The sequence below is a fragment of the Pseudoalteromonas issachenkonii genome, assembly GCF_002310795.1.
In the GTDB taxonomy this organism is placed as follows: Bacteria; Pseudomonadota; Gammaproteobacteria; order Enterobacterales; family Alteromonadaceae; genus Pseudoalteromonas; species Pseudoalteromonas tetraodonis.
On the sequence record NZ_CP011030.1, the window covers coordinates 2,652,882 to 2,710,552 of the forward strand.

The following is a 57,671-nucleotide window of genomic DNA, read 5'->3' on the forward strand; positions in this document are numbered from 1 at the left end:
AGGAAAAGCATAACGTGCATTTACTGCAAAAGGATTTTCATTTATGAAGTGCTGCGTTACTACAACATGATTAATTAGTCCTGTTAGGGTCATTTTTGCATCGCTTTTTAAAATAACCCCAGGATTAACCGCCACTCCTTGGCTATCAAACAAGGATAGTTTTGGCGACTGTGCATGGCTTTTAAAGCTGGCCAAAAGCACGATAATAATAAAAATAAAAAGGCTTACCTTGGTAAGCACTTTGGTGGGTTTACTCAACATAAATCACTCCATCGAACGCACGTTGTTAATTGCTTGCTGTTTGATTACTTGACTGATTTAGCGCACGGGTAGTGAGAGTAACGCGTCTATCAAAAAAGTTATCTTCAAGGGTGTTACTGTTTGCTATGCTTTGCTGCTCGCCAAATGCTTGTGCGCTTAAGCGTGTATGGCTTACACCTTGTTTAATTAAGTAACTTTGTACGGCGTTTACTCTGGCTTTTGAAAGTAATAAGTTTGCTTGCTCTTCACCACGCTGATCGGCAAAGCCACTTAAATCAAGCGCGAGTTGCGGTTGGCTTTTTAATAACGCAACTAATTGATCAAGCTGCTTGGCAAAATGAGGAGCAATATCGCTAGAGCCTGTTTTAAATTGCACTGTCATCGCCAATAAATTATTAAGCTGTGATTGCGTTAGTTGCTCATTTTGCTGAGCCAGCAGCTCAAGTTGCGCTTCTAAGTGGCTGTTATGATTAAGAACATGTTGGTAGTCGTTGGTTTTCTCTGCCATAACTGTTAAGGCTTGTTGCTGCTCGGCAATAGTTTGCTCAGCCACCTTGGCATCGCCAATTAAGCCACCAGCAAATGCACCTACAAACGCGCCAATAGGCCCACCAACAACGCCACCGATAATGGCACCTGTGCTTAGGCCGACTATGGTTTCCTTTTTTGCTTCTTTCGATGGAGTATCCGCGGCAAAAGCAGGAGCGCAAAAAGTACTAACGAGTGTGAGTGCGATTAATGTTTTCTTCATGATTTATTCCTTACTATTGGTAATGGGTTGGCAAGCTATTGGTTGGCACTTGCGTTGTATCTGTAATTTCAATATTTGTATTAAAACAGCATGAAGTGGCAACAAAGGGGATCAAAAATGGCAAACTGCTGAGCAATTGTGGCGAAAAAATGGCAATTGTGTTTTTAACCGTACTTAGCGCAAAAACTTCGCTATAGTGCGCCTAAGTCAATATGAGTAATTAATAAAAATGAAGAAAATAGCCATCATTGAAGATGAAACCGCTATCCGCGAAAACTACATAGAAATGCTGAGCGCTCAAGGCTATCAGGTGAGTGGTTATGAAAACCGCCCTCAAGCAGAAGCGGCCTTTAAAGAAGCGCTTCCCGATTTAGCCATTGTTGATATTGGTTTAGGCCATGAAATAGATGGCGGCTTTTTACTGTGCCAGACACTGCGTTCACTGTCTAAAACCTTACCAATTATTTTTTTAACCGCTCGCGACAGCGAAATAGACACCGTATGTGGCCTGCGCATGGGCGCCGACGACTACTTAACCAAAGACATTAGCTTAGCCCATTTAGCTGCGCGTATTGGCGCGCTATTTCGCCGTATGGAAGCATTAGAGCAACCCGCCGATGCTAACGCACTGATAACACGCGGCCAACTAACACTCGACACGCAACGTATGCAGGTGCTTTGGCAACACCAATTAGTTGATTTAACCGTGACTGAATTTTGGATGCTGCATTCACTCGCTCAGCGACCAGGGCACGTTAAAAGCCGTAACGATTTAATGAGTGATGCTAAAATTTATGTAGATGACAGCACCATTACCTCGCATGTAAAACGTATTCGTAAAAAGTTTATAGCACTCGATAGCCAGTTTGACTGTATAGATACCGTGTATGGCATGGGCTATAGGTGGGAGCAACCCACATGCTGAGATTTGGCCTACGCAGTAAATTTATCCTACTTTCGTGCTTTTTGTTTTTGTTGCCATGGCTTGGCTACGAATATGTATGGGAAATGGAAAAGTTTTTACGCCAAGGCCAAGAAAAAACGTTGGTAGGCACTACACGCGCACTGGCCACGGCCCTGCATGAACGCCCCGCTTTATTTGACGAACAAACCAACTTTTTAGATCAGGTGGTAAAAGGCCGCGATCTCTATGCTTATAATTTAAAAAGCCCGATTCAGCTCGATGGCAAACTCAACGACTGGGACGCTTATCAATCGCTGTTTTGGCTTTATGATAAACGCTACTTACAAACAGCCAATGATAACCATCAACTGCGCGACTTATCATTTAGCCACATGGTGGGTAAGTTTGATAATTACTTATATGCAGTATTTAAAGTCACAGATGATGCTTTAGTTTACCGTGCTAAAAATAGCCTCAGCATTACCAATAACGATTACATAAAAATTGGCCTAAAAAATCCTGATGGACAATTTAATACTTATATTATTGCTCCGCGCCAAGATGGCTGGGTCAACGCATTTGATGCCTACAGTAAAATGCCTTTTACTAAAATTCAGGGTTTCTTTAAAAAAACTGAAACAGGTTACAACCTTGAGCTGCGCTTTCCTTTGAGTATGCTTGGCAATAAACTGGGGTTTGCCATTGCTGATGTTGATAGTAAACAGCCAAGCCAAACACCTAATATCATGTCTACATCCAACTTAAATAACCCAAATGATTTAGGCTCAGTACTGGTGCCCTCCCCTGAAATAAACCGTATATTAAAAGGCATGGGCCACAGCGGCAGTCGCATTTGGGTGGTCGATAATCATCACCGTGTTTTAGCGCAATCGGGCAGTATTCAAAATGCCGATGGCGTATGGGCTGATGGGCTAAAAAATCAAGCGCCAAAAACCGCATGGCAGCGCTTTGAACAGACCTATTTGCATCCTTTGTACTATAAAATTTTAACCCGTCCCGAAGATGAGTTTATAGACACCCTACACGATGTCGCCTCAATGCAAGGCACTCATTTAGCCAAAGCACTCAAAGGCCAACCGGCCTCGTCTTGGCGACTCACCCCCGATAACAAAGCGGTAATATTATCGGCCGCGTATCCTATTTGGATTGAGGATAAGGTTATTGGCGCAGTTATAGCTGAAGAAACCACCAATGGCGTGCGCACACTGCGTAATAAATCGCTGGAAAAACTATTTAATGTGATTTTAGCGGTCATGTTAATTGGCACAGTCACTTTGTTCTTTTTTGCCTCACGTATATCAAGTCGTATTAGGCGACTACGCGATACAGCAGAGCAAGCCATTGATGCACAAGGGCGGATAACAGGCTATATAAATTACAGCGATGCCAATGACGAAATAGGCGATTTATCGCGTAGCTTTTCAAATATAGTGAGCCGACTTGGAGGGTATACCGATTATTTAGAAAATATGTCGTCGCGCTTATCTCATGAGCTGCGCACGCCGGTTGCTGTTGTACGTTCATCACTTGAGAACTTACAAAGCTTGCAGCAAAGTGAACTGAGTCAAAAATATCTTGAGCGTGCCAGTGAAGGAGTTGAGCGTTTAGGGAAAATAATTACCACTATGAGTGAAGCAACCCGACTTGAGCAAAGCATTCAAAGTAATGAGTCTGAGCCGTTTGATTTGCAAAAGGTGATCAATGGCTGCATGCAAGGCTACCAGCTAACTTACCCTAAACAGTTATTTACATTGGATATACACCAAGGTGAATTACCCATGATAGGCGCTCCCGAATTTATAGCCCAACTACTCGATAAGCTAATAAATAATGCCTTGGAATTTAGTGAAGCCAACACCGCGATTGAAGTCAGTCTGAAGCAAAGCGAAAACAAAGCAACATTAACGGTAAGTAATACAGGTACTTTATTGCCTGACGGACTTACTGAACATATTTTTGACTCTATGGTATCGGTGCGCAGCCAGCAAATGCAGCAACAACCGCATTTAGGTTTAGGACTTTATATTGTCAGGCTGGTGTGTGATTACCATAACGGTACAGTAACAGCACACAATAATGAGCAAGGCAACGGTGTGGTGTTTACCGTGAACCTGCCTTTAAATAATTAAACAAAAAGCGGTTTAATTATAAACCGCTTTATTTTAAAGCTTTGCAGTTACAATTTAATTCACACTCAAGTGTAACGATTCACTTTTAATTCATTCGCTCAGTCTTAGTCTACTCACCTAGGAGGAGTCAAAATGAAAGAGTTACTAGAACCCGAAGAAATAGAGTTTATTCTCGATTTATATCGTCCTAATGCAGCCAATAACCATGCTCAACAGGGCGCGACTAAAAAGCACAAGGTAAGTAATAAACAAGCCATGCAAGCTGAGGCTTTAGCTCGTAGTGCTTAACGACACAAACCTTACAAGTTAGCCATTAAGCTGTAAAAACGCTTTAATACAGTCTATTTCTGCCTGTTTGACCGTTTCGCCTATTTCAGGGCCTTTTTTACCGCTTTTAAGCGCATCTTGCACTATCTGTTTTTTATCCATTTTTTGTAGTTCATTGTGAATAGCACGTAATTTAGCGGCTTGTGGGTAGGGCTTATCTACCAGCGTTTCGCCTCGTCCTTGTGCATCACACTGGCACGCTTGAGTAAAGGCAATAAAACGCTCTGGGTGCACTAGTGCATTTAAATTAGTGACGATTAATTTATGAATGGTTTGCGGCCTTAATTGTTCAAGCGTGTGACAAAGGGTATGGTTATCACTGGTAAGCACGCCGATATCGCGAAAGCGATTAGGCACTTTTAGCCGCTCACAAAACGCCTCAACTACAGCAACCCCTTCACGTTCATGGCCGCGTAAATTACCGCGTTTTTTATAACTGAGCGCTTTACCAAAATCATGAGTTAAAGCAGCAAACCGGGTTTCTAGGTTAAAGCCTAAATCGGCTGCTCGTCTAAGCACTAGCATGGTATGTACAAACACATCGCCCTCGGGATGATGATTTGCAGGCTGCGGAGTGTTTTTCATCTGTTCAATTTCAGGAAAAATACCTAAGCCATCTAATGCTTGAAAATAAAGCTCAGGGTGTTTTTCACCAAGCGCTTTTTCTGTTTCTAACCACACGCGCTCAGGCACTAAATGTTCCAGCTCGCCTTTATTTTTAAGCTCCTGCATTAATGCAGTAGTACTTGGATGAATAGACCATTCACTACCATAACGGGCTAAAAAACGGGCAATACGTAATACCCGAACCGGGTCTTCTACAAATGCGTGTGTGGTGTGGCGCAGTATTTTATTTTTTAAATCATCTTGACCATTAAAAGGGTCAATAACAGTGCCGTTTTCGTCAAGTGCCATAGAGTTAATGGTTAAATCTCGGCGTGCTAAATCTTCTTCAAGGGTTACGTTTGGGCTCGCATCCACTACAAAGCCGGTATAACCTTTACCACTTTTACGCTCAGTGCGCCCTAGTGCATATTCTTCTTTAGTGTGTGGGTGTAAGTAAACGGGAAAATCACTGCCAATGGGTAAAAACCCAAGCGCTTCCATAACCTCTGGCGTTTCACCAATAACAACGTAATCGTTATCTTTTGATTGTATGTTTAGCAGTTTATCTCGCACTGCCCCGCCAACTAGGTAAACTTGCTTTAAGCTTTGTTGCACTTTATCCCCAACCACTACTTTTAAGGTTTTCTTTGATGTTAATCATACCTAATCGCAATTTAAAAATCAGTGTTGTTTGCCAAGCTTTAGTAAGCTCATTACAATAGTGCATTATTTTTTATACCTCAACTCACCTTAACTAATGAAAAAACACTCAGCAAAAAAAGAACTTAGGTTACTGCCCATCCTTTTGGTGGTTATTATTATGTGTGTTGCGGGGCATTTTTTGCTGCAAGCTAATTTTCAAGACAGTCATTTGGTTGAGTATTTGTTAGCTGCGATTCCATTTGCTATGTTTGGCTTAGTGATAGTGGCCTTTAAAATGGCAGCTAAAAGTGAACAACAAGAAAGTGATGAGTAAATAAGTTACTGATAGTTTTTTTCTGCTTTAGTGACTTTATATAAATAGCGTCTTGATTCCACTCGAGAGTGCTTAGTGGTGAGAATGTTATAAAACTGGCTTGAAGTAAGCTGATTTATTTGTGAAAACGCCACACTTCTATTTTTATTAAATATACGCAATACATTACCCGCCCCACCGTTATAAGACGAGATCATGGCAAAGTGCTTACTTTTATCGGTATTAATTTTATGTAAGTAATTATTTTTTAAAATACTTAAATACGCGCTGCCAATATCAATATTATGCTTTGGATTAAACAACACCGCTTTGGTTGGCTGCCCAGGTACTTTTTTAATTTTTTGATACACATCCCGCCCTGCAGTTGCGGGGATCACTTGCATTAATCCATATGCGTTTGATGAGCTCACCGCATGTGGATTGAAGCTACTTTCGGTTTCAATAATGGCATAAATAAGCGCTGCCGATATTTGATATTTTTTTGCAGCCGCAAGCACATAGTCACTGTATTTTTGTTTTCTTAAATGGGCATTTTGCTCGACTAAATCAAAACTAACCGACGAAATAAGATGTCCATATTGTCGTTGCTTTTTTAAGTTATTATTTACTAAATAACGCGCAAATCGATTAGCACGCCAGCTATATTTTATTGGTAACTTATCTTGGTCGAGTACTTGTTGGTATAAAAACGGCTCACCTTCTAAAATGGGCGCTTCGCTGGTAAAAATATCGGTTTTATCGGGATCGCTAGAGGTCAGTAAGGTCATAACAATAGCCTGCTGTAACAAGCTTATTGTATTTTTTAAAGCGATGGTTTCTACTTTTACAGTGCCTTGCTCAAAATCAATAATGGCACGAGCTTGGTAATCATTACTGTATTTGACGTATTTTTTTGCACTAGGCTGTTGCGTATTTTGCTTACCCCACTTGCGCCCAACAACGCTTTCTAATGCGGCTAAAAGCTGTTTTACGCTACCAACCTGCGCTTTAATAGAGCGGTGTGTTTTTTGAGCTTGCTTGTGAATTGCAACCACATTGATCGGGTCGTTTTTTACTTGCTTTACCAGTTTATTTAAATCAACAACGGGCGGTAAACCCGACAGTGATTTACAGCCACTTAAGCCAACTAGCAAAAGTATAAACGCATACTTTTTCACACAATATCCAAAAAAATGCTTAGCAACTATAATACATGATAACCAAACCAGTCCGGTTTAATTGGTTGTGCTTGGCCGCTTGGGGTTAGCTTAATATTAAGCTGACTATCGAGTAAATCAATCGCAAAGCAGTCATCAACATCATATAAATCATCTTTATGAAGATGACTCAGCCCTGCTAATAAGTCATTTTTAGCGCGTTGTTTCGCTTCTTCACTACTACTGGCAACATACAAAGCAAAGTCGTGTTGCTCTGCCATTGAGTCGCTTCTGTAAGCACCTAAGTTAACAAAATAAAGTTGCTTATTTTGCTCTACATAACTATCAACCACCTCGATTTTATAACCATCAATATGATTAACCGCCATGTAGCTATCCATGTGTACACTGTTTTTATCACCCACCCATTGGCTTTTTAGTTTGGTATAGGTTTGCTCAATATTTTGGCCTACCACAAAACGTACGTCGTGCATTTCTATGTGACAACCTTGAATGCGTCCACCTAAATACACCATGAATAACTGCATGCTCACTTCCTTTTAAAAACCAAATTAAATTAAACTATCTACGTCAATCTCATGCTTTTTAATCAACTTATAAAAATCAGAACGATTACGCTTGGCAAGTTTGGCGCCTTCTGCCACATTGCCCCCTGCCATTTTCAGGGTATTAATTACATAGTCTCGTTCAAATTCTTTTTTAGCTTCATTAAGTGATAATGGCTCAACGTTACTTTCATTACTGTTTAGCGCACTAAGCACTAAATGTTCAGATATAACCTCACTAGGAGTCAACGCAACCACTTGCTCCACTACATTTTGTAATTGACGTATATTACCTGGCCAATCATACCTTACTAGGGCATGCATGGCATCGTTTGCAAAGCGCTTTTCTTTTTGCTCCATACGCTTTGCGATGTTGGCACTAAAAAAGTTGGCTAATAAGCTAATATCTTCACGGCGTTCACACAGCGGGGGCAGCTTTAAGTTTACGACGTTTAACCGGTAGTATAAATCTTCTCTAAACTGTTGATTACTAATCGCTTCAGGCAGGTTTTTGTGGGTTGCAGAAACAATTCGCACATTAATAGGAATTTCTTCTTGAAAGCCCACTGGGCGAATGGTTTTTTCTTGCAGCACACGCAACAACTTAACTTGTAAATTAAGCGGCATATCACCAATCTCATCTAAAAATAAGGTACCGCCTTGCGCTTGCTGAAATAGGCCTTGATGGTCTTTTACTGCGCCAGTAAATGCCCCTTTTTTGTGACCAAATAGCTCTGATTCTAATAGCTCACCAGGCACGGCCCCACAGTTTATTGCCACAAATGGACCATCACTAACATGGCTATGCTGATGAATCGCCTGCGCAAGCAACTCTTTACCGGTACCGCTGGCACCAGAAATAAGCACGTTAACTTGTGTAGGCCCTAATAGTTTCACTTGCTCCAGTAAATGCAGCATAGCGCCACTGCGGGTGACAATATTACTCTGCGGGGCGACTTCATCATTATTAACCCCATGTATCTCAATGGCTTTAGCTAGGCTGTCAAACAGCTCATCTTTATCAACGGGTTTTGTGATAAAGGCAAAAATACCTTGCTTGGTGGCCTCTACCGCATCAGGGATAGATCCATGGGCCGTCATCATAATAACAGGCAACGCAGGGTAGCGGTTTTGCAGCTGTCGGTGCAGCGCCATGCCGTCCATTTCATCCATTCTTAAATCGGTGATCACCGCATCAAACACTTGGTTTTTAAGTAGTTGTAATGCGTTCATACCACTATCACAGGTCGTTACTTCATAACCCTTTGATTGAATTCGAATCGCCAGTAATTGCAGTAAGCTGGCATCATCATCAACGAGTAAAACTTTAGCACTTGATGGAAGTGTGACTGACATAGTTACTGCTCCTTGGTTTCTTCACGTAATAAAAGTTGCTGTTCAATTGCGGCTAATGACGACAAGGTTTTTTGCATTTTGGCGTTCAATGCTTGCTGTTGTTTTTTTGCATCTATTTGCATTAATACGTGCTGTTTTTGCAGCCACAAATAGTGCTTTATATCATCGGGCCAATAGTACGCCTGATCCAGCTTAAGTAATTGACTCATAACAGTATTTGGGTCACTACTAAGCTTTAAACATGCTGTACTAAAAAACGCTTTTAGTGCTTGCTCCCCTAAGTAGGTTTCATTGCTAGGCGCTAATTTGAAACCACCGCACTGATTGGCATGCCAAGCAATAACTTGCGCTGCAGAGGGATATATTGGCTCTGATTTTGGCCGAGGTTTGGGGTTTGGCTGATTCGTTTTGCTATCTGGCTGAGAGGGTACATTTAACGCTGATTCAGCCTGTGTTTGAGTGTTTGTTATTTCACACCCAGATAAAAAAACAAGACTGCTGGTTAGCCATACAATAGCCATTAAACGCGCAGACATATTATTTAACTCCTTTATTTTTATAGGGGATGACAATATTAAATCGACAGCCTTGCGGCTCATTATGCTCAATTTTTAGTTGCCCATGTAACTGTTCAACTGACTCTTTGACTATAGTAAGACCTAAACCACTGCCTTGTAAGCTAATCGCTTTAGTATGTTTACCTTGATAAAACGCCCCAAAAACATGCTCTCTTTCATGCTCTTTAATGCCACAGCCCTCATCTGCTACCTGCATATTTAGGCCGTTATTTTCTAGACTCAAGCTAATAGTAACGACTTGGCTTGGCTGAGAAAACTTTAAGCCATTGGAAATTAACTGAATTAAAATCATTTCAATTAACTCCCGTGGCAAACTAAGAGAAATATTAGGTAAACTATTGTGCCAAATAAGCGATTGTTCTCGCGCATTTAAGCGGTGCTCAAAGTGGTTATTTACCTTTTTTATTAGCTGATTAAATTCCACTTCACTGACGTTGTCTTTACTGGTGCGAATGGCGTTATAACTCAATAAACTGTCTATCATAGTACGTAACCTCACCATCGATTGACTGATCAGCCCAAGTACCGCTTTTTGCTCGTTATTGATGGGGCCAACGATTTCATCGGCTAGTAATTCAGTGCCCTCAACCATAGAAGCCAAAGGGGTTTTTAATTCGTGAGTAACGTGGCGTAAAAATGTATCTTTTTGTTGTTCTAACATATGCAGCTGCGCTTGCACCCACTGCAACTTGTTACCTAACTCTATGAGTTCAGCCGACCCTTGCACCGATATTTTTTGCTGCCAATCTCCTTGGCCTAATTTATCAATCACTGAGGTTAAGCTTTTTAAGCGCCCGCTTATGCGCCACAAAAACCCGCCACCAACAAGTAGCGTTAAAGGCGTAAGTGCAACCAACCAGTTTATAAAGGAAGCTTGTAAATTTGTGAGCCTAATTTGGTTTTGAGTGATTTTGGCTTCATTTTCCTCACGTAACCACAATGTTAGCTCCGCTAGTATTTCGCTGATTGGCACAAATAATTCAGCTTGTTGACGCGCTTCAACCACAAGTTGAGTATGCGCCGTTTGCAAAGTATCCGTTAGCCGTTGCCATTGGTGTGTATTTGCTTGGTTATTTGAAAGCTGTTTTAGCTCATTGATGTTTTGCAATGATGATTGCCATTTATCTACGATTAGCTTATCGAGTGAGTCGCTCTTTAATACCCAGTTTTGTCTTGTTGCCCTTTCTAAACTATTAAGCTCTTGCTTAAGCACATTAAACGACTTAGTTACTTGGTAATTATTACTCACAATTTGCTGAGTGACCGCTAATTGCTTATTTAATACATTTAAAAACACAATAACCACTATAGATAAGGGCAACAGCGACAACAGCATGCTGATTACAAATTGGCCAATTAAATTGGGGCGCCAATTTATCAATGCTTTATATTTTTCAGCCATGACTGCGGGCATACAAAAGTCCTTTGCTATTTTTAAACGTTCTATTATTAAGCGCTCAACTTATACACTCGCTGAACCATCAAGGATAAAAACCCCTGCTGTCTCTAAATAGCGACAAGTTAAGCAATTGATTTAAAAAATTTTAAACGCTTATAACTGCAAAATTGTTGCATAAAACACACAGTTACTTGTAAAAATTACGCACCAACCATCACAAAAAAACATAACTCACTGATTATTAATAAAAATAAATATTGGCATCATTTTTGTTACGAGAACATTAATATTAATCTAAAAAGAGCCAAGGAATGTTCAAAAACAATTTACAGAACGCTGCACTTATCGGTTTGTGCCTAACCAGTACTCATTTGTTCGCCCTTGATGTAGATGCTGAATTTAATCGTTTAGACAAAGACAGTAATGGCACATTGAGTGAAGCTGAAGCAGGTGAAGATGCTTTATTACATGAGAACTTTGCACAGATAGACACCGATGAAAACGGGCTCATATCTCTAAACGAATTTAAGCTGTTTATAAAATAAAGGAGTACATTCATGAAACAACTAATTGGTGCTTTTTCGCTCCTATTTTTAGCTATTAGTGCCACCGCACTGGCATCGCCATTAAATGTACGTTTTATGCATTTAGATAAAAATATGGATGACCAAATATCGCTTGTTGAGGCAAAGCAAGATAAACAATTACTTAAGCAGTTTGCCGATTTAGACAAAGATAATAACGAGATGATTTCTAAAAAAGAATTCCAAAACTTTAAACCTTAAGTTTAGATTCAAGTTTAATCTATTAGTATAGAGTTAAAAGCATTTGCCATAATCCCTGAGGGAGTGTGTAAACGGATTTAATGTTGGGATTTAAATTATGGCAAGTGCTTTATTTCATTACTGCCAGCAATTAAAATATGCCTTGGAACGCCAACCATGAAAATACAGCTTCTCCTTATTGGTGCTTTACTATTTGTTAGCCATAGTGCATTTGCACTTGATGTAAAGCAACGCTTTGAACATCTAGACACCAACAACGACGGGTATTTAACCCATAGCGAGCTTGCTGCTCAGCCTCAGCTATTAAACTCATTTTCAAATTGGGATGAAAATCAAGACAACAGAATTTCTTTAACTGAGTTTAAAAACTATCTAACCACCAATTTGTACTGAGTATTTAGATGAAACCTATCCGCCATATTATTTTACTAACGCTTACTGTTGTTAGCTGCATGAGCTTTGCGACAAATAGCTATATTGCCTCAGAATTTGAAAAACTTGACCGTAATCAAGATGGTTTTTTAACTCGTTCGGAAACTGCCAGTGATCCTGCTTTATGGTCACGCTTTGGCAGCTACGACCGTGACAAAGACGCACAATTGTCATTAAGCGAATATAGTTTGTACGCCAGTAAATAAATAGCTCCCTGAAATAAAGCCTACTTAATTAGGCTTTATTTGAGAAGATTAAACAAATTCTTTCCTGTTAACACGCAACCTATCCCCCCCCCCGAATTTGCTTGCTCTAGCTAAAAGCTGGACTTATTCGACTATTAATAAATTATGCTATTGGTATTCTAAATTTGAGTTTGCTACTGTGATAGTACAAATAATAACAACATACCTCTTATGCAACTCAATAAATTAATTAAACCGGTATTACTAGCAAGCCTCTGCGCCTTATCTAGTGTGGCAATTGCACAAACGAAAGTAATATATAATGCCAATGGCTACACCCCTTTATACAAAGGAAAAATGCGCCATGGCGAAGTAAATACATTTACAACCTTAGTCATAAAAGATGGCAAAGTTGTAAAAACAGGTCCTGACAGCTTAAAAAATAGCTTCCCGGGCGCAACCCTAATTGACGCCAATGGAAAAACCTTATTACCAGGGCTCATTGATGCCCACGGACACGTAATTGGCCTGGGTGAAAACTTGTCACAGCTGGATGTGCGCGGCGCAAAATCGGTAGATGAAATAACCGCTAAGCTCAACGAATTTGCCAAAGGCAAAGAAGGTTGGATTATTGGTCGGGGCTGGAACCAAGAGCTATGGTCCGACACGCGTTTCCCTACCGCTGCTGATTTAGACAAAGTCGTCAGCGACCGCCCTGTTATTTTATCGCGAGTAGATAGCCATGCTATTTGGGTTAATTCAAAAGCACTAGAACTTGCCAATATTAATGCTGACACACCAGCCCCAGCAGGTGGAGAAATTATAAAAGATGAGTTTGGCAAACCAACCGGTATTTTTATAGATAAAGCAGAAACCTTGGTTACTCAACATATGCCTGCAACATCTGCGCAATCGGTTAGCAATGCATTAGATGCCGCAGGTAAACATTTATTAAGCTTAGGCATTACCTCAACCCACGATGCAGGTATTGATAAAACCACGTGGCAAGTTTATAAACAGCGCGCTGAGTTAGGTACATTACCGCTTAGAATTGTAGCGATGTTAAGTGCAGCAAGCCCAGATTTAAACATGATGCTTAAAGCGGGTCGGTATCAAGATGCTCAAGATTTTTTATCTATTCGCAGTGTAAAAATTTACGCTGACGGTGCCTTAGGGTCACGCGGTGCCGCGCTTATTGAAGAATACGCAGACAGAGCAAACCACTTTGGCCTAATGCTTGAAACCCAACAAAAGCTAGAACAATTATTTACACTCACTTTTAAAAGCGGGTTTAGTGCAAATACCCACGCCATTGGCGATAGAGCAAATAAAATTGTGCTCGATGCCTATCAAAATGTATTTAAGCAAACCGGTGGTATACTACTGCGTAATCGCATGGAGCATGCACAAATCGTCTCGCCAGAGGATATTCCGCGCTTTAAAACCCTGAAAATAATTCCATCAATGCAACCTGTGCATGCTACATCTGACATGCATATGGCAGAGCAGCGTTTAACCGATAAACAACTCCAAGGCGCATACGCTTGGCAAACATTCTTAGAGCAGGGGTCGACTATTGCAGCGGGTTCTGATTACCCTGTCGAGCTCGCGAACCCGTTTGATGGCTTATATTCTGCCATTACACGTATGGATCATAATCAATTGCCTGAAAACGGTTGGCGCGCCACTGAAGTGTTAAGCAGAGAAGATGCATTACGTGCGTTTACCCTTGGCGGCGCGTATGCAGCGCATCAAGAGTTTAAGCTAGGGAGTTTAGAGCAAGGTAAATGGGCTGACTTTATACTGGTTGATCAAGACTACTTTAAAGTCCCCATTGAGCAGCTATACAAAACTCAGGTGCTGCAAACGTGGATTGCGGGTACGTTACGCTACGAAAAAGACGCCGCAAAAGCGGAGTAATTAAAAACAAAAAAGGGTTAACTTGCGTTAACCCTTTTTTGTATCAACTTTTGACTGACGATATAGCTTAATAATGTGATAAATATTAACCAAAGCCAACAAGCCGTTGGTAAAAGCCACCGGCACTGAGCCTATAGCCGCACCGTAAAAAGTAAACGCAATACAGCCCAATAAATTAAACCAACGTAGTTTGGTTACATCAGTCATGGTTAATGATATGACTAATAAGACGGATGCTAAATAACCTAAATATTCCCAACTCAATTGTTCTCTCCTAGGCTTTAGGTTAGTATTACGCGTTAAATTTTAGTACATTATTAAGCTACGCTACGCAGTAGTTAAAATAAAAAAGCTAACTTACCAATAAAACCTTAAAATATACTGGTTAATACCACAATTTTTAATCATTACACGGAAGAATGAAGGTCATTTAACGCTATTAATTATCTTAACGGCGTGGGCAAGTTAGCATAAATTCTTAATCTTAATGCTATCGTCATTAAGGTGTAATAAATAGGACAATTGTCCGAAGAGCATGATTGATGTTTCAATACCATTTTTCCAGTTACCTTGTTGATCAACTGCTGACGTTTGCCGGCAGTAGTTTTCAGCAATCAAAAAAAGAAATATTAATACAGCAAGACCAACCGTTAACTAAGTTGGTGTTAGTGCGAAGTGGAACTGTATCGTTTAGTTACGATGTAGGTAATGGCAGGCGCCTGCTTCTTGGCCAACTCGACTGTAACAATACCCTAATTGGCGAAATTGAAGCACTTAATAATAACCCCTGCATTTACACGGTAACCTGCTTTAGTGATGTCACGTATAACTTGATTGAATTAAAACATTGGCGCGCATTATTGCTCGATAAACCCGAGCTAAGCTTATATACGGCGCAAACGATTGCGGCTAAGTTTCAAGAAAATCAAAAAATTAATTTAGATAAGCTGTTACTGCCGTTGAGCTACAATATTGCCAAAGACTGCTTATTACGTGCAGAGAATAACAATCCCACCTTGTTACGTGCTTACCCTACGGTAAATGCAGAAGCTGAGCGCTTTGCAACCACTGAGCGTGCATACAGGCGTGTAGTGAGTGAGTTAGTAGAGAAAAACTTAGTACAAAGAAGCACGCAAGGACTACAAGCTGTCGATATTCCTAAATTAAGTGACTATGTAGATAGCTTTGCACAGCTTTAAAGACAATAAAAAAGGCCATTAAGGCCTTTTTTATTAGGTAAAATAATGCTTAACCTGAACTCTGGTTAAGAGATTTATTAACATATTGATTATGGGTGATAGTTAGATTTATTTTCTCTAGCCAGAGATTTACAGTGAAAACAAGGCGAATTTTCGCGTCAATAGCTGGCCTATTGCAAGTAAATTCAACGCAGTTAGCGCTGAAAATAGCTGCTTGAGATAGATTTATTATCCAGAGGTCAGGTTACTTACTTTTCAAGTAAAATATCGTGGATTTTAGCTAAATCAGATTTACCTTCAATAATTTCATCCGGCGTTAAACCTGATAATTCATGCGGGAATACTAACCACTCTTCAGATTCATGAATGTAGTAATCAGGCACTGTATCAACTTTTGAGTTTTTTGGCTTGTAGTATGGACAAGCAATACGAATATCACGTGGTAAGTTTAAACGCATTAGCTCAGAGAGCTTCTCTTTTAACGCTACAATACTACGACCTGAGTCAAAAACATCGTCAACAATCAGTAAAGAGTCACCTGCATTTGCGTTTTCAACTATGTAGTGTAAACCATGTACTTTGATTTCTTTTGATTGCTTACCAATACCGTAATAAGACGAGGTACGAACCGCAATGTGATCCGTTTCTATGCCTTTGTAATCATAATATTCCTGAACCGCAATCCCAATTGGAGCACCACCGCGCCATATACCAATAATAAAATCTGGACGAAAGCCATCTTTATACACTTGTGCCGCTACGCGGAATGAATCTTCAAGTAATTGTTGAGCCGTGATATAGCACTTTTCTGACATAGTAAGGATCCCAGTGGTATGTATAATATTTGAGCGAGGTTTAAATAAAAATAGATGCCCAAACACGTAATGGCGAAGGATTTTACCGTAAATAAAACAAAATTGCTTGTTTGGCGGATAAAAAAATAGGCACCCTAAGGTACCTATTTTTTAACTAATGCGTAATCTCAGTAGATTATGCCTTTTCAAGTAGGGTACGTGCTACGGTGCGCATACCTTGTGTAGTTGCACCTGAAGCCCATTGACTTGTGCTACCACCCATATTAAATGCAGCAGCTAAATCGATGTGTACCCAGCCTTTGCCATCGTTTGGCACAAAGCGAGATAAGAAACCAGCGGCGTTAGATGCACCACCGAAACCACCGCCTTTTTGGGCGCGGCTATTTGCTGTATCCGCATACGGCGATGGGCAGTTTTGTTGATGCCACTTTTCAAGTGGTAATGGCCATGCGGCTTCCATTTCTTGTGACGCAAAGTCTTCCACTTCACGCACTAGCTCTTTATCAAGGGCAAACAATGCGTTGTACTCTTGACCAACAGCAACAAGGGCGGCACCAGTAAGGGTTGCCGCATCAATAATAAGTGGAGCGCCTGTCTCGCCTGCGGCCATTAAGCCATCAGCCAATACTAAACGCCCTTCAGCATCGGTATTTACAATTTCAACGGTTGTGCCATTTTTGTAAGTAAGAATGTCACCTAGTTTGTATGCATTACCCGAAATTAAGTTCTCTGCACAACATAAAAACAACTTAATACGCTTTTCTACGCCACGGCTAATTGCCAGTGCCAAACCTGCGGTTACCGTTGCTGCACCACCCATGTCGCACTTCATACCCAACATACCTTCGCTTGGTTTAATTGAGTAACCACCTGAGTCAAACGTAATACCTTTACCAACAAGTGCTGCGCTTACCGGTGCGTTCTCATCGCCAGTTGGGTTGTAATCAAGCTCAAGTAATACTGGCGGACGCTCACTACCACGGCCAACGGCATGAATACCAATCCACTGCTGTTCTAATAGCGCATCGCCTTTTATGATTTGATAGCTAACATGCTCTGGTGCAAGTGATTGAATAAATTCAGCGGCTTTTTCAGCTAAGCTTTCTGGGTAAATGTCATCGGCGGTGCCATTGATCATTTCGCGCGCCCACGTTGCCGATGCTTTTAAATCAGCGAGTTCTTTAAGATCAGATTGTGCGTTATCAACAAACTCAACACCGTTTAGTACTTTTGGTGATACAAAGCCTTGGTAAAAAGCCCATTGGCTCTCTGTGCACCATACATCACCTTCAAGAACAACATTTTTAATGCCTTGATTTGCAATTGTACGACCCGCTTTTTGCACATTTTTTAATGTTTCTTGCTCAGATAAATGAACCGTTGCGCCGTGTTCGTTAAAAGATAATGACGCACTTTCGCCCCAATGCCCTGGTGCCAACTGCTCGCTTAATTGAACAACAAATTTTTCACTCATGTTAGAATATCCTTGCACTTAAATGTGCGGTTGAGTTTACTATAGAGCGCTTAAGTTCCCAACTGCTTGAGGTGAATAACCTCAACCTGCCTGTAAACCTCAATTTCACTTACCCTAAACTCGGGTTAATAAGTTTGCTAACATATTGAGCTATAAAAATATTTAAGTTTATTATCTCTAGAAAAAATGAACTCAACGCAGTTAGCGCTAAAACAACTACTTGAAATAAACTTATTATCCAGCGCTCAGGTTACATAAGGAAGTCATAAATGAAGTACACCCCGCCATTACAATCTGCCACTTTATTAAAGCGTTACAAACGCTTTTTAGCTGATTTAGAGCTCAGTGATGGCACTACTTTTACCGCTCACTGTGCTAATACGGGTAAGATGACGGGCTGTGCCGATGCCGGTTTTACTGCCTTTTATTCCACCAGCAGTAATACCAAGCGAAAGTACCCGCAGTCATTAGAGCTGACGCAAAATAATGTATCACAGCTTATTTGTGTAAATACCGCTATCGCCAATAAAGTGGTCGAAGAAGCACTTAATAATGAGGTTATTGATGAGCTTACAGGCTATCAACACATACAAAGTGAAGTGAAGTATGGCAGTGAAAACAGCCGCATCGACTTTTTACTTACCCACAGCAGCAAAGCCAATTGCTATGTTGAAGTTAAATCAGTCACGCTGCTGAGCGAAGATCGTCCACAAAGTGGTCAAGGCTACTTCCCTGACACCCAAACTGTTCGTGGGCAAAAGCATATTCGTGAATTAATCGACATGGTAAAACAAGGGCATCGAGCGGTATTACTATTTGCAGTGCTGCACCAAGGCATCACACAAGTCAGTGCAGCAGCGCATATTGACCCAACCTATGCACAATTGCTTAGCGAGGCCATTGAGCAAGGCGTAGAAGTATTAGCTTATAAAGCACACATTTCAGCGAGTGAAGTTACTTTAATTGAAAAAGTGCCGTTTATTGACTAGGTAAACAGCGCGCCAGCATTCGTACTGGCGCTCAAAGTGTGCTTACTCTTTACTCATTGATAAATCCATTTCATTAATTAAATTTAGATTAATATCTGCATCTTTAAATAAGATGGGTCTTAATACTGGCGTATTTGAGTAAAAACGCGATTGATCATCAAAATGTTCTGAACTTGAGTCTGAACTTTGCGACATAGTCAGTAATCCTTTTGCCACAGGACCATCATCGGTAAAGTTCATCACAAACATCCAGCTCGATCCGTAATTAACAGGGTAACCACTGGCTGTTAAATTTGACGCTAACGGTTTACCTGTTATCGCATCATCCAATGTTTGATGATCGATATATGGGATCACCGTAGAAAATGAACGACTGCTACTGCGATCAAAACGATACACATTAAAGCCTCCTTCCACACTCATTGGCCCACTCCAAGGAAGTTGCTCGCCTGAAGCAATGCCGCCTGCTAGCGTTTTTTCAACAAATTGCAGCTCACCTAAAGTACTGTTTAATGCCATGCCATTGCTTTGTAAATTAAGCACTGCATGCGCTAATGCCGTTAACGCAGAGCCATCGGCAAGTAAGGTATTTGGCGTATTTGCAGGGTTGGTCACATCAAAATTATCATATAAGTATTCATCACCATTAAATAAGTGAGCAAACTCTCTGATTAACGCAGCACCTTGTGTATCAAGGTTCATAGCGCCATTCCAGTCCTCTAACACGGCGCAGGCAGCTGTTAGGTCAATACTTGCTCCATTAGTTAGTGTAACCGGTGTTGCGCCACGCGCTTTACACTGGGCAACTAAATCATCAAATACTAATTCACCTAAATAGATACGATTGCCTACTAGCGCATTTTCAAGTTCAGCCAAATCAAACTTACTGTCTTCACCGCCTCCCTCTTTTATGAGCTTCAAACCCATGCGGGTACGCAATGATAATGGCTGATGAACATCGCCATATTGCGCAGCAAAGCCCACAAGAGGTTGTTCAAGATTAGTAACCCAATAGCTGTCATTTGAGTTTTGTACGTAGTCAGTGCGACTTAGTTGGGGAGCTTGTTCAAAAGGCACAACGCCTTGCGGCTCAAATAACTTTAAGTTACCAGGTACTAAATCAAAGCCCGTCGACTCTCTAAGTGCAACCAATTCAGGTTGCAAACGAATTGCCATATTTGCGGTATCACTCAGTTTCAAAACGGTGCTGTCATCAACAAAAAAGACATTACCTTCTTTATCGCTGGCCATGGTGTTATTAAATGAAACGCCATCGTATTTAGCAAACGAGGCCTTCATCTCTTCTAAGCTGGTTGCTTGATTAATAGCTGACCACTGAGCAACCACATCCATATTAAATTCATTGGCATCTTTGATGGTAAATGCTTGGCTGTCGTTCCACCCTAAACCATTTGCGGCAGGTGTTTCAATCATTAAACCATGGTGGCTATAGTAAAACGGTTTGCTAAGTGTAATTGTGGTCCCTGGTGCCACAGTTACCTCAACGTTAATTGTTTTTGAAGTAATTTCATAATTATCACCTTCAACGCTGTAACCCATGCGATCATTTTCATTTAGTGCTAGCTGATAAATTAAAAAATGACGTGCTGTAGAAAAAGTATGGGTCCAAGCTATGTGCTCATTAAAACCAATATTGATCACTCCTGGCATCCCTTGCAAACTGCCCCCCATTACATTCATAGCGTTGGGAATGGTTAGGTGTGATTGCCAAAAGCGTAAATTGCCCTCATGAGGAAAATGAGGATTTGCTAATAGACCACCTTTACCATTGGCCATCATATCTTTACCAAGCCCCCAACCATTTGACCCTAAGTGATCAAATTTTTTCTCTAGCTTAAATTGCTTTGCTCGCTGATTAATATTGCCTACCATTGAAGACACAGCACTTGGCTGCTCTGACGTAGGTATTGGCAGATACTCATTCGCATCACCCGGGTTTGCTAAAAAAGCGAGCTCTAAAAAGTTAGCCGAGCTGGCTAGCTGCACTGTAGCCATAGAGTACGCCAACATATCTTGTGCTGTTAAACTGGTAACCCAAGGTGCAGAGGCACACTCCGGCGCTAAATTATCAACCCCCGTATCAGTAACGTATTTATTAAAGCCTTGCACAAACCCTTCAAAGTGCGCTCGGCTGTTCTCTTCTAATTGATCATAATTGGCTTGAGCATATTCATTCACACCCAAGGCTTTATAACCAAAGTCAGAAATTAAATGCGTTGAGTCGCCACTGCCTGGTACTTTATCTGGACCATAGTATTTCGAGCGTTCACCGCGCACTTTAATAATTTGATCCATCAATAGACACGCATGATCTTTAGCATAAGCATAACCACTACCAAACGCTAAGCTCTCTAAGTTATCAGCAGTGATATGCGGCACACCGAAGGTAGTCCAACGGATATTCGCATCAAGTTTATTATCGTCATCAAATGCAATTATTGGCGCGCTCGTCTCTGGAACGGGATCAGGCACCACGACAATTGGTGGTGCAACGTTATTGTCATTGTCTTCGCTACAACCAATTAAAAGTAGGCTACTGGCGATACAAAGTGAGAGTAAATGGGGCTTCATTGTGGTGTTCCTTGTCATTATTATTGTTTAACTTTACAACCATGCCGTAAATACTTATTAAAATCTTGACCTCAAACGCACAAAATTGACTTTGCGCGCCAGTTAGGGCAGCTTAAACTTTAACCGTCTAGAAAAGGATATTTTATGTATTTTGTAAGTAGCCAAATTATTCGTTCTTTAACTAGTTACTTAGCTTCTCAAGGTCTGAATAAAGAACACTTACTTAATAATATTACTCAAGGAGGGCAGCAACTTAATAACAGTCGCTATAAATACCCGCTTGCTGATTACGAACAGCTCATGGCCATTGGCGCAAAACACTTAAATAGGAACACAGTAGGATTAGAGTTTGGTCAAGCGCTTAATGCGCAAAACTGGGGATTACTTGGGCATATTGCTTTAGTGAGTGACTCTTTATTAAGCGCATTACAACATGCTTTAAAGCTGCATACCTTAGTTAGAAACATTGGCACTATTAGCCTACATCATCACCAACAACACAGCAGCCTAGAATGGCACCCCAAAACACCAGTCACACACTTCATGGCAGATGAGCTTTTTAGTAGCTGGCTTGCTTTTGCTCAACAATGTTGTGAATGGCAAGCCCCGTTGATGCTCAGCCAAATAAAATTAATGCGCCAACAACCGCCCATCAATGAAGTTAAACAGCATCAAAGTGTATTTAACTGTCCTATTGAGTTTAATAGCACAACAAATAGCATGATCTTTGATAGCCAATTACTACACTGCTCACTAAAAGGCGCTAATAACGAGCTAGAAACTTTATTAGCCGCACAGGCTATTAACTATAACCACGAAGCTCAGTATATTAGTCAGCTCAAAGCGCTAATAACACAACACCTGCCAGAGCGTTTAAGTGTTCAGCAAGCTGCTCAGGCATTAGCGCTATCAACTCGCAGCCTACAGCGTTACTTAAAACAACAACACACCAGCTACAGCAAAATTATTGACGAAATATGCAAACAACAAGCCCTTATATTACTAAAACAAGGACTCAGTTCGTTAAACATTGCCACTGCGCTGGGCTTTTCTGAACAAAGCGCTTTTCAGCGTGCTTTTAAACGCTGGTATTGTATTACGCCTAAAAAATACTTAACCGAAAAGTAAAAGATAAGTTGTTTTTATTATTTTTGCCCACATAACAACGCCAGTTTATAAACCGATACTGTAATAAAAAAGTATAAACACTGCTTTTGCTACTTTTATATGGGTAAACAGGGTTGAAGCTAATTCGATTATTTAAAAATAAATTTGCCTAGGGTATGAGTTTCTGTTATTTATACCGCCGGCTAATGCTGAGGCATTAAATTAAGGATTTAGGAGAGAGTTATGCCAGACCAAAAAAGACATGGTTTATTGGCTCAAGCCGGTTTAGAACCATACCAAGAAAAACCGGGTGAAGAGTACATGAATGAAGCACAACGTGCTCATTTTAAAACAATTTTAGAAACTTGGCGTAATGATTTACGGAACGAAGTTGATCGTACTAAGTCACACATGCAAGACGAAGCAGCTAACTTTCCTGATCCCGTTGACCGCGCAGCACAAGAAGAAGAGTTCTCATTAGAGCTTCGTACTCGTGACCGCGAACGCAAATTAATTAAGAAAATTGAAAAAACAATCAACTTAATTAAAGAAGACGAGTTTGGTTTTTGTGAGTCTTGTGGCATTGAAATTGGCATTCGTCGTTTAGAAGCACGTCCTACTGCTGATTTATGCGTAGACTGTAAAACACTTGCCGAAATTAAAGAAAAACAAGCTGGACGCGGCTAATTAAGTTATAGCCATGTCTTCTACAGCCGTTACCGCGCAAGTATCTGACTATCGCGGCCGATTTGCACCGTCTCCTTCGGGGCCGTTACATTTTGGCTCACTTGTGGCGGCTGTAGGTAGCTACCTAGATGCAAAAGTTAACCAAGGGAAATGGTTAGTACGCATTGAAGATATAGACACCACTCGCGTTGTTAAAGGCGCAGCCACCGATATCCTAAATACCTTAGACGCCTACTGCCTTAATTGGGATGAAAACGTTGTGTATCAAACACAGCGTCTTACTATTTATCAAGATGCAGTAAACTCACTGTCAAAACAACACCTTATTTATGCCTGCCAATGCTCTCGTAAGCAAATAAAAGCGCTAGGTGGAATTTATCAAGGGCAATGTAAACATAGCCAACTCAGTGAACAGGGTCATGCCCTTCGCTTAACTCAATGCCATGCAACCGTGACTTATAACGACCTTATTCAGGGGCGTATTGACGTTGACCCTGCTCTGGCCCATGAAGATTACATTATAAAACGTAGCGACGGTTTATTTGCCTATCAACTAGTGGTGGTCATTGATGACATTGTGCAAGGGATCAATCGAATTGTACGAGGCGCTGATCTACTTGAACCTACCGCCCGTCAAATAAGTCTCTTTAAGCAACTTAATAACCCTATTCCAGAATTTGCTCATTTACCTTTAGCGGTAGCAAAACCCGGATTTAAACTCTCTAAACAAAATTACGCCCCCGCTATTTGCAAACAAAATCCCAAACCGACTTTGATAGCGGTATTTAACTTTTTAGGTTTGCCAACTCACGACCAACTTATGGATTTAACCACAGAGCAATTACTTGCTTGGGGCGTGGCACATTTTAACTTAAGCCGCGTTCCCACTACGCGTGAAATACAGATTTAACGCTCTTTCGCGGATTGGGTATAACAAATTCAAATAAAATCGTTAAAAATGGCTTAATTTCAGCACTGCAACTTAATTTTTCCACCTTGCTGGTATATGATAGCCGCCTAAATATATGCTAATTACATAAAACAGTAAGTACAGCTCTATGAGAAGGTACTTGTTGTCATTTTGATTGCAATGGCGAGTCAATCAACCGCTTCTCTAGGAGACAGACTATTATTTCCAAGCTTTTTCAATTTTGTCGACAAATTATCGGCCCGAATGCCAGTGCCGAAGATGTCGCAATCAGCAGTGAACCGTTGGTGATCCCTCGAGGTGAGCATGGTATTTCTCGCAAACAATTTAGCCCAAATGCAATCAAAGTACTCTATCGCCTAAAAGATGGTGGCTATGATGCCTACTTAGTTGGTGGTTGCATTCGCGATGTATTGTTAGGTCAACAACCCAAAGATTTTGATGTTGTAACCAATGCAACCCCTGAGCAAGTTAAAAAACTGTTTCGTAACTGCCGTTTAATTGGCCGCCGCTTTCGTTTGGCGCACATTGTTTTTGGCCGTGAGATTATTGAAGTGGCCACCATGCGCGGCCATCACGAAGCACAAGAAGATAAAAATCAAATTAGCCAGTCAAGTGAACATGGGCAGCTACTTCGCGACAACGTATTTGGCAGCATTGAAGAAGATGCCGAGCGTCGTGATTTTTCAATCAATGCCTTATATTACTCAATCAATGATTTTTGTATTTATGATTACGCCAATGGTTTAGCGGCCATAAAGGCAAAACAAATTGAGTTAATTGGCGACCCTGAAACACGCTATCGTGAAGACCCCGTTCGTATGCTTCGTGCAGTGCGCTTTGCTACTAAACTCGATATGCAAATAGCACCTGCAAGCGAAAAGCCAATAACCGCTCTAGCTAGCTTGCTTGATAACATTCCACCGGCACGTTTGTTTGAAGAAATACTCAAGCTGTTTTTAAACGGCAAAGCACAACAAAACTTTTTAATGCTGCGCAAATACGGGTTATTTAAATCGTTGTTCCCAGAACTTGACCGCATTTTGGATAAAAACCCAGGCGGGCTTGAAGAAACTTTCATCAAGCAAATGTTTGCAAACACTGACATCCGCATTAATGCAGAGAAAAAAGTCACCCCTGCGTTTGTATTTGCAGCGTTACTGTGGTTTCCATTGGTTGAACGTACTGAAAAAATTCGACGTCAAGAACAACTCTCTGAATACGATGCCTTTGCCCAAGCAATTAATAAAGTACTTAGTGAGAACGCTCAGCATATTGCAGTGCCAAAACGCTTTACGTTAGGCGCCCGTGATATTTGGCATATTCAACAACGTTTAGACAAACGTGCAGGCCAACGTGCCTATCGCTTAACACAGCAGCCTCGTTTTAAAGCCGCTTATGACTTTTTACTACTGCGTGTTGATGCCGGTGAAACTGAGCATACAGAGCTTGCACAGTGGTGGACACAGTACTTGAGTCAAGATATTAATGGCCAAAAAGAAATGGTGCGAGAGCTAGGTCATCAAGGTGGACCAAAACCACGTAAGCGTCCTCGTCGGCGCACCACTAAAAAACCAGCTGAGTAAATAATGCAACGTGTCTATTTAGGCTTAGGTGCCAACCTTAATACACCTAAAAAACAACTTGATGATGCTGTTGTTGCACTTAAAAACTTGCCTAACAGCGAGTTTATCGCTTGCTCACATTATTATGCGAGCAAGCCTATGGGGCCACAAGATCAACCCGATTATGTGAACGCGGTTGCCTGTATCAATACCTCGCTACAGCCAGAGCAGTTACTTGATTTAACGCAAGCCATAGAGCTGGAGCATGGTCGAGTCAGAAAAGCTGAGCGTTGGGGCGCACGCACACTGGATATTGATATTTTATTATTTGGTGAGCAGGTTATAAATACTAAACGTTTAACGGTGCCTCATTACGGGTTAAACGAGAGAGAATTTGTTGTTTACCCGCTGCAAGAAATTGCACCCGAACTTATTTTACCAAGCGGCGCATCTATCAAACAGATAGCAAATAACCTACCGCTTAACGACTTACAACAATTACCGCTGTAATTAACTAAGACCACTGTCTGCGAGAATATTATGTCTAAAATAACCGTTTCAACTTTGAATAAAATGAAGGCTGAAAGTAATAAAATCACTGCGTTAACAGCTTATGATGCCAGTTTTGCTAAGTTATTTCATGAGAATGGCGTTGAAGTTGTTTTAGTCGGTGATTCTTTGGGTATGGTATTACAAGGTGGCGATGACACACTCGCTGTAACAAACCAAGAAATTGCGTACCATACTCGCTGTGTTCGCGCTGGAAGCCGTGACCTATTTGTTATTGCTGACCTACCGTTTATGACCTACGCAAATCCAAATGATGCGTGTAAAAATGCCGCAGAACTCATGCGCGCAGGTGCTAATATGGTCAAGCTTGAAGGCGGTGAATGGCTACATGACAGCATTAAATCACTTACTCAGCAAGGTATTCCGGTGTGTGGGCATTTAGGGCTTACGCCGCAATCTGTGCACGTATTTGGTGGTTTTAAAATTCAAGGCCGTGAAGAAGCACAAGCACAAAAAATTATTGCCGATGCAAAAGCATTAGAGGCAGCCGGTGCTCAACTACTCGTGCTTGAGTGTATTCCAAGTGCCTTAGCAAAACGTATTACTGACTCATTAAGCATTCCGACTATAGGGATTGGTGCGGGCAATGTAACCGATGGCCAAATTTTGGTTATGCACGATTTAGTCGGTATTTCTGCAGGCTACATTCCTAAATTTTCAAAAAACTTTTTACTCGAAACAGGCAACATGCCTGCCGCTGTTAAAAAGTATTGTAACGATGTTAAAAGCGGTGTATTCCCAAGCGCTGAACACGAGTTTAAATAATGCAGTCAATCACTGAAATTAAATCATTACGCAGTCAAATAAGAGCTTGGCGCCAAGCGGGTTTAAGTGTTGCACTAGTACCTACTATGGGTAACCTGCACCGCGGTCACTTTTCGTTGGTAGAAAAAGCAAAAACACTGGCCGACAAAGTCGTTGTTAGTATTTTTGTTAACCCGATGCAATTTGGTGCTAACGAAGATCTAGACAATTATCCGCGTACCTTAGAAGCCGATAAACAAGGTTTAGCCGATCTTGAAACGGATATTTTGTTTATCCCCAGTGTAGAGGCTATTTACCCAAATGGCTTAGGGGTGCAAAGTTTTGTTGATGTACCAGGTATTTCGATGGGCTATTGCGGTGGCTCACGTCCTGGTCATTTTAAAGGTGTAGCAACAGTTGTCACTAAACTGTTTAACTTAGTCCAACCTGATTACGCCTGCTTTGGTGAAAAAGACTTTCAGCAGCTGCAAGTTGTTAAAACAATGGCCCGTGATTTGTCGATACCAGTAGAAATTATTGGTGTGCCAACGATGCGTGAAGTTAGCGGCCTTGCCATGAGCTCACGCAATGGGTATTTATCAAGTGATGAAAAGCAAACCGCTACGATTTTATTCAACACTTTAAATCACTGTGCGCAGCAACTAAAAAGCGGAAATAAAGCGTTTGCTACTCTTGAAGCTGATGCTAAAGCGACTTTAGAAAGCGCAGGGCTAAAACCAGATTATTTTTCGATAGCTCAACGAGATACATTAAAAGCTGCTACACTCGAAGATACACGATTTGTTATTTTAGCTGCCGCCTTTTTAGGAAGTGTTAGATTAATCGACAATATACAGGTTGAAGTTTAATACTGGTGTAGCCTCACTTTAAGGATAAGTATGAAAACTTTTATTAAAACCACTCTAGTGGCTTTTTCTTTTGCAGCATTGGCAGGGTGCCAAAGCCAAGCAGGTAATCCAGCACTTAATCAATGCGCTCAGCAAAGTTATCAATGCGAAACCAGCTGTGAACAACAAACAACCACCGACAGCCTTAAGTCACAGGTTTGCTCATCTAAATGCATCGAAGCGTATAATCAATGCAAAGTACAAGCTGAAAACTTAAGTAAAGCTGACTAATATCAATCGGCATAAATAGTAAACCAAAAAAAACCGCTCATTTGAGCGGTTTTTTAATTATTAGCGGTTTATTTTAAGCCTAACTTTTTCAACTCAACTTCAACTAGCTTTGCAGAAAGTGGCACATAACCATCTTTTTCTACAATTTTTTGACCTTCTTGCGAAAGTACCATCTTTAAAAACTCAGCTTCAACTGGGCCAAGTGGCTTATTTGGGTGTTTATTTACATAAACATATAAGAAACGTGATAGTGGGTATTTACCTTGTGCTACGTTTTCAAGCGTGGCATCTACAAAGTTAGTACCTTTTTTAGATAACGGAACAGTGCGTACACCCGATGTTTTATAACCAATGCCAGAATAACCAATGGCATTTAGTGATGCTGAAATTGACTGTACAACAGAAGCTGAGCCCGGTTGCTCGTTCACGTTATTACGAAAATCGCCTTTACATAAGGCTTTCTTTTTAAAGTAACCGTAAGTCCCTGATACTGAGTTACGTCCATATAATTGCACGTCTTTTGCAGCCCAATCACCTTCTAGACCAACATCACTCCAGCGGTTTACTTGCTCTGGTGCGCCACATTTACGTGTTGATGAGAAAATAGCATCGATTTGGTCAATACGCAGCCCTTCAATTGGGTTATCTTTATGAACAAATACCGCCAATGCATCAATTGCTACACGTACTTGTGTTGGCTTATAGCCATAGCGCTTTTCAAATGCTTCAATTTCTTTCGACTTCATAGCACGGCTCATTGGACCTAAATTTGCCGTACCTTCTGTTAATGCTGGTGGCGCAGTAGACGAACCTGCCGCTTGAATTTGAATATTTACATTTGGGTAAATACGCTTATATTCTTCAGCCCAAAAGGTCATCATGTTGGCTAACGTATCAGACCCTACCGATGAAAAGTTACCTGATACACCGCTAATTTTTTGATACTCAGGCATACCGTCTTCTAATGCTACTGCTTGCGCAGATACAAATGTTGTAACAGCCACACCCATTGCGGCAACTAAGTTTTTAAATTTCATTTTGGGGTTCTCCAGTTTGTTCGTCCCATTTCCTAACTGCGGTTCACTCTAAAGTGAGTACATGACAATGGTGTGACTCTTAAATGACACTTTTATGACTAGCAGTATTACTCGTCACTAATGGCGAAATAGAGATCAGCCTATCGCTTGAAAACGCAAAAGAAAAACAGGAGCCTTTACCCAGTTCACTGTTAATTTTTAATTGGCTACCATGGCGAGTAAGTACATGTTTAGTAATTGCTAAGCCTAATCCTGAGCCACCTGTGGTGCGGCTTCTGGCTTTATCGACCCGATAAAAACGCTCAGTTAAGCGATTTATATGCTCTGGTGCAATACCATCACCATTATCGGTAACACTAAAACATGCCTGTTCATTGTTGCGCTGCCAACACACCTCAATTTTACCACCTGGCTTAGTATAATGAATGGCATTAAATACTAAGTTTGAAAACGCACTTCTGAGCTCATCCTCAGCACCGGTAATATCAAGTGACGCATCAATATTAAAAATAAGTTGATGGCCTTTATCTTGATTTATAGACTGTGCCTCAGTTTCAATCAGTTTTAGCAATTGCGGTACCTTTACTGCCTTATCATTACTGTGGCGTTTTGCGCCTTCAATACGTGATAAAGAAAGTAACTGATTCACTAAACTATCCATGCGTTTACATTGCTCTAGCATGGTAGTTTGTGCTTTATTCCACATTGCAGGCGGAGGGAGCGAATCACTGTCGAGCATTTCAAGGTAGCCGGTAACAACCGTTAAAGGGGTTCTGAGCTCATGAGACACATTAGCAACAAAGTCTTTACGCATCTGCTCAAGCTGCTTTAAACGGGTGACATCGCGTACTACCACCAATAACTGAGTGTTAGCATAAGGCATCACCCTAAATTCAAGAACTTGCTCAACACTGTGGCCACTTTCAAGCTCCAGTGCATCACTAAACTCTTTACGGCGCATATATTTAGCAAATTTAGGATCGCGAATGAGGTTATCTAAACGCTGACCATGATCAACCGGCCATTGTAACCCTAACACTTTGAGTGCAAGTTGATTACACCACACAATTGATAAATCGTTTTGCAATACAACAACAGCATCAGGCACCGCCTCAGCACCGTCACGAAAACGGCGTATCAGCTCTGCCAGTTCGTTACGCTTTTTACGATTACGATGTTGCAGCTGATAGATGCCTTCAAATACTTGCTCCCACGACCCTTCACCTTCTGGTGGGTTAAAACTGCGCTGGTTATGCAGCCAATCACTTAACCGATAAAGTTGATGGTAATGCCACATAAGTAGCGAAAAAGCGCCCAAAAACAACATCAAAAATGGGGCACCAATAAGCACCCCAATTAAAAGTAAAGGTATAAAATAGACAAACAGCCGCTTTGTTAGCGCCTGCTTGTTAATAACTCGATACATACACGCTCTTTACCTTATAAACGCTAGCAGACAAGTTGACTGAACTAGGTTAATAGATTGCTACTTAACTAAGTAAGCTTAATTGTAAGCACACTATAGTTTACTCGAAAAGCGATAACCAGCTCCGCGTACCGTTTGTACTAAGCGGTCATGTCCAAGCGTAGCAATCGCTTTACGCAAGCGACGAATATGAACATCTACGGTTCTGTCTTCAACATACACATTCGTTCCCCATACATGATCAAGCAGTTGCTCACGGCTGTAAACACGCTCTGGATGGGTCATAAAAAAGTGTAACAGTCTAAATTCGGTTGGCCCCATATCAAGCTCACTGCCCCCTGAGGTAACACGATGCGAAATAGGGTCCAAGCGCAGGCCATGCACTTCAATTGCTTCTTCTAAAGAGGTAGGTGCTACTCGGCGAATAACCGCTTTAATACGCGCCATTAACTCTTTAGGTGAAAACGGCTTAGTAACGTAATCATCAGCGCCCACTTCTAAACCGCGTATTTTGTCTTCTTCTTCACCGCGAGCAGTCAGCATAATGATAGGGATTTGGCGTGTGTGTTCATTTTGTTTGAATTTTTTAGCAATTTGAATTCCACTACCACCAGGTAGCATCCAATCGAGTAACACCATATCTGGATAAGGTTCAACCATTGCGGCTATTGCAGAATCATAATCTTCTGCCTCAATGGCTTGAAAGCCATTTTGTTCTAAAACAAAAACCAACATTTCCCTGATAGGTGCTTCGTCATCAACGACTAATACTTTACGTGACATTCCAATTTATCTCTTAGGCTATTGAGTAGGTTTCATTATTATGACTAAGTATGACATTTTTATTAAAGTGTAACGTCTAAATTAAAATGAGACTAAAAAAAACACAAAATAGTAACAAAAAATTGAATATGTCATATTTTTATCATCTTGAGCAGTAAATAAAAAAGTGGTTTGCAGTAAAGTGAGTCGTTATTAAAGGCATTATTTATGATATTAACTTGGGATCATCAAATTACTAACTAGCAGCTATTTTTAGGCTTAATAATAAAAGTCGGCACCTATTTAGATCAGGTTTATTAAGATCTTAAATACAAGGATCAGAGTTTTATCAAGCAGATCCCTTTTCGGATCACTATTTTACCCACTAACAAAGCTAAACCAATGATTTACTGTGTGATTTTTATCCATTAATTATGATGTTCGACACTTAAAAGTACAAAATGCGTCACTTTAAGCCCTTCACTTAGTAAAGTAATGATCCCAGATAAGGTTAGTTAGTAATCGAGTGATCCCAGATTTATCGGTAAGTAAAATACTGATCTCTTACAGATCAAAAAAGCCAGTGCGTAAGCAACTGGCTTTTTATAATGAGTGCGAGAGTATCGCCGTTATTGGCTCATTATTTTATTTTTGGGTTTAACTCACCGCTTAAGTATTTAAGGTGCATTTCATCCAATGAAATTGGCTTAATTTTACTTGCTTGACCCGCAGTACCAAACGCTTCGTAACGGGCGATACAAATATCAGTCATCGCTTGTGTTGCAGCGGCTAAAAACTTACGTGGGTCGAAGTTAGACGGGTTCATTGCTAAATGACGACGGATTGCACCGGTAGACGCTAAACGTAAGTCAGTATCAATGTTTACCTTACGCACACCGTATTTAATACCTTCAACAATTTGCTCAACTGGCACACCGTATGTTTCAGGAATTTCGCCACCGTATTGGTTAATCACTTCTAACCACTCTTGTGGTACAGAAGACGAGCCATGCATTACTAAGTGCGTGTTTGGAATACGCGCATGAATTTCTTTAATACGATCAATTGCTAAAATGTCGTCGGTTGGTGGACGCGTAAATTTGTAGGCACCGTGTGATGTACCACAGGCAATAGCCAGCGCATCAACATGGGTTTTATTTACAAAATCAGCTGCTTCTTCTGGATTCGTTAGCATTTGCTCTGTGGTAAGTTTACCCTCAGCGCCAACGCCGTCTTCTTCACCCGCTTCACCGGTTTCAAGTGAACCTAATACACCTAGCTCACCCTCAACTGAAACACCACATGCGTGTGCCATTTCAACTGTTTTACGTGTTACATCAACGTTGTAATCGTAGCTTGACGGAGTTTTACCATCGCTCATTAACGAGCCATCCATCATTACTGATGAAAAACCTAACTGAATTGAACGCTGACATACACCCGGTGATGTACCGTGATCCTGATGCATAACCACGGGGATATGTGGCCATTCTTCAACTGCCGCTAAAATCATATGACGAATAAAAGGTGCACCGGCATACGCACGTGCGCCCGCAGAACCTTGCACAATAACAGGGCTGTTTGTTTTATCAGCCGCTTCCATAATTGCGCGCATTTGCTCTTGGTTATTTACATTAAACGCGGGTACACCGTAACCATGCTCAGCGGCATGATCCAGAAGTTGTCGCATACTGATTAAAGCCATTGGGTATTCTCCAATTTATCGATAGTCATTAAACTATCTAGTTTGAACGGATTTGTTAGTTTGGTGCAATAACTGCACCTCGAACCTTAAAGCTCAATGCCTAAAATTCGAATTAAATAACTAATAAATAAAAGTGAGAGGTATTTATCAGTTAAGTGTAGCAGATGCGGACACTCCACATCTGCCTAACGGCTAGCTAATACTTTACGTATTACTTAGCACGTGATTCTAACATCACTACTGCTGGCAGTTTTTTACCTTCTAAAAACTCTAAGAAAGCACCACCACCGGTAGAAATATACGAAACTTTGTCACTAATGCCGTACTTGTCAATTGCTGCTAAAGTGTCACCACCGCCTGCAATTGAAAACGCTTTTGAATCAGCAATTGCTTGGGCAATAGCACGTGTACCATTACCGAACTGATCAAATTCAAAAACACCGACTGGGCCATTCCATACAACGGTGCCCGCATTAGCAATAATTTTTGCAAGTTTGTTTGCTGTATCAGGGCCAATATCAAAAATCATATCGTCGCTGGTAACTTCGCTTACATCTTTAAGTGTTGCTACAGCTGATTCTGAGAATTCATTACCCACGACGACATCAGTCGGTACTGGAATTTCACCATTGTTAGCTTTTGCTGCTGCACATAAGCGATTAGCTTCGTCCATTAAGTCAGCCTCAAAAAGTGACTTACCTACAGGGTAACCTGCAGCTGCAATAAAGGTATTAGCAATACCGCCACCCGTAACAAGCTGGTCAACAATTTTAGATAACGAATCAAGTACAGTTAACTTAGTTGACACTTTAGAGCCACCCACAATCGCCACGAGCGGGCGTGCTGGGTTATCAAGTGCTTTGCCTAGCGCTTCAAGTTCAGCCGATAATAATGGACCGGCACACGCTACATCAGCAAATAAACCTACACCATGCGTTGATGCTTGTGCGCGATGCGCAGTACCAAAAGCATCCATTACGTACACGTCACATAATGCAGCGAGTTGCTTTGATAAGGTTTCGTCGTCTTTTTTCTCGCCTTTATTAAAACGCACGTTTTCAAAAACAACGACTTCGTTATCTGCAACATCAACGCCGTTTAGGTAATCTTTTTCTAGGCGAACTGTTTGCTCAAGTGCATCATTTAAGTAATCGACAACCGGAGCCAATGAAAACTCTTCTTCGTATTGCCCTTCCGTAGGACGGCCAAGGTGTGACATAACCATCACTTTCGCGCCTTTCTCTAACGCTAGTTTGATAGTAGGTAACGCAGCACGAATACGTGCATCTGACGTCACTTTTCCTGCTTTAACGGGTACATTTAAATCTTCACGAATTAATACGCGTTTGCCGTTTAAATCTAAATCTGCCATTTTAATGACCGACATGAACATCTCCTTAGTTAACGATACTGAACCTGAAAAATACGTTTTAAATATTACTTAAATGCCATCATAGCACGCGCGGTATCGAGCATGCGATTCGCAAACCCCCACTCGTTATCACACCAAACTAATAACTTTATCAGTCGTTTATGACTAACACGTGTCTGTGTGCCATCTATGATACAAGAATGTGGGTCATGGTTAAAATCAACCGATACCAACGGCTCTTCGGTGTAACTTAAAATACCTTCAAGGCGGTCTTTAGCTTGTGCTTTAAGGGCATTATTAACCGCACTTAAATCTACATCTGCATTAACCGTGACACTTAAATCCATCGCCGTCACATTAATGGTCGGTACACGGACCGCAATGGCCTCAAAGCGACCTTTAAATTTAGGTAAAATACGGTCTATACCACGGGCTAATTTTGTATCTACAGGAATAATAGACTGGCTGGCGGCACGCGTACGGCGTAAATCATGATGATACGCATCAATCACTTGCTGATCGTTCATTGACGCATGAATGGTCGTAATAGCACCTGATTCAATGCCAAAGGCATCATCGAGTACTTTAATAACAGGAACAACGCAGTTGGTGGTACACGAGCCATTAGAGACAATAGTATGCTCGCTTTTAAGCTCATCGTCATTAATACCGTAAACAATAGTGGCATCAACATCATTATCCGCAGGATGTGAAAACAGCACCTTTTTTGCACCCGCAGTCAAATGTAACTGTGCATGCTCACGTGAGTGGTAAACCCCCGTACATTCAAGCACCACGTCAACATCTAACGTTTGCCACGGTAATTCAACTGGATTTTGTTCACAAAATAACGCAATGGTGTCATCAGCAACGCTGATAGTGTCTTCACCTAGTTTAACTGGAAAAGCAAAACGACCATGAGAGGTGTCGTATTTTAATAAATGGGCAATAGCTTCAGGGTCGGCTAGTTCGTTAATTGCAACAATTTTGATCTCGTCGCTTAAGCCTGATTCGTATAGTGCACGGACAATATTTCGACCAATACGACCAAAACCATTAATTGCAAGTTTGATTGCCATGAAATATAAAATCCACTCTAGTTACGTACAGAGAAAGGCAGCGTCGCCTTTTAGATGGCGGTATTGTAATCGACCTTGCCTGTGATTATAAGAGCCAAGCATTAGAAACTTTAAATTAACGTCATAATCAACACACACTGCACTTTTACTTTTAGCCCTGCTAGTGGGTATTTGCACTGTTTGCTATTTTAGTTTTAAATCAAACACCACCTTTATTGATGCTTTAACGCTTATTGTTGCGCCTAAATATTGCTGCTGCATAAATGGATTCTCGTTATTACTAGCAACCATACTATTTCTGTGGCTAGATAAAATAATGTGCTTAACACCGCCCGCGTCATAATCGTAATCTGAGCTGCTGGAATTTGCACTGATACTGTAAACGTTGCCAAGTTCAGCGCCAAAAGCTTGAGCGAGCTTATTTCCCTTCGCTTTTGCGTTATCGATTGCTAATTGTGTTGCCTCTGCCTCTAACTGATTAACTTTAGAGGATAAACCATTAATTTTTTCGATATTGTCTATTTTTAAGCTTTGAGCAAAATTAATAAATTCATCGACTTTTTTAATATCTTTTAATGTGACTTTAACTGTTTTCAGGGCTAAATACTTATCGCCTGAAACAGTCCCAGATTCTGTACCAATCATAGTGTATAACTTGCTTTTTAAACCAGATATATAAACATCGTCTTGGCCAAAACCGTATTTGTCTGATTGTTCAAGTAGCAAGCTAATCCGGCCATCAAGCTCACGTTTAGCCTCAAGTAATGTATCTTCAGTGCTTTTTACTTCAAATATAATTTGAGCCATATCAGGCTCAACAAATACCTCAGCTGACCCCTGCACTGAAATATGACGATTAGCTGGCACGCTTGAATTAGCAAAAGTAATAAGAGGGAATAAGGTAATAAAAATAGCGATGATAAGTTTCATATTCGTTCCTTGAATTCATAATAAATCACACGTTCCCATAATTATACAAATAAAAACAAAAGTAAACTGCCTCATTAACCAAGTATTTATGCATTCTTTATAGGTTGGGTTTCGCTTCGCTCTGCCCAACCTACGTCAACTCGCCTACTTTGAGCTCCTTACCGGCGCTTATTTGATGGCATTGGGCTAATAACAACTCAGCAGTAGCTTGTGCATCGGTAAGGGCGTGATGACAATGATAGCTTGGTAAGTCGTAGCGTTTACGACATTCATTAAGAGTTAAATCGTCTAATTTTATATCTGAGCTATGCTTTAGCAGACGCTTTTTTTCTATTTGTAAGGTATCGATAATCAACTTGGGGCGCTGGGTGATCCCTGCATTTTTTAGTGCTAACTTTAAAAAACCCCAATCGAGCATGGCATTATGAAATACTAAAATACAGTCACTAAAGTGAGCGCTTAAAGACGTTATAATGCTTTGTAGACTTTGCCCTTGTGCCACAGAGTCAGTACTAATGCCATGAAAAACGGGGCTCTGCTCTAGACTTTTCACCTCTTTATTAACCAAATGCTGCGACTGACTGTTTTTGATACATTCGTTATCAATCAGTACCCAAGCAACCGAGACAATTTCATGTTGTTTAGGATCAAGCCCTGTTAATTCCAAATCAATCACTAAGTAACGTTGCTTTAAAGCACTTTGCATGAGCAAGTGGCGGCGCTTTAAATAACGAGTAATAAGCTGCTTAACCATTGTTGTTACAAACTCCCACGCGCAAATTTAAACGCCGCGCCTTGCTGCGCTTGTTTTACTAGGTAAAACGCTTCTTTAAGCTGATGACGCTCTAACGAATTGAGCTTATCTGGGTTTATACAATTGCTGGGTAACCCCTCTTCGTTTATTTGTGTGCGCAGCCGAAGCTGAGTTAAAAATCGCCAACAATCTTTTAAATTATAAATATCTTCTTTGCTTAACAATGAATACTTTAATAAAGCGTCTAATCGCTCTTGGGTGTTAGCACGGCGGATGCCTACTTTTAATGCATACAGCCTTGCCAGATCGTTAATGATCACAACTCCGCGTTTTTTAAGATCGATGTATTTGTGGTGCTGCTCGGTTTTCTCGGTTTTAAAGTTATTGAATAAACCAATCGGCGCGCTGTTGGTATTCACATCGCTGGCCATTGCCGCATAAAAAAGATCGTTGCGAGAAATATGGGTTAACTCTTCACAAAACTGGCTATAAAGCGTGGTTGATCCTTCAATAAAACGCAGATCAAAAAATATTTTACAGTTGAGCATTGCCTGGGGTGTGGGGCTGGTGATCCACTTTAAAAACTTCGCCCGCCAATCACTAACACTCATTCGACACGCATCACTGCTGGCCATAATGTTACCAGGGCAACGACGAATACCGCATTCAACTAAGTTTTCACAAACAAATTCACCCATTTGTTTAAAGTACGCGTGCTGCTCATCGTTTAGACCATCGGGTAATAACAAGCCATTATCTTGATCAGAATGCAGTGTTTGCTCTTCGCGCGCTTGAGAGCCAAAACAAATAAAGCTAAAGCTCGTAGGTGCAACACCATGTTGTTGTTGAAATAAAAATATTAGCCGCGACGTTAGCGCATCGGTTAAACCGCTGAGTAGTTTTCCAATCAGTGAAATATCGTCAATATTATTAGAAAACCCCTTTAATAACTCAGGAATTTCTTTAGCGTAACGCTTTAAATCAGCGACATTATGCGCTTTATAAATACGACCAATGAGCTGGACAGGGTCGCTTTTTTGTTGGCGTAGTAAGTCTGTACTAGTGATCATACCTAGCGGTTTATGATTTTCATCAAGCACAGGTAAATGATGAATATTATGCTTAAGCATTAAGTGTAGCGCTGAAAACACACGATTATTTTCAAATATAAACTTAGGCTTATTGGTCATAATACTATTGATAGCTTGCGCGGGGTCCACCTCATCAGCAAGCACTCGATTACGTAAATCACGGTCAGTAACCACCCCAACAAGGTGCGAGTTTTCGGTGATCATTATTGAAGAAACCCCATGCTCTTGCATTTTTTTAGCACTATGACGGATGCTGGCATCGGGGGGCAGCGTTATCGCTTTGCGAGTCATGATCTCTGATATTTTACGCTCAGACCAACTGTCGTTGTTGCTCTTATAATGCGATGACAGTAATCGATTTGCATGTGCACGGACAAAGTATTGCTCAAAGGCTTTATATTCTCGGCGTAAATAATCAAAATGCGTTTGGTCGAGCATATACACTATGCCCTCTTTTTGTACTTCTAAACTGTTTTGAATTGCATCTCCCGTTAGTAAAGAGGGGTAACCAAAGTAATCACCTTGGGTTAAACGCGTTACCGTATCGCCTTTGGCATCGACTAAATCGTATAACCCGGAGCGGATTAAAAATAACTTAGGCTGTTCACTGTTAAGCCATTGCGTTTGGTTTTCTCGGGTCAAATAAATACTATCGAGATGGTTAACAAAATAACTGCAGGCGCTGTCCTGTAACATTGAAAATGGTGCTTGCTTGTTAATAAACTGCGCGACTTCCTGTTGCTCACTACTCATAAATCATCCTCAATAAAAAAGCGACTTAACCTGAAATGTAGTCATTTTTTAAACAAATAAAAAGCCCGACTTAAGTCGGGCTTTGATGCGTTATATCATTAGCTATATGGATTAGTGAGCATGTGCTTCACTAGACCCTTTAGGATTACGAATGCCTTCAACCATTTCTTGAATTTCAACTGGTGTCGGTTGAGTCATTTTCATAACACCTGCTGCTACTGCAAAGTTAATGATCATACCTACTAAACCAATCCCTTCAGGTGAAATACCTAGGAACCAATTTTCTGGGCTATTAAGCTCTGGGCTCACAAACTTGAAGTAGATGATGTATGCAGCAGTAAAGGTGATACCCGTTACCATGCCTGCAATTGCACCATGTTTATTCATTGATTTAGAGAAAATACCCATAATAATTGCAGGGAAGAAGCTCGCCGCCGCTAAGCCGAAGGCAAAGGCAACAACCGAGGCCACAAATCCTGGCGGGTTAATCCCAAAGTAGGCGGATATTACAATAGCAATCATCGCTGCTAACCTCGCTGCAAGTAATTCTTGCTTGTCGGTTATATCCGGTTTGAGTGTCCGTTTTAGCAAATCGTGCGATACTGAGGTTGAAATAACCAATAGTAAGCCCGCTGTAGTCGATAGTGCCGCGGCAATACCACCAGCAGCAACGAGTGCAATAACCCATGCTGGTAAGTCGGCAATTTCAGGGTTCGCTAGTACCATAATATCGCGGTCAACGTTTACTTCGTTCGCGCTATTAGGGTCAGTGATTTTACCTGATGTGTAAAACATTTTGCCGTCACCATTTTTATCATTAAAGGTGATTAGGCCCGTACGTTCCCAGTTTTTGATCCATGCAGGCGCATCTGCATACGCTGTGCCGCTACCGTCTTTACCATTAATGGTGTCAATCATGTTTACACGGGCAAACGAAGCTACTGCGGGTGCTGTTGTGTAAACAATAGCAATGAACACCAGTGTCCACGCTGCTGAAATACGTGTGTCCTTTACGCGAGGTACAGTGAAAAAGCGAACAATTACATGTGGTAAACCAGCAGTACCCACCATAAGAGCACCTGTGATTGCAAATACATCAATCATGCTCTTCGAGCCTTCAGTGTATTGGCCAAAGCCCAACTCAGTACTTAAACCATCTAATTTATCCAATACATACATGCCTGAACCATCACTTAGCGTGGCACCAAACCCTGTTTGTGGGAAAAAGTGACCGGTTGCCATCATCGAGATGAAAATAGCCGGTACTAAATAAGCAAATACCAGTACACAGTACTGCGCAACTTGCGTGTAAGTAATGCCTTTCATGCCACCAAGTACAGCATAAAAGAAAACAATAATCATGCCGATGTAAACGCCGGTTTCAATTTCAACTTCTAAGAAACGAGAGAACACCACACCCACACCACGCATTTGACCCGCAATGTAAGTAAAACAAATAAAGATGGCACATAAAATAGCCACTAAACGCGCAGTACGTGAGTAGTAACGATCCCCGATAAAGTCTGGCACAGTAAACTTGCCGAATTTACGTAAGTAAGGCGCTAAACACATGGCCAGTAGTACATAACCACCCGTCCACCCCATTAAGTAAACACTACCGTCATAGCCAGCAAACGAAATAATACCTGCCATTGAAATAAATGACGCAGCACTCATCCAATCCGCAGCAGTTGCCATACCATTGGCTAGTGGAGGTACACCACCACCGGCAACATAGAATTCATTTGTTGACCCTGCACGAGCCCAGATTGCAATGCCGATATAAAGCGCAAAGCTTAAACCGACGATTATAAAAGTGAGTATTTGAACATCCATTGCTTAGCTCCTATTCGTCTACGCCATATTTTTTATCTAACGTATTCATTTTGAAAACGTACACAAAAATCAAAGCTACAAAGGTATAAATCGCGCCTTGCTGGGCGAACCAGAAGCCAAGTTTAAACCCAAAAAAACGTACTTCATTTAGTACATCTACAAGTAATATGCCAAAGCCAAAAGAGACCACAAACCATACCGCTAATAACTTAAACAGTAATGAAATGTTTTCTGCCCAATAAGCTTTTGCTTGTTCTTCATTTTTAAAAGCCATTTTTATTTTCCCCTTTAAACATCGCAAGATTACGATGGGTGGTTTTTTATATTCGTTAATCAATTTAGCAACGCTACTCAAATATTGAATTGCGACAATAGTCGTAACAACATGTTAACGTTTTCGTAAACTGTAGGCGCTTAATTAGTAAACAACAAGTGAACTACTTTAATTTCAGTAAGTTAATTAATTTATTTGCGAGGTGTTTACGCCAATTTTTGAGTAAAGCGTGGGAATAAGACATTAGTCTAACTAAATAACCAATTTAAAATAAATCATTAAAAATCAATTCTTTATTTTATTTATAGATAATATAAATAAAATGTATACCCCCCTATTTAACCCGCAACAAAATATTGTAAAAACCCAAACTACCTCAAACGCCAACTGACGCTCGCATCTTGAAATAGTTTGGGTATAGTTATGGCAAATTATAAAAATATTCTACAAGGTTAAATAAACATGACGGCTGTACTACTCATTGTTGCCTTTGGCTACATAGGCGTGCTGTTTTGGCTGGCTAATTGGGGGGATAAAACCACGCCACTTGCCAAGCGTATTAGTCATCACCCGTTTGTGTATTCATTTGCACTAGGTATTTATTGCACTTCATGGACTTACTACGGCTCAGTAGGCACAGCAGCGACCAGCAGCTGGAGTTTTTTACCTATATTGTTAGGCCCCGCTTTATTGTTTTTTTTCGGTCAAGGCTTTTTACGTAAACTGGTACTGGTGAGTAAAAAACAAAATATCACCACTATTGCCAACTTTATTTCAGCCCGCTATGGTAAGCGTCAAACCACCGCCATTATGGTGACAATAATCGCCTTATTGGCCACCATTCCGTACATTGCATTGCAATTAAAAGCACTCAGCTCTAGCTTTTTACTCCTACAAAACAGCAATCAGATATCAGGGGATATTTTAGCGCTATCGGCCACGTTAATGATGGCGCTATTTGCTATATTTTTTGGTACGCGCAAAGTTGATGTAACCGAATACCGTTCAGGTTTAATGCTCGCTGTGGCGTTTGAATCTCTAGTTAAACTGTTTGCCTTAGCCGCCGTTGCAGGGCTTGCGATATACAGCTTATTTAATTTACCTACCCAAAGTAGCAGTCAAGTTGCCGAGTCTATTTGGATGCACTGGACACACTTTGACTTTTTTAGTTTTAATTTTATCGGCCAGTCACTTATGGCAGCAGCGGCTATTATTTGTTTGCCACGCCAATTTCATGTAACCGTGGTCGATAACCAAGATAAGCGCCATTTATTCACTGCGCGTTGGGCCTTCCCGCTGTATTTATTGCTAACAGCAGCAATGATTTTACCTATTGCCACCGCTGCGATTCACCCAGAAATAGGCCGCAGCTTATCACCAGACAGCTTTGTACTTGCCTTACCTATGCTGCACAATAATGCTTTTTTGACTACGTTTGTGTTTATCGGGGGGCTTTCAGCAGCTACAGCCATGATTGTTGTAGCCACATTAACGTTAAGTACCATGATCTCAAATGATGTGGTACTGCCGTTAATGTTACGTCGTAAATTTAAACGTAACTTAATTACCAGCAGCTATAAATCACGTATTTTACTAGTGCGTCGATTTACCATTGCCGGAGTACTTATTTTAGCTTACTTCTATCAGCAATGGTTTGGAAATGGCAGTGCACTGGCTAGTATGGGGTTAGTTGCTTTTTCATTGGTATCGCAACTATTGCCTGCCATTGTGGGTGGTTTATATTGGCGAAAAGGCCATGCCTATGGGGTTTATGCTGGACTACTCGCCGGCGTGATATGTTGGGTGCTGTTTTTAATGTTGCCTATTTTAGATGCCCCCAACCCACTAGACAGTGAGTTACAACAAACCCTAATAACGCGCGGTACACTTATCGCTTTGTTTGCTAATATTGGCTGTTACATTAGTTTTTCGCTAGGGGCTGAAGAGCGCTTAATCGACAAAATTCAAGCGGCTGCTTTTGTTAATCCTAAAGATCAGGCTATTTTATCGCGTCGATTAAATAAAAATGTAAAAGCCACGGTATACGACTTTAAAATACTGCTGCAAACCTTTTTAGGCATTCAACGTAGCCAGCAAGTATTATCACACTATGCGCTTCATCACGACTTAAACGACAACAATGCTCACCCTCGCGCTGACTTTATTGCTTACTGCGAACGTGCGCTTACTGGGGTATTAGGTGCCTCGTCGGCGCAAGCACTTATTCATACCGTATCATCGGGCAAACGCATGGCGTTTGAAGAGGTGGTAAACTTTTTTGATGAAACCACACAAGCACTGCAGTTTAATCAAAACTTATTGTTTACCTCGTTAGAGAACTTAAGCCATGGCCTATCCGTTGTTGATAAAGACCTAAACCTCGTGGCTTGGAATAAGCGCTACAGTGAAATGTTTAACTACCCCGAGGGCTTTTTACAAGTTGGCCAACCTATTGAGGAAATAATCCGGTATAACGCAGAGCGCGGTGAATGTGGCCCAGGTGAAATTGACCGTCATGTTGATAAGCGAGTTCAGCATTTAAAAAATGGTAGTTCACATCACTTTATTCGCCATCGTCGAAACGGCCAAGTGTATGAAATGATCGGTAACCCACTTCCTGATGGCGGATTTGTGACTAGTTTTTCTGATATTACTACTCACATTAGTACTCAAAATGCGCTAGAAGAAATTAATATGGACTTAGAAAACCGTATTGAAGCGCGCACCCAAGAAGTACAAACGATTAATAGTAATCTACAAGCACAAATAGATAGCCGCGTACAAACAGAGCAAGCACTTACTTTAGCCAAGCGTGAGGCAGAACAAGCTAATGATAGTAAAACTCGCTTTTTAGCATTGGCCAGTCACGATATTTTACAGCCATTAAATGCTGCACGTTTATACCTTGCCGCGATTGACGAAACACAACTAGACACCACGAATAAAAATAATTTTAATAAGCTTGGCGACAGTTTAGATTCAACTGTGCATTTAATGTCGGCCTTACTCGAAATTGCAAAATTAGAACAAGGCGCAATGACCCCAAGCCCACGTCACTTTTGTATTGACGATATTTTAGACCCTCTCAAAAGTGAATATGCCATTTTATCAAGCGATAAAGGACTGTCATTTACAGTGCGCTCAAATAAGCAAATAGTGCATAGTGACATTACCTACTTGCGCCGAATACTACAAAACTTGCTGTCTAATGCGATTAAATACACCGAAAATGGCCGAGTGCTAATTGCCTGCAGAAATCGTAAACACAGTTTACGAATAGAAGTATGGGATACAGGCCCGGGCATTAGCGATATTGAACAGGCAAAAATATTTAACGACTTTTACCGAATTGAAGCGGGCGACAATAAAGGCGTAGGCCTTGGTCTAGGGGTAGTTAAACGTATGGCTGATTTACTGAGCCTGCCGATTGATGTGGTTTCTTTACCTAATAAAGGCAGTCGATTTAGTATAGAAGTGCCTTATGGTGATGCGCAATTAGTGCAACAAAAACAAACAAATCAAAATATCGTAGACAACCGCGCTGCGATTAATATTATTGCCGTTGACGACGATCCTGAAAACTTAGCCGCGATGGCCAGCTTATTGAAAAAATGGCGGGCAAATTACACCTTATTCGACAAAGTTGATGCTGTGTTAGCGTATGCTAAAGCGCATGCAGCGCCCGATGTTATTTTAATGGATTATCAATTAGGTAATGATTGGGATGGCATTACTTTAATTAAAACACTGCGAGAGACTTGGCAAAGCGACATTCCGGCAATTTTAATTACCGCGGTGCGTGACACCGAGCTAAAACAAACAACCAAAGCTGAAAATATTCATTACCTAAGTAAACCAGTAAAACCAGGTAAACTTAAGGCCCTGCTTAATCATAGTACTTAACCCCCAATAAACGCTTAAGCCCAGTAAAATACTGGGCTTAAAGCTATGCTTAATTGCTATAATTACGCTTTCTTAGTTTTTGGAACAACCAACTAAGCCCGACTAACGAAAGCCCTAAGCCAATAAACGATAATGCCTTTAAAAGCCCAGTTAAATTAGCCATATCAATTAAAAATACTTTAACGATTACCGCACCAAGAATCCCCAAACCGACATTTTGTAATAACCGCAGCTGTTTTAAATGTCCGGCGATCACCACCAATGCGCCAAGTAATAACCAAATAACCGAATAGCTATATAGCTCGGCGTCACTGGTTGCCTTATCAAGGTAAATAAAGCTGCCTTGCCAATATTGGCGGATCAAGGTATTGATAGCTAACATCGCTAATAAACCAGACACACCGAGTGTAATTTGACTCAATTTAGCATTTAACGATTTAACTAAACTCGCTAACCATAACGCTAGCAGGCTCGGAATAAACCAGATTAAAAGCACCCAGTTAAATATTGGCGTTTCACCAACATAAAGACGCATTAATAACGGATTATCATCCAACGTTGTATTGATTAATAATAAGCCAGCTAACGCTGATAAAATCAAACCTGCAGTGCGGTATAACTTACCCAGCTGCCCTGCACTTTGCGCGCGATATAAATAAACGCAGCCTAAAGCAAGCAAGTTACAGCTGAGCAAAACTTGCTCATAAAAACTTAAAGAAAACAACTGAGGGTAGTGCCCTACCAGTTGATAACTGGTTTCGGTTGTCACAAATAACGCTAAACAATGCAGTGCTGCCCCCTCTAACCATATTTTTAGTTTTGAAGTATTAAAACATTTAGCCGCTGCAAAAAATAACCCAATACACAGCGGGTAAACAACTAAGCTCCAATGCAAACCAAAGATAGTTAGAGAATCATAACTAGGCGTCCACGGCGATAAGGTAAGGCGTAAAAGTAATGCCGCCACAAGGGCTTTTATTGGCCAGTGTGGCATAGCCACACTGTATTTTTTTATTAATAAGCTCAGCAGTAATACTTGAAAAGCCAGTGCAATGGTAAGGCCGCTATCGCTCAGTAGCATAGTAATTGCTAAAGTGATATTGGCGTTTGCTCCCACCCAATAACTAAAACGCTGCCATAAGGTTGTATTATTTTGCGTAAATTTAATTAACACCGCACTCATTAAACATAACAATACCGCCCAAAGTGGATAAGCGGTTGCTAAAGCCGTATTTGGGATCATCGCATACAAAGTGCCAACTAATGCAAACACACTTAATGAAGCAAGCAAATGAAAAGCTAATCGTTTTGAGTATTTATTACCAAAATAGAGTCCATAGCCACTTAACCCCAGAGCAAGTAATAAGCCTAGCCCATATTCGTTTTTAAAAATAAATAACGCATCATCAAAGGCATAAGTTTGTTTAGCACTGATCACTAGTAACAGCGCAATCACTAAAGAAACCCCTTGCCATGCATCCCAACGGCTATTTTTTAACACTAAAAATAGTAACAAAGCGATGCTTAACAACGCCACGATTTGCCATTGTAAATTAAACAAACTCAATAGCATGGCAATCATTAAAGGCGCCATAAAGGCCAGTAATAATCCGTGATCTGGAAATAAGTTAACTAATCGTTTGAAGCTGTGCGGGCGCACTTCAAGGGTAATAAAGCCCAAACCTAAACGTGCAATAGCGATTAAGCCTAAAATACTTAGTAACGCATAAGCGCCTATTAACCACACTGTGTCGTAGTTAAATAGAGTGAGTCCAACCAAGTACCAGCCTATATGCCCTACCCATAGTAAATACCACAACCACACTCGCTGTACTTTATGTGCCACAACCGCTGCGGCAACACTCACAAGGGCAACATAAATAAGTAAAGAAAATAACTGACCACTGCCCGTATTTACCCAAATAGGAACACTGTATGCGCCTATAATGCCAATTACAGCAAGTAAAGGACCTAACTTAATCGCCATTGCACTGGCGCAAAGAGCAATCACTGCTAAGCCAATAAATGCCCACTCAGCACTTAGCATGGTAAAGCTGTTATAGGCCAAAAACATTAAGGCAAAGCAAGTCATAAAGCCGCCACTGGCAAGGGCTGCAGGAATGTAATTATTAAAGCCTTCAAAAACAATACGTTTATAATGTAAATAATACGCTGCTGCGATTAAGCCAATGCCAAATAATCCACCGGCACTGAGCCTCATTGCAGGTGAAAGTAGCCCCGCCTCTAAACTGTATTTGGCTAAAAACACGCCACCTAAAGCCAAAGCAATAGCACCAATCCAGGTCATCCAGTTTCGTTCAAAGCCTGCACGTAATTGTTTAAAAAGCAGTTCAATACTCGATGGCTTTTTAATTGCTACTTTAGGTAGTGGCGTATGTTTAATGCTCGCAGGTTTATAATCAGAATCAGGAATGTCTGCGCGGTTTAAAGATTTTGCGTTATCTGGTTGTGTGTTTACAGGGGATTCGCTAGGGACTGTATTTGGGTTTAACTCATACTGTGATAGCTTGAATTTTAATACTGCAATCTCTTGTTTTAAGCCGTTTAATTGCACTAAGGCAACTAAACCACATACGCCTCCTGCAACAATCGCAATAGATATAATGATTGCTAATCCGATTAACTCATCCATACAGTCCCTTTTTTATTTTACAAAACAAGTACCCAAAAAAATTACAAACAAAGCTTATACCATAAAATTACGATGTTTAAGCAACCTCAAGGCGATCACGGCCTGCTTTTTTAGCGCGGTATAATGCTTGATCAGCACGTTTCATTACATTATCAAAGGTCTGGTCGCTTGTACGATGTGCAATACCGATACTGACCGTTAAAGAACGCTGATTTTGTACTGTAATAGTACGAGCCGTCTCTAGAATAGTCTGCGAAAAGTTAAGTACTTCATCAAGCTCATAACTAGGCAGGTAAGCGGCAAACTCCTCACCACCTATACGAGCAAAAATATTTTCATCTTTAAAAAGACGGTTCACTTTATCAGCAAACTGTTTAAGCACCTTATCGCCCACATCGTGGCCATAATCGTCATTAATACGTTTAAAGTGGTCGAGATCTATAATTAAAACAGTGAAAGGATTATTAACAACCCCCTTCACATGCTGATAAAAGCAGCGACGGTTATACACTTTGGTTAAATCATCCATAATAAACTCTTGCGCTAACCGGTTGTGCATTCGCTGCATAAAGTGCATGGTTTTAAATAAACCATAAGCGGTAATTAGCATACCTAATGTGCGACATAAGTCTTCTACGTAATTGCTTATCCAAAAAGGCTGACGTATTACTTCATCAAGCACATCGGCAGTAGAGCCTACAATCCATAGCATTAAACCGATACTGACATATAAATACGCTTTTTTAGCTAACCGTGAACATTGCACTACAAAAAAAATAGCAAAAATCACCACTAAATTAATAAAGTCAGTGGTAAAGCCATAGAGGTTTTGGGTTATGTCTAATGGGGGAAAGTACATCAACGAAAAAATTGAGAAAGCGATAATAAACGCCAGCGTCATCAAAATTAACAGCTTATTTAATCTGGTAATTTTAACAAAATGGCTTAACTTTAAACTCACTTTTTCCGGGTTCATCATAGGCGATATTTACATTATTTTTATAATTACTATTAAAAACTATACCACAAATTATAAAACGGATTGATTTATATTAGTGTGCTAACAATCCAGCCAATAGCAACTAAAATAGTTAACCCAATCATGGTTTTAGTTTTATGTTTACTGATAAGTCGCTCAGCTTGATTGCCTGCATAATATACCACTAACGCTAATCCAAAATAGCGTATAGAGCGCGCAATCGCAGATGCCACTAAAAACAGTGCCAGCGAATACTTAGTTGCACCAGCGGCCAACATCGCAATTTGAAACGGAATAGGCACAATACCTAAGCTTAATACAAACCAAAAACCTTGTGCCTGCATTTTTTGCTTAACGTTTTCAAACTGTTCAGGACTAGAAAAGGTATTAATGATCCAATCGCCCACTACATCAAATAAATAATAACCCAACGCATAACCAAACAACGCCCCAATAACACAGCCGATTGTGGCCATAAGGGCAATTTGCCACAGTTTTTCACGCCTTGCCTGCATTAATGGCACCAGTACTGCTTCAAGTGGAATGGGCACTATGGTGGATTCTAAAAATGAGGCAAACGTAATACCGCTGAGCATATTTTTAGACTCAATAAACTGACGTGTTTTTTGCTTGAGCTTTTTTTGTATAGCCATTAAACATCCTTTTAACTACTGAGATTAATATTTTTAGCGGGTACTGGCATCATCGCACAGTTAGGTTAATCTAACCTGAAAATATAACGCCTTATTATTTATAGATTTAACATTGGCAAAATAGTAATACTTCCCAGAGTACTTTATTATTGCTCAATGCCATTATACTTTTCTGACAATTATTAATTATGCAAACTGCGCGTTTTATTCCTTTTAGAAAGCAAGATATCATAGGCATGTGCAGCCAAGAGCTTGCCGATAGTGCACAACAAACCTCTTTCAAACAGTTTTGCGACGTGCTCGCCAGCCTGATTCATTATAATTACCACTCAACCCTTGAGTCACTAAAAAACAATTACGCACCGTTTGATCCTAATAGCGACACTCGCTCGTTAGCTCCTGTCTCGAAAGAGCAAAAAGCCCAGTGCCAACGCGATTTTGCTAAAGATTTTGCCAACGTATTAAATGCGGCTAATTTTGAAGTGATCACCAATGAAGACCTACAAGATGCACTCAACGAAGAATCGCTTTTTAAGGTACGCCTAGAGGTAGAGTTTGACGACTTTGAAGAAGTGGTCTTTTATCGCAGAGGCGAATCGCAACTCACCGAAACCATAACCAGCTTTTGGGGCTTACGTAAAAAGCCACTGCATTTTACCAACTACGACCGCGTAGCGGTATTTATTCGCTTTAAAGATAAAGCCTATTTTGAATCAAAAAATAAACTACCTATGGGGTTTGAGCCAAGTTCTACCATAGTAAAACTATTTCAAAATGTGCCAAAAGCTGACTTAGAAATGCTGTTTCCGAATAGCGAAGTGCGGATGCGCCCGATTGATAAAATTATTATTGGCTCATCTGCACTTATTGGCGGTGCGGTGGTGTTAGTTACCAAACTGGGCGCCTCATTACTTTTATTGTTTGCTTTGTTTGCATTTTGGGGAGGGTTTAGAGATGAAGCCGTTACCTTGACTCAGCAGCACTTTATTACATTAGCGATTGGTATTGGGGTATTTGGTAGTTTTGTTTTTAAAGAGTGGAGTAAATTTAAAAACCGCAAAATTAAATTTATGAAAGCGTTGAGCGATAATCTCTACTTTAAAAACCTAGATAACAACGCCGGTGTATTCCACACTCTGATAGACGCTGCCGAAGAAGAAGACATTAAAGAAGCCCTGCTTGCGTATACGTTTTTACTAAAATCTAAAAATGGCTTAAGCGCACACGCGCTTGATGAGCAAATAGAGACGTGGTTTAAAACTAAGTATCAATGCGAGCTAGATTTTGAAATTAGTGATGCGCTTGAAAAACTTGAACGTATGCATTTAGTAACCTGCACAAACACCCTATATAACGCGATAAATCTAGAGCACGCAAAAGCCATATTAGATGAGCGCTGGGATAACCTGTTTCAATATAATTAAACTGCACGCTTTACTTAATAAAAACGAAAAAGCAGCTGACACTTCAGCTGCTTTTTACGTTATTACCTAATTGGTAATTAGTTAAGCTGTTTGCGGCTTTTTAAATTTTGTATGCACTAACTTATAAAGTGCTGGCAAAATTAATAGCGTTAGTAAGGTAGATGACATAATACCGCCTACAACCACGGTTGCTAATGGCCTTTGCACCTCAGAGCCGGTACCGGTATTGAGCGCCATAGGTATAAAGCCTAAACTTGCCACAAGCGCGGTCATTAGCACTGGGCGTAATCGCTGTAATGCCCCGCTATGTATTGCATGGTATAAGCTTAATCCCTCATTTCGTAACTGCTTAATAAACGACAGCATCACCACACCGTTTAATACCGCAACCCCACTTAGAGCAATAAATCCCACACTCGCTGAAATAGAAAGCGGCATATCTCGTAGCAATAATGCTAATACCCCACCGGTTAGTGCCAGTGGTACGCCACTGAATATAATGAGTGAATCACGCAGCGAGCCAAAAGCACTATAAAGTAAGCCAAAAATAAGCAATAAAGTCACAGGCACAACCAACGACAAACGTTTACTCGCCGATTGTAATTGCTCAAACGTACCGCCGTATTCAAGCCAGTAACCGCTAGGTAGGTTAAGTTGTGCGTTCATTTTCGCTTGGGCATCACTGACAAAGCTTGCTAAATCGCGCCCCGCTACATTGGCCGTTACTACCACATTACGCTTACCACTTTCGCGGTTTATTTGATTCGGCCCTTTTTCAATGCTGATTGTAGCCACTTCTCCAAGCGGTACAAATGCAAGCTCAGGGTTACTACTTTGAGGTAATGCAATAGGTAAACGCGCAAGCGCAGAGACATCATCAGACCAACGCTTATCTAAGCGTACTAGTAACGAAAAGCGCTTATCACCCTCATAAATGAGCCCTGTTTGCACCCCACCAACGGCAGCGGCAAGCGTTTGTTGAATGTCGTTTACAGTTAATCCTAATAACGCCATGTGGTCTCGCATTGGAGTAACAGAAAGTGTAGGCAGCCCCTGTATTTGTTCTAAACGAACATCAGTAGCACCGGTAATATTTCGCATTAAACCAGTGGCTTTTTCGCCAAACTGCTTAAGTATGGCTAAATCGTCACCGTAAATACGCAGCGCTACATCGGCACGCACACCAGCAATTAACTCGTTAAAGCGCATTTCTATAGGCTGGGTAAATTCATAGTTATTACCCGGTACCTCATTCACGCGATGACGAATTTGCTGCACTAACGCGTCTTTACTCAGTGATGGGTTTGGCCATTGCTCGGACGGCTTTAACATTAAAAAGGTGTCGGCAACATTTGGCGGCATAGGATCGCTGGCTACATCCGCAGTACCAATCTTCGAAAATACGTTCGCAATTTCGGGTTGTGCTAATAAAGCCTGCTCCAACTGCTTTTGCATTTGCACCGATTGTTCAATACCGGTGCCAGTAATACGCAGCGCATGCATTGCAATATCACCTTCATCTAGCTGGGGTAAAAATTCGGCGCCCATATTTTTAACTTTAAAGCCAAGTACTAGTACTAAAACCGTGGCAATGCTCACCATCACCCACGGTAATTTAAGCGATAAGTTAAGCAGTGGCTTGTAGATTTTTTTAACACCACGCATTACTGCATTTTCGCTTTCATCTACTTTACCACGCACAAATACGGCAATTGCCGCCGGCACAAAGGTAACAGCAAAAATAAGTGCACCTATTAACGCAGCAATAATAGTAAACGCCATAGGCTGAAACATTTTGCCCTCAACACCACTGAGCGCAAATAGCGGTAAATACACCAACATAATAATTAAAATACCAAATACGGCGGGGCTAAACACTTCTTTGGTGGCTGAAGTGACAACTTTTAAACGCTCACTGAGTGTAAGTAAGCGCCCATGTTTATGTTGAGCCATCCCTAATTGACGAAGGCAGTTTTCAACCACAATCACCGCGCCATCTACAATTAATCCAAAATCGATTGCGCCTAAGCTCATTAAGTTACCCGAGACTCGATTGCCCACCATACCAGTAATAGCAAATAGCATACTCAGCGGAATAACCATGGCGGTAATAAGCGCACCAGTGATGTTCCCAAGCAATAACAGTAAAATGACGATAACTAATACCGCCCCTTCAAACAGATTTTTTTGAACTGTGGCAATGGTTTTATCAACCAGGTTAGTACGGTCATAGACAGGCTCAACGATAACCCCTGCAGGTAAGCTTTTTTGTACCTCTATCAACTTATCAGCCATGGCTTTGGCAACCACACGGCTGTTTTCACCTATTAGCATCATTGCCGTGCCTAGTACGGTTTCTTCGCCATTATAGGTAGCCGCGCCGGTTCTGAGTTCTTTTCCTAAATACACATTTGCCACATCTTTAATTCGCACAGGAGCATCATCACGCTTAGCGATAACGGTGTTTGCTATATCGGCTAAGGTTTTTAATTGCCCAGGCGAGCGCACTAAATATTGGCCGTCAAAGCGCTCTATATAACCAGCACCACGGTTGCTGTTATTAAGCTCAAGTGCACTAATAACATCCTTGATTGTCAGCTTATAAGCAATGAGCTTTTCTGGCATGGGCGCAACCTGGTACTGGCGCTCAAAGCCACCTTGGCTGTTTATTTCGGTTACGCCTTTTACTTTTAAAAGCTGCGGACGAATAACCCAATCTTGCAAAGTACGTAAGTCTTCGGCGTTATACGCCGTACCATCACTTTTTAACGCATTGGGCTTTGCATGCACGCTGTAGGTAAATATTTCACCTAAACCACTGGCAATAGGTCCAAGGTTTGGCTCAATATTATTAGGTAAATCGGCGCGAATACTTTGAATCCGTTCACCAATTTGCTGACGCGCCCAATAAATATCGGTGCCTTCATCAAAAATAACGGTTACTTGAGAAAGCCCATAGCGAGAAAGCGAACGTGTGTAATCAAGCTTAGGAATACCCGCCATCGCCGTTTCGACTAAGTAAGTGATACGCTGTTCGGCTTCAAGCGGTGTAAAACCAGGCGCTTTAGTATTAATTTGCACTTGCACGTTGGTAATATCGGGGACAGCATCTACCGCTAAGTTTTGGATGTTATACACACCAAACCCAGCAAATAAAAATGTTAGCGCAAGCACCATCATGCGGCGTTTAACCGCAAAAGAAACAATCCAGTTAATCATGGTACCTCCTAGTGAGCGTGACTTGCGCCGCTTTTTAAAATATCGGCTTTGATCACATAGCTATTGACAGTGACGTACTCACTACCTGGGCTTAAACCTGCGATGACTTCAACCCACTCGCTATTTTTTGCGCCTAAAGTAACCGGGCGTACTTCAAACACATTATTTTTACGCACAAACACACTCGCCATGCCGTTAAACTCTTGAATAGCCTCAGGCTTTACACGCACGCGAGCATTAACCTTATCGATACTGACATCAGTATTAACATGCATGCCCGGACGCCAATGACCATCAGGGTTATTAAGCGCTATACGGGCACGTGCAATGTGCCCGCCGGTCATCATAGGCGCTATAAAAAACACCTTGCCTTGGGCAGTTAAATGATGATGTAAATCGTACACCGTGGCGCTTTGACCAATGGCTAGATTTTCGATGTTTTCAGGAAAGGCTGAGAGCTCAACCCATACTTTATCAAGATTCACGACTTGCATAAGCGCGCGAGTACTTGCCAGTTCGCCACGCTTTAAATATTGCTCGGTTACCACACCGCTAATGGGGCTTTTAATACTGTAGTTTTGCAATGTTTCACGGTTGGTGACACTGGCCAGTACCTCACCTTTTTGAACCGTTTGACCAATGCTGACAAAAATATCGCTGATCAATCCGGTATATGGCGCCATCACTTCTACTGTGCCGTGCTGTGTCGGTGCAATAACACCAAACAGCGTGTCGGAAATATCAACTTCGCCACTTTTTGCTATCTGCGTTTCAATACCCGCACCTTTAATCGCTCGCTCACTAAGCACAGTGCGGCCTTCGTGTTGGGTGTACTCAAAACTAACGTGTTCACCTTTATAATTGGCAGTAATGAAAAGCGAAAACGAATGTGGCTCATTTATGGGTTGCGTGCTAACAAGGTACTCATTCTCACGCGTAAATTGTATTTTTTGCGGCGCTTCTACTAATCGTTTTAAGTTCATTTCGATGCTTAAATCGTTTATATCTATCGGCTGATTTTGCTCATAACCATATACGCGCAGCTCAACTTTACCTGCCAATTCTCGCAGCTTTAACTCAAGAGTGAGCTTTGCGTTAGTTAATAAAAAGCCGCCATGGGCACCTTGTTTTTGGGATTGCTGCATTTGCCCATGCTCTGCTGAGGCAAATACATGTGTACTTATAACGCTCGTTGTAAACGAAAGAAATATTAATAGTGCGATAAACGTGTTGTTCATGATTGAAAAGTCCCAGTTAAAGATTGGCCAGTTAAACGCTCAAGAGTAAGGTGCGTTTGATATAGCGCTGCATAGGTATTGATAAGTGCGCGTTTAGAGTCAAATAGAGCTTGTTGAGCATCGAGCAATTGCAACACCGAAATTTGTCCGCGTTGATAGCTTTTTAAACTTTGCTCAATGAGTGTTTGGGCTTGTGGAATAACCTGCTCTGATAGCAACTGCGCCTGTAACGTTTTGCCTTGGTAATAGGCGTACAAGGTACGAACTTGTTGGCGTAACTGAACCCGTAATTGCCCTTGCTGCTCACGTAACAATGCCAACTGACTGTTAGCCGCTTCAAAATTACCGCTATTTGGGTTACTCAATTGCAATGGCATAGAAAACGAAAACAGCAACGAACTGGTATCGCTTTGCTGATTGTAGCGCAGGCCCGCACCTACATTAATGTCGCTTTGCCCGTTAGCTTTTTGCAGCGTTAAGTTGGCCGCTTGCTGTAAGTATTGTTGCTGCAACATGGCAAACTCAGGCGCTTGGTTAACTGCATTGAGTAACGCTTGCTCAGATTTAAGCGGTATTAAGGTAGCCATATTTCCTGCGAAATTCGTGTAGTCATGTTGCTCATTCCACAGCTCATTGAGCGATAAACGCGCTCGCTCAAATTCGCTATTTAGCTTAGCTTTCTCAAGCTCAACTTGGCTTAGCGCATAACGCATACGGGTTACATCGGCTTGCGATACAGCGCCAGCGTTAGCCCGTTGCTTTATTGCTTTGAGAGCTTGGCTCACCACGTGTTGTCGTTCGCTGTTAAGCGTAAGTAAGGTTTGAAATTTAAGCGCCTCGTAATATCGCTCACCAGTGGTTGCTAATAAAGCTAACCGAGTATTTTGATATTGTATTGCTTGGGCTTTAATGTTCGCCGTTGCGTAATTTATACGGCTTTGGCGTTTATCTCCAAGCTCTATAAGCTGGCTAAATGCCAAGGTTATTTCAGCCCCTTGCACACCACGCGCATCGTTAGTTCCTAATAGGTTTTCGGCTTCTACATTTAAGACAGGATTAGGCGAAAGCGCCGCTTGAGATTTAAGCGCGCTGAGTATTTTTTGATGATAAGGATAGCGCTTTAATAGCGGATTTTGTTGCTCGGTATTTATCAACGCTTGTTTTAGGGTTAACGTTTTAACATTTGCAAACGCACTAAAAGCAGGTAGCGCACAGCATCACCACCAGCATAATTGGTTTTTTATTCATATAGCTTGTCCGTTTTTTAATAAACAGAGTTCACTTGCAAACCATTGACAACCTACGCTAAAAATAGCGACAGTGTAAAATAGTTAGCAATTTAAACATGCCTATAACAGCCCATAGAACGCTTACGCGCAGGCAGCTAAAAGCACAATAATTAATTGAAATTAAATTAAAAACTAGCTAAATGAATTCGGTGGGGGTACATCAGGTGGATAATTTAAACCATGGTAATACACAAGTACTGAGGGTTTACTTTGTTGAGGAATAATAGCGTGACTAAGTGTGCTGTAATAGCCACAGTGACAATGTTGGTGTGCATGAATCTCAACCGGTGGCTGATTATCGCTTTGTCCTTGGTCATTATCAGCGGTTATAGTGTTTTGTGATAATGCGTTACTTACATGCTCAACGTCTTCTTGTAAATGGTATGCAGCGCCATCACAACTTATAAAGCTGTGCACAAGCACGAGTAACATGACCATTAACAAACGATTTGAGCGCATAATTTAGCTATCTTCTCAGCCTAAAATTGACTTAAATAAACCTAACCAATTGAAGCCACATAGTATATTAGCGGCAAACGACAATAAAGGGCTTTTTATCAATTAATGGCGCCAATTGCGTTTACTGAGGTTAACTATAAAACAAAAAACCACCGGCTTTAATAGCCAGTGGTTTTTTAAAATTAACGCTTAAGCAACCGCGTGTTCTAAAATTTCACGGCTTTCTTTTAGCGTAATCGCTTGGTTTTCACCAAGGGCAACCATGCCATGTGCTTCTAGTTTGCCAATAATATTATCAATGGCAGCCGCTTTATCATCACCATGTTCAGTTAGCTGTGTTGCAACCTCAAGGCTGTGGTAAAACGCTTCAATCGCTTGAATTGTTTGCTCCGCTAAATCGTCTGTTTGCTCAAGGCCAAATACGTTTTTACCCATTTGCTCTAGTTTCGCTTTTTTAACTGCAAATTGATTGCGCAATAAAGAAGGCTGAACAATAGCAAGCGAACGCGCATGGTCAACACCATAGGCAGCAGTAAGCTCATGACCAATCATGTGGGTTGCCCAATCTTGCGATACGCCAGAACCAATTAAGCCATTAAGTGCTTGGTTAGCTGCCCACATAAGGTTTGCACGCCATGCATCGTCTTGGTTTTCAAAGTTATCGCCCAGTGTTTTGAGCGTTTTTAACAGTGCC

The 57,671-nt window shown here is 41.1% G+C and carries 51 protein-coding genes and 1 pseudogene (2 of these 52 cut by a window edge); 21 read left to right on the forward strand and 31 right to left on the reverse strand.

Features of this window, described 5'->3' with window-relative positions:
• A protein-coding gene (locus PISS_RS12325) for a marine proteobacterial sortase target protein (RefSeq protein ID WP_058155176.1) crosses the window boundary here: on the reverse strand, window positions 1–261 show its start. 1,740 nt of this gene lie to the left of the window's left edge; 261 of the gene's 2,001 nt are visible here — the first part of the coding sequence; it begins with the start codon at window positions 259–261; its stop codon lies beyond the left edge, outside the window.
• Window positions 262–286: 25 nt separating this feature from the next.
• Window positions 287–1,012, reverse strand: coding sequence for a sortase-associated OmpA-like protein PdsO (gene pdsO / locus PISS_RS12330; RefSeq protein ID WP_016900447.1), 726 nt, complete (start codon window positions 1,010–1,012; stop codon window positions 287–289).
• 229 nt (window positions 1,013–1,241) lie between these two features.
• On the opposite strand from pdsO, the gene pdsR reads away from it, so the two are divergent.
• From pdsR to PISS_RS18925, 3 genes are all read left to right on the forward strand, one after another.
• The gene (pdsR, locus tag PISS_RS12335; RefSeq protein ID WP_028835728.1) at window positions 1,242–1,937 is read left to right on the forward strand and encodes a proteobacterial dedicated sortase system response regulator; all 696 of its coding nucleotides are present in this window, start codon (window positions 1,242–1,244) and stop codon (window positions 1,935–1,937) included.
• On the forward strand, window positions 1,931–4,066 hold the full coding sequence (gene pdsS / locus PISS_RS12340) for a proteobacterial dedicated sortase system histidine kinase (RefSeq protein WP_058155177.1): 2,136 nt from the start codon (window positions 1,931–1,933) through the stop codon (window positions 4,064–4,066). Before pdsR ends, pdsS begins: the two co-directional genes overlap by 7 nt.
• Window positions 4,067–4,198: 132 nt before the next feature.
• A complete protein-coding gene (locus PISS_RS18925; RefSeq protein ID WP_010387666.1) occupies window positions 4,199–4,354 on the forward strand; it encodes a hypothetical protein in 156 nt (51 codons plus the stop codon).
• A gap of 18 nt (window positions 4,355–4,372) precedes the next feature.
• On the opposite strand, the gene PISS_RS12345 is transcribed toward PISS_RS18925, so the two are convergent.
• Window positions 4,373–5,614 carry a multifunctional CCA addition/repair protein gene (locus PISS_RS12345; protein WP_058155521.1) on the reverse strand — a complete coding sequence of 414 codons (1,242 nt, stop codon included), beginning with the start codon at window positions 5,612–5,614 and terminating at the stop codon, window positions 4,373–4,375.
• A 142-nt stretch (window positions 5,615–5,756) separates the two neighbouring features.
• On the opposite strand from PISS_RS12345, the gene PISS_RS12350 reads away from it, so the two are divergent.
• The gene (locus PISS_RS12350) at window positions 5,757–5,975 is read left to right on the forward strand and encodes a hypothetical protein (protein ID WP_058155178.1); all 219 of its coding nucleotides are present in this window, start codon (window positions 5,757–5,759) and stop codon (window positions 5,973–5,975) included.
• A gap of 5 nt (window positions 5,976–5,980) precedes the next feature.
• Here PISS_RS12350 and PISS_RS12355 read toward each other — a convergent pair whose 3' ends face one another.
• The 5 genes from PISS_RS12355 to PISS_RS12375 are packed head-to-tail and all read right to left on the reverse strand — an operon-like array spanning window position 5,981 to window position 11,025.
• Window positions 5,981–7,132 carry a murein transglycosylase domain-containing protein gene (locus tag PISS_RS12355; RefSeq protein ID WP_058155179.1) on the reverse strand — a complete coding sequence of 384 codons (1,152 nt, stop codon included), beginning with the start codon at window positions 7,130–7,132 and terminating at the stop codon, window positions 5,981–5,983.
• 26 nt (window positions 7,133–7,158) lie between these two features.
• On the reverse strand, window positions 7,159–7,659 hold the full coding sequence (locus PISS_RS12360; RefSeq protein WP_024602371.1) for a DUF1543 domain-containing protein: 501 nt from the start codon (window positions 7,657–7,659) through the stop codon (window positions 7,159–7,161).
• 24 nt (window positions 7,660–7,683) lie between these two features.
• A complete protein-coding gene (locus PISS_RS12365) occupies window positions 7,684–9,033 on the reverse strand; it encodes a sigma 54-interacting transcriptional regulator (RefSeq protein WP_013465725.1) in 1,350 nt (449 codons plus the stop codon).
• Window positions 9,034–9,035: 2 nt separating this feature from the next.
• A complete protein-coding gene (locus PISS_RS12370; protein WP_058155180.1) occupies window positions 9,036–9,569 on the reverse strand; it encodes a hypothetical protein in 534 nt (177 codons plus the stop codon).
• A 1-nt stretch (window position 9,570) separates the two neighbouring features.
• Window positions 9,571–11,025, reverse strand: coding sequence for a HAMP domain-containing sensor histidine kinase (locus tag PISS_RS12375; RefSeq protein WP_058155181.1), 1,455 nt, complete (start codon window positions 11,023–11,025; stop codon window positions 9,571–9,573).
• A 296-nt stretch (window positions 11,026–11,321) separates the two neighbouring features.
• Here PISS_RS12375 and PISS_RS12380 point away from each other — a divergent pair, with 296 nt between their 5' ends.
• From PISS_RS12380 to PISS_RS12400, 5 genes are all read left to right on the forward strand, one after another.
• Window positions 11,322–11,555, forward strand: coding sequence for an EF-hand domain-containing protein (locus PISS_RS12380; protein WP_013465728.1), 234 nt, complete (start codon window positions 11,322–11,324; stop codon window positions 11,553–11,555).
• A gap of 12 nt (window positions 11,556–11,567) precedes the next feature.
• Window positions 11,568–11,795, forward strand: coding sequence for a hypothetical protein (locus PISS_RS12385; protein WP_024602367.1), 228 nt, complete (start codon window positions 11,568–11,570; stop codon window positions 11,793–11,795).
• Window positions 11,796–11,951: 156 nt separating this feature from the next.
• Window positions 11,952–12,188 carry an EF-hand domain-containing protein gene (locus PISS_RS12390; protein WP_036956583.1) on the forward strand — a complete coding sequence of 79 codons (237 nt, stop codon included), beginning with the start codon at window positions 11,952–11,954 and terminating at the stop codon, window positions 12,186–12,188.
• 8 nt (window positions 12,189–12,196) lie between these two features.
• Window positions 12,197–12,433 (forward strand): EF-hand domain-containing protein, encoded by a 237-nt coding sequence (locus PISS_RS12395; protein WP_016900453.1) that lies wholly within the window; start codon window positions 12,197–12,199, stop codon window positions 12,431–12,433.
• A gap of 210 nt (window positions 12,434–12,643) precedes the next feature.
• On the forward strand, window positions 12,644–14,332 hold the full coding sequence (locus PISS_RS12400; protein WP_058155182.1) for an amidohydrolase: 1,689 nt from the start codon (window positions 12,644–12,646) through the stop codon (window positions 14,330–14,332).
• Window positions 14,333–14,359: 27 nt separating this feature from the next.
• On the opposite strand, the gene PISS_RS12405 is transcribed toward PISS_RS12400, so the two are convergent.
• On the reverse strand, window positions 14,360–14,596 hold the full coding sequence (locus PISS_RS12405; protein WP_024602364.1) for a YgjV family protein: 237 nt from the start codon (window positions 14,594–14,596) through the stop codon (window positions 14,360–14,362).
• A gap of 278 nt (window positions 14,597–14,874) precedes the next feature.
• Here PISS_RS12405 and PISS_RS12410 point away from each other — a divergent pair, with 278 nt between their 5' ends.
• On the forward strand, window positions 14,875–15,531 hold the full coding sequence (locus PISS_RS12410) for a Crp/Fnr family transcriptional regulator (protein ID WP_013465733.1): 657 nt from the start codon (window positions 14,875–14,877) through the stop codon (window positions 15,529–15,531).
• A gap of 248 nt (window positions 15,532–15,779) precedes the next feature.
• Here PISS_RS12410 and PISS_RS12415 read toward each other — a convergent pair whose 3' ends face one another.
• Both PISS_RS12415 and pepB read right to left on the reverse strand, forming a co-directional pair.
• On the reverse strand, window positions 15,780–16,346 hold the full coding sequence (locus PISS_RS12415; protein ID WP_008111161.1) for a phosphoribosyltransferase: 567 nt from the start codon (window positions 16,344–16,346) through the stop codon (window positions 15,780–15,782).
• Window positions 16,347–16,521: 175 nt separating this feature from the next.
• Window positions 16,522–17,820, reverse strand: a complete 1,299-nt coding sequence (gene pepB / locus PISS_RS12420) for an aminopeptidase PepB (protein ID WP_028835718.1) — start codon at window positions 17,818–17,820, stop codon at window positions 16,522–16,524.
• 269 nt (window positions 17,821–18,089) lie between these two features.
• Between pepB and sfsA the strand changes: the two genes are divergently transcribed.
• A complete protein-coding gene (sfsA, locus tag PISS_RS12425; RefSeq protein WP_058155183.1) occupies window positions 18,090–18,809 on the forward strand; it encodes a DNA/RNA nuclease SfsA in 720 nt (239 codons plus the stop codon).
• Between the two features lie 42 nt (window positions 18,810–18,851).
• Here the strand turns inward: sfsA and PISS_RS12430 are convergent, their stop codons facing one another.
• Window positions 18,852–21,401 carry a penicillin acylase family protein gene (locus tag PISS_RS12430; RefSeq protein ID WP_058155184.1) on the reverse strand — a complete coding sequence of 850 codons (2,550 nt, stop codon included), beginning with the start codon at window positions 21,399–21,401 and terminating at the stop codon, window positions 18,852–18,854.
• 144 nt (window positions 21,402–21,545) lie between these two features.
• On the opposite strand from PISS_RS12430, the gene PISS_RS12435 reads away from it, so the two are divergent.
• The 8 genes from PISS_RS12435 to PISS_RS12470 all read left to right on the forward strand — a co-directional run bounded on the left by PISS_RS12435 (window position 21,546) and on the right by PISS_RS12470 (window position 28,141).
• Window positions 21,546–22,529: a helix-turn-helix domain-containing protein gene (locus PISS_RS12435; protein WP_058155185.1), complete on the forward strand. Its 984-nt coding sequence runs from the start codon at window positions 21,546–21,548 to the stop codon at window positions 22,527–22,529.
• A 222-nt stretch (window positions 22,530–22,751) separates the two neighbouring features.
• On the forward strand, window positions 22,752–23,195 hold the full coding sequence (gene dksA / locus PISS_RS12440) for an RNA polymerase-binding protein DksA (RefSeq protein WP_013465738.1): 444 nt from the start codon (window positions 22,752–22,754) through the stop codon (window positions 23,193–23,195).
• A 13-nt stretch (window positions 23,196–23,208) separates the two neighbouring features.
• Window positions 23,209–24,105, forward strand: a complete 897-nt coding sequence (gene gluQRS, locus PISS_RS12445) for a tRNA glutamyl-Q(34) synthetase GluQRS (RefSeq protein ID WP_058155186.1) — start codon at window positions 23,209–23,211, stop codon at window positions 24,103–24,105.
• A gap of 305 nt (window positions 24,106–24,410) precedes the next feature.
• The gene (gene pcnB, locus PISS_RS12450; protein WP_024602358.1) at window positions 24,411–25,709 is read left to right on the forward strand and encodes a polynucleotide adenylyltransferase PcnB; all 1,299 of its coding nucleotides are present in this window, start codon (window positions 24,411–24,413) and stop codon (window positions 25,707–25,709) included.
• A gap of 3 nt (window positions 25,710–25,712) precedes the next feature.
• Window positions 25,713–26,198, forward strand: a complete 486-nt coding sequence (gene folK, locus PISS_RS12455; RefSeq protein ID WP_016900471.1) for a 2-amino-4-hydroxy-6-hydroxymethyldihydropteridine diphosphokinase — start codon at window positions 25,713–25,715, stop codon at window positions 26,196–26,198.
• A gap of 30 nt (window positions 26,199–26,228) precedes the next feature.
• Entirely contained in the window at window positions 26,229–27,023 is a 795-nt protein-coding gene (panB, locus tag PISS_RS12460; RefSeq protein WP_058155187.1) for a 3-methyl-2-oxobutanoate hydroxymethyltransferase, read from the forward strand.
• Entirely contained in the window at window positions 27,023–27,871 is an 849-nt protein-coding gene (gene panC, locus PISS_RS12465) for a pantoate--beta-alanine ligase (RefSeq protein WP_058155188.1), read from the forward strand. The genes panB and panC overlap by 1 nt, the downstream gene beginning before the upstream one ends.
• A 30-nt stretch (window positions 27,872–27,901) precedes the next feature.
• Window positions 27,902–28,141, forward strand: coding sequence for a hypothetical protein (locus PISS_RS12470; RefSeq protein ID WP_013465744.1), 240 nt, complete (start codon window positions 27,902–27,904; stop codon window positions 28,139–28,141).
• Window positions 28,142–28,209: 68 nt separating this feature from the next.
• Here PISS_RS12470 and PISS_RS12475 read toward each other — a convergent pair whose 3' ends face one another.
• From PISS_RS12475 to PISS_RS12525, 11 genes are all read right to left on the reverse strand, one after another.
• Window positions 28,210–29,178, reverse strand: coding sequence for a PstS family phosphate ABC transporter substrate-binding protein (locus PISS_RS12475; protein ID WP_013465745.1), 969 nt, complete (start codon window positions 29,176–29,178; stop codon window positions 28,210–28,212).
• Between the two features lie 79 nt (window positions 29,179–29,257).
• Window positions 29,258–30,604 carry a phosphate regulon sensor histidine kinase PhoR gene (gene phoR / locus PISS_RS12480; protein ID WP_016900478.1) on the reverse strand — a complete coding sequence of 449 codons (1,347 nt, stop codon included), beginning with the start codon at window positions 30,602–30,604 and terminating at the stop codon, window positions 29,258–29,260.
• A gap of 93 nt (window positions 30,605–30,697) precedes the next feature.
• Window positions 30,698–31,387 (reverse strand): phosphate regulon transcriptional regulator PhoB, encoded by a 690-nt coding sequence (phoB, locus tag PISS_RS12485; RefSeq protein ID WP_013465747.1) that lies wholly within the window; start codon window positions 31,385–31,387, stop codon window positions 30,698–30,700.
• A 619-nt stretch (window positions 31,388–32,006) separates the two neighbouring features.
• Complete coding sequence (gene fba, locus PISS_RS12490; protein WP_008111197.1) at window positions 32,007–33,071, reverse strand: class II fructose-bisphosphate aldolase; 1,065 nt, start codon at window positions 33,069–33,071, stop codon at window positions 32,007–32,009.
• A gap of 211 nt (window positions 33,072–33,282) precedes the next feature.
• Entirely contained in the window at window positions 33,283–34,458 is a 1,176-nt protein-coding gene (locus PISS_RS12495; protein WP_016900480.1) for a phosphoglycerate kinase, read from the reverse strand.
• 50 nt (window positions 34,459–34,508) lie between these two features.
• Entirely contained in the window at window positions 34,509–35,522 is a 1,014-nt protein-coding gene (gene epd, locus PISS_RS12500) for an erythrose-4-phosphate dehydrogenase (protein WP_016900482.1), read from the reverse strand.
• A gap of 183 nt (window positions 35,523–35,705) precedes the next feature.
• Window positions 35,706–36,452, reverse strand: coding sequence for an SIMPL domain-containing protein (locus PISS_RS12505; RefSeq protein WP_058155189.1), 747 nt, complete (start codon window positions 36,450–36,452; stop codon window positions 35,706–35,708).
• 130 nt (window positions 36,453–36,582) lie between these two features.
• A complete protein-coding gene (locus tag PISS_RS12510; RefSeq protein ID WP_024602352.1) occupies window positions 36,583–37,206 on the reverse strand; it encodes a 3'-5' exonuclease in 624 nt (207 codons plus the stop codon).
• A 5-nt stretch (window positions 37,207–37,211) separates the two neighbouring features.
• Entirely contained in the window at window positions 37,212–39,050 is a 1,839-nt protein-coding gene (locus PISS_RS12515) for a DUF294 nucleotidyltransferase-like domain-containing protein (protein WP_013465753.1), read from the reverse strand.
• Between the two features lie 111 nt (window positions 39,051–39,161).
• A complete protein-coding gene (locus PISS_RS12520; protein WP_013465754.1) occupies window positions 39,162–40,886 on the reverse strand; it encodes a sodium:solute symporter family protein in 1,725 nt (574 codons plus the stop codon).
• 10 nt (window positions 40,887–40,896) lie between these two features.
• Entirely contained in the window at window positions 40,897–41,160 is a 264-nt protein-coding gene (locus tag PISS_RS12525) for a DUF4212 domain-containing protein (RefSeq protein ID WP_008464847.1), read from the reverse strand.
• Window positions 41,161–41,622: 462 nt separating this feature from the next.
• Here PISS_RS12525 and PISS_RS12530 point away from each other — a divergent pair, with 462 nt between their 5' ends.
• Window positions 41,623–45,063, forward strand: coding sequence for a hybrid sensor histidine kinase/response regulator (locus tag PISS_RS12530; RefSeq protein ID WP_058155190.1), 3,441 nt, complete (start codon window positions 41,623–41,625; stop codon window positions 45,061–45,063).
• Window positions 45,064–45,112: 49 nt separating this feature from the next.
• On the opposite strand, the gene PISS_RS12535 is transcribed toward PISS_RS12530, so the two are convergent.
• The 3 genes from PISS_RS12535 to PISS_RS12545 form a co-directional block, all read right to left on the reverse strand.
• Window positions 45,113–47,716: a DUF2339 domain-containing protein gene (locus tag PISS_RS12535; RefSeq protein WP_058155191.1), complete on the reverse strand. Its 2,604-nt coding sequence runs from the start codon at window positions 47,714–47,716 to the stop codon at window positions 45,113–45,115.
• Between the two features lie 76 nt (window positions 47,717–47,792).
• On the reverse strand, window positions 47,793–48,692 hold the full coding sequence (locus PISS_RS12540) for a GGDEF domain-containing protein (protein WP_058155192.1): 900 nt from the start codon (window positions 48,690–48,692) through the stop codon (window positions 47,793–47,795).
• A gap of 71 nt (window positions 48,693–48,763) precedes the next feature.
• Window positions 48,764–49,348, reverse strand: coding sequence for a YqaA family protein (locus tag PISS_RS12545; protein ID WP_058155193.1), 585 nt, complete (start codon window positions 49,346–49,348; stop codon window positions 48,764–48,766).
• Between the two features lie 188 nt (window positions 49,349–49,536).
• Between PISS_RS12545 and PISS_RS12550 the strand changes: the two genes are divergently transcribed.
• Complete coding sequence (locus PISS_RS12550) at window positions 49,537–50,772, forward strand: TMEM143 family protein (protein WP_058155194.1); 1,236 nt, start codon at window positions 49,537–49,539, stop codon at window positions 50,770–50,772.
• An 81-nt stretch (window positions 50,773–50,853) separates the two neighbouring features.
• Here PISS_RS12550 and PISS_RS12555 read toward each other — a convergent pair whose 3' ends face one another.
• The 5 genes and pseudogenes from PISS_RS12555 to PISS_RS12575 all read right to left on the reverse strand — a co-directional run.
• Window positions 50,854–53,991 carry an efflux RND transporter permease subunit gene (locus PISS_RS12555; protein ID WP_058155195.1) on the reverse strand — a complete coding sequence of 1,046 codons (3,138 nt, stop codon included), beginning with the start codon at window positions 53,989–53,991 and terminating at the stop codon, window positions 50,854–50,856.
• Window positions 53,992–53,999: 8 nt separating this feature from the next.
• A complete protein-coding gene (locus tag PISS_RS12560) occupies window positions 54,000–55,229 on the reverse strand; it encodes an efflux RND transporter periplasmic adaptor subunit (RefSeq protein ID WP_058155196.1) in 1,230 nt (409 codons plus the stop codon).
• Window positions 55,226–56,477, reverse strand: a pseudogene (locus tag PISS_RS12565) (TolC family protein). The gene PISS_RS12560 and the pseudogene PISS_RS12565 overlap by 4 nt, the downstream one beginning before the upstream one ends.
• A gap of 173 nt (window positions 56,478–56,650) precedes the next feature.
• Window positions 56,651–56,977 carry a hypothetical protein gene (locus PISS_RS12570; RefSeq protein ID WP_013465764.1) on the reverse strand — a complete coding sequence of 109 codons (327 nt, stop codon included), beginning with the start codon at window positions 56,975–56,977 and terminating at the stop codon, window positions 56,651–56,653.
• A 189-nt stretch (window positions 56,978–57,166) separates the two neighbouring features.
• Window positions 57,167–57,671: the 3' portion of an iron-containing alcohol dehydrogenase gene (locus PISS_RS12575; RefSeq protein ID WP_013465765.1), read on the reverse strand. It continues 641 nt past the right edge of the window; only the last 505 of its 1,146 coding nucleotides appear in the window; its start codon lies beyond the right edge, outside the window; the stop codon is at window positions 57,167–57,169.

Bases quoted from the DNA above. Each gene is read 5' to 3' on its own strand.
- pdsO (WP_016900447.1), bottom strand. From the start codon at position 1,012: ATGAAGAAAACATTAATCGCACTCACACTCGTTAGTACTTTTTGCGCT.
- pdsR (WP_028835728.1), top strand. From the start codon at position 1,242: ATGAAGAAAATAGCCATCATTGAAGATGAAACCGCTATCCGCGAAAAC.
- pdsS (WP_058155177.1), top strand. From the start codon at position 1,931: ATGCTGAGATTTGGCCTACGCAGTAAATTTATCCTACTTTCGTGCTTT.
- PISS_RS18925 (WP_010387666.1), top strand. From the start codon at position 4,199: ATGAAAGAGTTACTAGAACCCGAAGAAATAGAGTTTATTCTCGATTTA.
- PISS_RS12350 (WP_058155178.1), top strand. From the start codon at position 5,757: ATGAAAAAACACTCAGCAAAAAAAGAACTTAGGTTACTGCCCATCCTT.
- PISS_RS12360 (WP_024602371.1), bottom strand. From the start codon at position 7,659: ATGCAGTTATTCATGGTGTATTTAGGTGGACGCATTCAAGGTTGTCAC.
- PISS_RS12365 (WP_013465725.1), bottom strand. From the start codon at position 9,033: ATGTCAGTCACACTTCCATCAAGTGCTAAAGTTTTACTCGTTGATGAT.
- PISS_RS12370 (WP_058155180.1), bottom strand. From the start codon at position 9,569: ATGTCTGCGCGTTTAATGGCTATTGTATGGCTAACCAGCAGTCTTGTT.
- PISS_RS12375 (WP_058155181.1), bottom strand. From the start codon at position 11,025: ATGCCCGCAGTCATGGCTGAAAAATATAAAGCATTGATAAATTGGCGC.
- PISS_RS12380 (WP_013465728.1), top strand. From the start codon at position 11,322: ATGTTCAAAAACAATTTACAGAACGCTGCACTTATCGGTTTGTGCCTA.
- PISS_RS12385 (WP_024602367.1), top strand. From the start codon at position 11,568: ATGAAACAACTAATTGGTGCTTTTTCGCTCCTATTTTTAGCTATTAGT.
- PISS_RS12390 (WP_036956583.1), top strand. From the start codon at position 11,952: ATGAAAATACAGCTTCTCCTTATTGGTGCTTTACTATTTGTTAGCCAT.
- PISS_RS12395 (WP_016900453.1), top strand. From the start codon at position 12,197: ATGAAACCTATCCGCCATATTATTTTACTAACGCTTACTGTTGTTAGC.
- PISS_RS12400 (WP_058155182.1), top strand. From the start codon at position 12,644: ATGCAACTCAATAAATTAATTAAACCGGTATTACTAGCAAGCCTCTGC.
- PISS_RS12410 (WP_013465733.1), top strand. From the start codon at position 14,875: ATGTTTCAATACCATTTTTCCAGTTACCTTGTTGATCAACTGCTGACG.
- PISS_RS12415 (WP_008111161.1), bottom strand. From the start codon at position 16,346: ATGTCAGAAAAGTGCTATATCACGGCTCAACAATTACTTGAAGATTCA.
- pepB (WP_028835718.1), bottom strand. From the start codon at position 17,820: ATGAGTGAAAAATTTGTTGTTCAATTAAGCGAGCAGTTGGCACCAGGG.
- sfsA (WP_058155183.1), top strand. From the start codon at position 18,090: ATGAAGTACACCCCGCCATTACAATCTGCCACTTTATTAAAGCGTTAC.
- PISS_RS12430 (WP_058155184.1), bottom strand. From the start codon at position 21,401: ATGAAGCCCCATTTACTCTCACTTTGTATCGCCAGTAGCCTACTTTTA.
- PISS_RS12435 (WP_058155185.1), top strand. From the start codon at position 21,546: ATGTATTTTGTAAGTAGCCAAATTATTCGTTCTTTAACTAGTTACTTA.
- dksA (WP_013465738.1), top strand. From the start codon at position 22,752: ATGCCAGACCAAAAAAGACATGGTTTATTGGCTCAAGCCGGTTTAGAA.
- gluQRS (WP_058155186.1), top strand. From the start codon at position 23,209: ATGTCTTCTACAGCCGTTACCGCGCAAGTATCTGACTATCGCGGCCGA.
- folK (WP_016900471.1), top strand. From the start codon at position 25,713: ATGCAACGTGTCTATTTAGGCTTAGGTGCCAACCTTAATACACCTAAA.
- panB (WP_058155187.1), top strand. From the start codon at position 26,229: ATGTCTAAAATAACCGTTTCAACTTTGAATAAAATGAAGGCTGAAAGT.
- panC (WP_058155188.1), top strand. From the start codon at position 27,023: ATGCAGTCAATCACTGAAATTAAATCATTACGCAGTCAAATAAGAGCT.
- PISS_RS12470 (WP_013465744.1), top strand. From the start codon at position 27,902: ATGAAAACTTTTATTAAAACCACTCTAGTGGCTTTTTCTTTTGCAGCA.
- PISS_RS12475 (WP_013465745.1), bottom strand. From the start codon at position 29,178: ATGAAATTTAAAAACTTAGTTGCCGCAATGGGTGTGGCTGTTACAACA.
- phoR (WP_016900478.1), bottom strand. From the start codon at position 30,604: ATGTATCGAGTTATTAACAAGCAGGCGCTAACAAAGCGGCTGTTTGTC.
- phoB (WP_013465747.1), bottom strand. From the start codon at position 31,387: ATGTCACGTAAAGTATTAGTCGTTGATGACGAAGCACCTATCAGGGAA.
- fba (WP_008111197.1), bottom strand. From the start codon at position 33,071: ATGGCTTTAATCAGTATGCGACAACTTCTGGATCATGCCGCTGAGCAT.
- PISS_RS12495 (WP_016900480.1), bottom strand. From the start codon at position 34,458: ATGTCGGTCATTAAAATGGCAGATTTAGATTTAAACGGCAAACGCGTA.
- epd (WP_016900482.1), bottom strand. From the start codon at position 35,522: ATGGCAATCAAACTTGCAATTAATGGTTTTGGTCGTATTGGTCGAAAT.
- PISS_RS12505 (WP_058155189.1), bottom strand. From the start codon at position 36,452: ATGAAACTTATCATCGCTATTTTTATTACCTTATTCCCTCTTATTACT.
- PISS_RS12510 (WP_024602352.1), bottom strand. From the start codon at position 37,206: ATGGTTAAGCAGCTTATTACTCGTTATTTAAAGCGCCGCCACTTGCTC.
- PISS_RS12515 (WP_013465753.1), bottom strand. From the start codon at position 39,050: ATGAGTAGTGAGCAACAGGAAGTCGCGCAGTTTATTAACAAGCAAGCA.
- PISS_RS12520 (WP_013465754.1), bottom strand. From the start codon at position 40,886: ATGGATGTTCAAATACTCACTTTTATAATCGTCGGTTTAAGCTTTGCG.
- PISS_RS12525 (WP_008464847.1), bottom strand. From the start codon at position 41,160: ATGGCTTTTAAAAATGAAGAACAAGCAAAAGCTTATTGGGCAGAAAAC.
- PISS_RS12530 (WP_058155190.1), top strand. From the start codon at position 41,623: ATGACGGCTGTACTACTCATTGTTGCCTTTGGCTACATAGGCGTGCTG.
- PISS_RS12535 (WP_058155191.1), bottom strand. From the start codon at position 47,716: ATGGATGAGTTAATCGGATTAGCAATCATTATATCTATTGCGATTGTT.
- PISS_RS12540 (WP_058155192.1), bottom strand. From the start codon at position 48,692: ATGAACCCGGAAAAAGTGAGTTTAAAGTTAAGCCATTTTGTTAAAATT.
- PISS_RS12545 (WP_058155193.1), bottom strand. From the start codon at position 49,348: ATGGCTATACAAAAAAAGCTCAAGCAAAAAACACGTCAGTTTATTGAG.
- PISS_RS12550 (WP_058155194.1), top strand. From the start codon at position 49,537: ATGCAAACTGCGCGTTTTATTCCTTTTAGAAAGCAAGATATCATAGGC.
- PISS_RS12555 (WP_058155195.1), bottom strand. From the start codon at position 53,991: ATGATTAACTGGATTGTTTCTTTTGCGGTTAAACGCCGCATGATGGTG.
- PISS_RS12560 (WP_058155196.1), bottom strand. From the start codon at position 55,229: ATGAACAACACGTTTATCGCACTATTAATATTTCTTTCGTTTACAACG.
- PISS_RS12570 (WP_013465764.1), bottom strand. From the start codon at position 56,977: ATGCGCTCAAATCGTTTGTTAATGGTCATGTTACTCGTGCTTGTGCAC.